This is a genomic window from Candidatus Zixiibacteriota bacterium, from assembly GCA_040752815.1.
GTDB lineage: Bacteria > Zixibacteria > MSB-5A5 > GN15 > FEB-12 > JAGGTI01.
Map to the genome: position 1 here is coordinate 1 of JBFMGC010000012.1, position 57,671 is coordinate 57,671.

Genomic DNA, 57,671 nt, shown 5'->3' on the forward strand with positions numbered 1-57,671 from the left:
TGTATGACAACCCGGGAGTAGATACGGATTCGGACGGATACTTCGGTGAATTTCGTGTTTGTGAGGGCGAGACGACCTGGTACAAAGGGGACGGTGTTCCAGACTTTCGCGGCAACACCCCGCCGCCGATACCGTTCACACGCTTCGAGACCGAGCCGGGGAGGATTGTCATCCGGTGGAACGGGTACTTTTCAGAGACAACCAAAGACCGCTTCTCCGGGCTGGTTGACTTCGAGGGGTATCGCGTTTACACCGGTCTTGACAATCGCAGGACGAGCCTGGCAATTCTATCGAGCTATGACAAAGAAGATTTCTTCCGGTTCAAGTATCATGAGCTTGGGTCGGGCCAGAATCGCTGGATCAATGACGACCCGCCGTACAGCTTAGACTCGCTGCGTATCATCCACAACGATTCTGAGTTCGATCCGCTGCGCTATCCCCGCGAGCGGCCACGATTTGAGGGCGACAGCGCGTTCTATTTCGCACCGGTCGATGCCAACTTAGCTGATCTCAGTTCTATTACCGGCATCCACAAGGCGTATCCTGACGCTGTCAATCCCGGCACTGATTCGACGCTCTGGACCGATGATGACATCACCATGGAACACGGCCGCCGCCTGCCGAAATTCTACGAGTACGAGTACATCATCGATAATCTTCTGCCGACTGTCCCTTACTTTGTCAGCGTGACGGTCTTTGATTTCGGCTACGCCGGGGGCAGAGGCAATCTACCTCCGGATGAGACGAATCCTCTGAACAACATTACCGAGGTCTACGCCCAAACATCATCTAATATAGTGGAAGAGCAGAACCTCGATGTCATCGTCTATCCGAACCCGTACCGTGTCGACGCCCATTATCACGAGTTAGGCTACGAGAATCGCAAGAGGACGATCATTCCTGACCGCGCCCGCCTCATCCACTTCAGCAATCTGCCGCGCGTCTGCAAGATCAGCATTTTCACGCTTGACGGTGACTTAGTGGGCTCGATCGATCACGACTTCCCTGACGGCGGTCCCGAATCGATGCACGACTGGTGGAATCTGGTAAGCCGCTCCGGCCTTGCGGTGGAATCCGGCCTTTACTACTGGGTGGTCGAATCACCGACGCGAACGCAGATCGGGAAGTTCGTGATTCTGAAGTAGGGCGGGTCCGCTTCGAACCCGCCATGGTCGGCGGAATCACCGGTCGCGCGCTTACGCGGGCGACCCGCCGCAGATGGCAGAATCGCTGATTGCTCGCTGACGCGAACAATCCATGGATTCTGCCCTACCGTTCCCTAGGTCACCCTAAGCCTGTCGAACAGTAATTCCGTATGTCGTGGACATTCTCATCAACTATACCTGTGCGCGGCAGAGACGTGTGCACGGCAGACCTCCCGGTCTGCCCGGTCAAGACGCCTGAGTGAAGACACGACGGGGGCAGACGAGGACGTCTGCCGCCCACCCAGACGGAGAGGTCCGCCGCCCACGCAGACGAGGATCCGCCTGCGGCGGACCGCCCCCGAGAACATCCCACCCATTTGGTGGGTACAAATCACTCTCTTGCTTGACAACTCTCCAAATCGGCGCGTATAATATCAGAAATCGTTTCGGTGCTGCCCGCAGTGGGCGGATAATAGGGAAGACGGTGCAAGTCCGTCGCAGCCCCGCTACTGTAACGGCTACTCCGGTGGCAATCGGCCACTCGTCCCGGTGGACGGGGAAGGCGCCGCGTGGAGGATCGAAGCCCAAGCCAGGAAACCTGCCGAAACATCACATCGTTGCATCGCCGGCAGCGCGGGCTGTCAGGAAAGGTGTCTCGCGCCGAGCCGGCTTCACAAGGAGGCTGCTATGCGGCGCATTTTCATTGCGGGCATCCTGCTGGCCGCGGGGGCGACGGGACCCCGGGCGCAGGAACGCTCGGGCGGGGAGTTCAACCCCTATCATCTTGACGATTCCATTGTGGTATCCGCCAACCGTCTGGCCACACCGGTAAGGCAGATCGCCAGTTCTATCACGGTTATTACTGCCGACGACATCCGGCGTTCCCAGGCCGGTAATGTCACCGAGATACTGCGATCTGTCCCCGGCCTGAATGTTGTGCAGGCGGGCGGCCCGGGACAGCAGACCGCGATTTTCATGCGCGGCACCAACTCGGAACACGTGCAGATGCTCATCGACGGGGTCAAGATCAACGACCCGTCGTCGCCAAGCAACGCCGTCAATCTCGCGACACTCGCTCTCGACAACATAGACCGGATCGAAATCCTGCGCGGGCCGCAGAGCGTGCTGTACGGGTCGGACGCCATGGGCGGGGTGATTCAGATCTTCACTCGCACAGGTTTGGGGCGACCGCAGGTGGGCCTGTCGGTGGAAGGTGGTTCGCTGAACAGCCATGCCGAGAGATTATGGGTGCACGCCGGAACTGAGAGACATGACTACTCAATGGAACTGTCCCGGCGTAGCACGGATGGTGTTTCCGCCACGTCGGGAAACGGCGATCTGGAAGATGACGGTTTCGACAATACCACAGTCACAGCAGCTCTGGCGTACCGTCCGTCGACAAAAACCCAATTACGGTTGGTAGGGCGTATGGCCGACAGCGACACCGACCTCGATCAGAGCTACGGCGCGCTCGACGATCCCAACTACACCATGAACTCAAAGGAACGATTCCTCTCTGCCTGTTTCGGCCACGATATCCAGGCAGGGCGCTGGACCCAGCGGTTCGGAACCTACCTGACCGATTACGAGCGGTCGACTGTCGATCGGGTCGACGGCAAACATCCGGGCGACACGAATGACACGCGTTACGACGGGCGACGCACTAAGTTCGACTGGCAATCAACAGTCATGTGGGGTGAGTCGCAGCGGTTCTCGCTGGGGCTGGAGACGGAAGAAGATCGGCTTGATCAGGCGCTCTTTTTCGGCAGCCTGTGGGGGGACTATGAAAGTCGAATCGAAGGCGCAGCCGCGCGAACATCTGCCGTTTACGGTCAGGGCGAGTTCAACCTTGGCCAGCGCTTGTTCGCTAACGCAGGTTGGCGTTACGATGACCACGACACTTTTGGAACTAAGGCAACCTATCGTCTGGCAGGAGCATTCCTAATCGATGCGCTGGGGATGAAATGTCGGGCGGCTTACAGCACCGGCTTCAAAGCGCCCGCGCTATTTCAGATTTATGACCCGACCACCGGCAACCGGGCGTTGCGTCCTGAGCGCACCCGAGGAGGCGAATTCGGCCTGGAGGTACGCCTGTTGGACAATCGACTCGCCCTCGGTGCGACCTACTTCCACACGAGCTTTGACAATCTCATTCAGTTTGGGGCCGTGACAGGACGGATGGCAAACGTGGCCAAGGCCCGCACTCGGGGTGTCGAATCCTTTGCTGAAGTTGACTTTGGTTCGACCAGGATTCGGTGTGACTACACGTATACCAATGCCCGTGATCGCCAATCAAATCTGGCGCTAGTTCGCCGACCCGGAAACAAAGCCGCCGTGCAGGTGGATCAGCTACTCACGCAGTCTCTTGAGTTCCACGCGGAGGGCATCTACACTGGTAAGCGGGAGGACACAGATTACGCGCCCTGGCCGCCCGTACGAGTCATTTTGCACGGATATACTACGGTCAACCTGGCCGGGCAGTATCGCTTCAAACCAGGGATTGGGGTTTTTGGTCGAATCAGCAATGTATTCGACGCCAATTACGAAGAGGTTTTGTACTTTAGTCCGGTTCCGCGGACCATCTCGGTTGGAATCGACCTGGTACTCTGAACCTCCCAGGCTTTATTGCTGGTCACTCAAACCGGTTCCGGGGCGACTTTGATCGCCCCGGCGGCTGGCGGTGCTGTCGAATCGGTCGTACACCACATTTTTTTGTCTTGCCTTTGCGGGGGATACGTGTATAATAACATGGGTGCTGACAGCCCTGGGTTGAGGCTTTTTCTCACAATTCAGACAGCGACCATTTGACAAAACAACGAGGTTCAGCGTCAGGAAGGAACCTCGCCACAAGAACAAAAAAACTAGCTGGCCATTCGAAGGCCGACAAGAGGAAGCCATGACCAGTTGGAGCATGGAATACAGCATAGATGTAGACGAAGAAAACGCCGTCGTCTACGTTAAGGTCTACGGACAGTGGCAGGCCGATACGGCCCGCCAGTATCATGAAGATTTCAAGCGGGAAGCGGCGCCGCTGCTTGGCCGTCCTTGGGCCAAGATTGTCGATTTGACGAACTGGAAGACCTCGCGGAACGAGGTCACCACGGTTATCGGCAGGCACATGGCCTGGTCGAGAGAAAACGGCGTGGCCTTGTCGATCTACATCATCAACAACGTAAGCACATTCCGACAGCTGAACGAGATGTTCGTCAAGGGCGGAACGAAGAAGGTCTCACAGACCTTCCGTACTTGGGAGGAGGGGGAACAGTATCTTCAGAACAACTGGTTAGGTAAGAAGCGCAAAGAGGCGCAGAGCTAATCCCGATTCGTCCTGGCAGAGTTGGCGTGCTGCCGGGTCTGACCGCACACTCCCTTTTCACCTTTTCAGGTATGCGTCAAACCATCTCCTTATCCATTCCAGTCTTGCCGCTCGGCGATCCGGCCGCCCGTGCCGCGAAAGACCGTGCGGTTCCTCCGGGAATCTGACCATTTCGACAGTCTTGCCAAGAACTTTCAGCATGGTGTACATCTGCTCCGCCTGCTCGATGTTGCAGCGCAAATCCTGTTCGTTGTGGAGAATCAGCACCGGTGTCTTCACATGACGGAAGTAGGTTATAGGCGAGCACTTTTCGTAGTTTTCGGGATTGGTCCACGGACGGCCTGCGAATTCCCTTTCGAGCTCGTAGCCGATGTCTGAGGACCCGAAGAACGACTTTAGTTCCACCACGGACCGTTGGGTCACGGCCGCTTTGAACCGATGGGTGTGGCCGATAATCCAGTTGGTCATATACCCGCCGTAGGATCCGCCTGTAAGTCCAAGACGTTTGGGATCCACGAAACTCTGGCGTTCCAGCCAGTCGGCTGCGGCCATGCAGTCTTTGTAGTCGAGATCGCCCCAGCCGCCGGCGATCGCGTCGGCCCACATCTCGCCCCGGCCCGAGCCCCCTCTTGGATTGGTGTACAGGACAACATATCCTGAAGCTGCGAGGTACTGCATCTCGTGAAAGAATGTGTAGCCGTACTCGGTGCGGGGGCCGCCGTGAATCTCGAGGATCGCGGGATAGCGGCGGCTGCGCTTGAATCCGGGCGGAAGTACGAGCCAGCCCTGTACCTCGGTACCGTCGAACGATTTAAACCAGACTTCGCGCATCGCGCTGGGCTGGATATCCGACCGCAGGAACGGATTCATATCGGTTAGCCGTCGCGCCTGTTTCTCGGCGCCGTATTTCAGCGGGCAGACCACTATGTCTCCGGGGTTCTTCAGGTCAGCATGCAAGGCCGCGGCGACACGCGCCCTCCCCGCTATAGAGAAACCTTTGATGTGGCAGTCACCCCGGTAAATCCGAGTCGGTTTTCCGCCGCGCGCCGGAACCGAGAAGAGATTGTTGGCGCCGGTGTCGGAACTGTGGAAGTACAGTTGTTTGGAATCAGCAGACCAGTAAAGCGGGTTCTCTCCGTGGAGATCGCCGGTATCATGAATGGTTTGATCAATCGCCATCCGGTCGAACATCGGCATCAAATCGTGCGCCGCCGGTCTGCCGTTCACACCGACCATCCACACGTGGAGATTAGTGACTCCCCAGGCATCGTCCGGGTTGTCGTGGCCGATATAAGCGATCCTGCGACCGTCGGGTGAGAAGCGAGGCGAACTAATTGGTCCCGGCGGAGTAGGAACCCGCCGTTCCCTGCCGCCTCCTAGAGGAATCATGAAGAGATCATCACGGAGCATGTCAAGGTCAGGATTCTTCGACCGGTTTGACACGAAGGCCACCCAACGGCCATCGCGTGACACGTTGGGAGAGTGATTGTCACGAGCGCCTGAGGTCAGCTTTCTTGGTTTAGCGTCGGCTACCCCCAGGACGTACACCTGATATCGATCCTTAGGAAGAAACCCCTCACCGTCGAGGCGGTAATACAGGCGGGTGATGTGTCTGAAGACCGGAGCTTCGGCCTTCTTCTTTTCATCCTCGATGAAATGCGAGTCTTTGTAGCGAAGGGCGAACACCAGGTGGCGGCCGTCAGGGGTCCATTGCAGCGATCCCACCGATCCCTCTATTTCGAGCAACCGTTTCTCAGCCCCGCCCGCCGACGGCATCACGTAGATGCCGGTTTTCTTGTCGCGGGTCGATACGAAGGCGATACGGCTGCCGTCGTGTGACCACACCGGCTGGCCGTCGCTATGGTCGCCGTGGGTGAACTGGGTCGACGTGCCCGAGGCGATGTCGAGCATAAATATATTCTGGAAGTACTTGTTGGACTTCTCGTCGATGCGTTCTACGCAGTATGCGATTCTCTTTTCGTCGGGCGACAGTGCCAGCCCGGTGACAAGTCTCAGGCGAAACAGATCCTGCACTGACATCTTGTGGCGGGAGGTCTTGGTCTTGCGTTCCACGAAATTCAGTCCTTTCCGAAAAGGGAGAATGTTAGGCCGCATGGTAGGGCAAATGTCGGGGCCGGGCAAGCGAAAGGTGAAAGTGTAGACACGACCTCAGGTGGCGTGGCTGTCCCGGCGAATTTGGTTCTTAATCCGCGCGCGATCCGAAGGCGCAAGCACAAACCACCCACCCACACTCGCTGCCAGCGATACTGTCAATACATTTATGATAAACGCTCCCCACGAGAAGGGTGGAACAATTGTGCGAATAAGCACCGCCACCGGCAGTGTGGCGAACATCGCCAGGAATCCTGAGCGAACGCCGGACATGAGAATATGGATCACTGACAGGCCCAGCGCGCGGCTGATCAGTATCGGGTACATAGTCAGGTATAGTACGAGTTGGGGCAGGGCCGCAGCGCAGGCCATACCGATCAGTCCGTATTTGGGAATCAGCAAGAGAGAGAATGCAATTTTGGTCACGCTCTCCACAACCAGAACTTGTAGTATGAGCCCGTGACGATCAATTCCAAAAAGCACGGCGTTGCCAATGATCTGGGGAACAAAGAACGCCGAGCCGATCGCCAGAATTCGCATGACTTCGGAGGAGGCCTCGAACTCGGGCGGCAGCCAGAGCATCACGAACGGGCGGGCGTAGACCACCACTCCGACGGTCATGAAGAATGACAGATACGATGTATACGCGAGACCTTTGAGGTAGATTCGGCGAATACCATCCAGGTCGCCGTGGCTTTCGAGCTCCGAAACTCTTGTGGTCAGGGGCGAAGCGATCACGTTAACAGCGTTGCGGAGATAAAGCATCAGTTGCGCCCCCGGGGCATAAACTCCGGCCGCGGCGGCGGACGACAGAAGTCCGAGCAGGACTGCATCAGTGTTGAATATCACCAGCCAGGCGAGCGTGATGCCGAACGTGACCCTGGAGTAATCCAGCAATTCGCGGGTGGTAGTCCTGTCTGAGGTCGACCGGAAAATCCTGACTTGAGGGTAGAGGCGCTTAAGCCAGATGATGGCGGCGATCTGTTTGAGTGTGCTCATGCCAAGTATGGCGACAGCCAGAGGGACCAGGCCGTACCCCGATGCCAGAAGTGCCACCATTATCAGCGTGCGCAACAGATCTTCGAGCATGTGCAGCAGGTTCGATATGTCGAAGCGCTGGAAGCCGCCGAGCGACCCTGCAAACGGGAGTAGATAGAAACGCATCCCCATGTAAACGCCGATAATCACCAGGGCCGTCTTACCCTCTGACAGCAGCGACGGATCACCGATTCTGAAGAAGTCGAACAAAAAGGTTGCCGCGAGCCACGAGCCAACTATGATTAGCGAACCGGCGAACAGATAAAGCCGGAAGGTGGCACCAAGGACTTTGTTGATTTGCCCGAACTGGCCCGTGCCGAGATATTTCGATATGAACCGAAGCAGCGCTTTCTCAAGACCGAAATCGAGCAGGACGAAGTAGTTGATAGTCTGAAAGACCAGCACCCAGACGCCGTAACGGGCATCGCCGAGGGTCGCTGTGATATATGGAACGAACAGGAAGCTGATGACAATGCGGAGCGCGTACCCCACCCACGAGGTCCAGATATTTCTTGAGAGCTGGCGATGGTCGGGCACTGTCTGTCTGTCCTTGTTCCAGAATCGATTCAAGGATAACCGGGTCAAACGTCTACTGCAACCGGATAGTGAGTGAAACGGCTCTATGTCACGTTGCGCTTATGTTCTGCTGACGTTGCTGCTGTTCGCCGCACTCTGGGCCGGCTGCGGCAGTCCGTGGATCTCGCTGGTCGAAAGAGAGACGACACTTGGACCTCGCCCGTCGCATTACGGCATCAGCCTGCCGTACCCGGTGGCGGCCAAAACCTGGGCGGGGGACACGTCCGCGATTACCGGTGCGGAGCGTATCATTCCGGTTCTGCTGTCGATTGACCATAAGGGTAGGGTGATAGGTGTAGCGGCCGAGTCGCCGGCCGATCAACCGGTCGCGGATTTTTATGCGCTGTACCTGAGCGGTTTCCGATTCGAACCGGGTCGGAACAACGATACTGTGTCGGCGATGACCTTGAGGGTCGCAGTGCAGATTGGCGACGTGGGTCCCAAGCCAATAGTGCACTTTCCGGTCGGCGTTCGCCCCGAGGTAGACAAAAGTGAGCACTATTGGGCTGCTTTCGAGACGTTGGGAATCCAGCCCGCCCGCCTGAGGAGCTTTCCGTCGTATAATTTTGAGATCGATCCGTTGTCCGACTGGTTTCAATACGAGTACAAGTTCTTCCGTGTCGATCTGGATACCCTGGGCGAGGTCACTGCTGTCGAGCTTGTGAGGTCCACCTCCCCGGCATTCACCGAGCAGATACGAGCAGCGATAGACTGGGGCGAATACGAGCCGATGCGCGTGAAGAGCCGCGCGGTTCCGTCCACGAATTACCTTGTAGTGGCGCTGCTGCCCAACGCCGCTTACCCGACCAAAGCCGTCTCGTTCGAGTCTGCCGAATCGTTGCCAATTTGGGACCGATTGAGAATCCGACTCCTGCCGGATACGATCGGCGAGCTAATGCCCCCCGTACCCAAGCGCGACTGGTCGGGAGCTATCGCGGATTCTGTTCATCGCATGAGTTTAGCAGAAACGGTTGTATTTGCTCTCGAGGTCGATACGTTGGGAACAGGGGTGATAGAGCGGATCGGGAACTCTAACTGGAAAATCCGGAGTTTACTCAATCGACTCTCTCACGACCGGCGGTTCTTCCCAGCTCTTGACTTCGCCGGACAGACGAGACCCTGGACAGATCTTGCCCGGATGGTATATCCCTCGGCCGACAGTGTCCGCGTCTGGTTCAGGTGGGGCGAACCAGGTCCGCGCGCAATCACCTACCGCGACCGCCCGATTCCGTAGACAACCACCATCTGCGGATGGCCTTCCTTCCGGGGCGCAGATACTGCGCTCACTCAGTTCAAATGTACGAAGCCCGCTTGTAGGCCGTGATTCCAGGCCCTGTCCAACAGCGACTTACCACGGGATTTCTTATCCGGCACCGGGGTTGTCCATCTTTATTGCGGTCATCGGCGGAAGTGCCTGTTATGGGCGGTCTTAGGAAGAAATTCGTATGCCGCCGGTAGTATAAAAGAAAGGAGGCGGCCATGGTGGTCGCGACTCGACTTATGAACCTGATCTCCGGTGTTTTGATTCTGGCCAGTGGCGCCTATATCGAGTTGGGTTTCGAAGCAGTACTCTCCGATATCAGTCGGCTGGTAATTGCCTCGGCGGCCCTCATGTACTTCATCTGGCGGCTCTGGCGGTTTCTTGGTTCGGAGGTCACTCCACGGAAAGTAGGTACATCGTATCGTCGCGATGGAAATTAGGGCTTGACAATAGAGGACAATACCATAATTTAGTCGTCTTGTGTAAGACGGGAATGAAGAGAAGGCATTGAGACAGAACATCTTAGCAGCAGCATTGTGGTTGGCGGCGGCCTCGATAGTGCTCCCCACGGGGGCCTCGGCTGAGACTCTCGACCAGAATGCGCAGGCGGCCCTCGACGCCGGTGATACGGCGGCCGCTGTTGCTCATATCGAAAAAGCTATCCAGACCGATCCGACCTACCATTACAACTACCATGTGCTCGGCTTGATCTCGTGTCGCCGAGGTGATTTCCGAAAGGCCCTCGGATACTTTCAATCGGCGGTGGAGAAAAAGAAGAAGCACTACGAATCGCTTTTCTATCTCGGACAGTGCCAGCTCCAGGTTGAAGACCTCGATGGCGCCCAGAAGTCTTTCGCGGAAGGCTTGAAAAAAGCCCGCGAAATGAAAGACCGTTTCGAGTACGGTATGGGCCTGGTGTTCATGGCGCGCAAGGAATACCAGGAGGCGGATCGCTCACTGCGGCGCGCGGTGGCCGCCGATTCCACTCGGGCGGAGTACCACATCGCTCTGGGTGATGTCAACTTTTACCAGGGTGTACCGGCGCTGGCGGTAAGCGAGTACGAAATCGCCCATGCTCTGGATACGGCCGGAACCGAGGTATACTTCCACTGGGCTGAGGCCTGTCTCGAGAACAAAGATTACACCTGTGCAATAGATAAGCTCCGTATCGTGTTGTCGCGCGACTCGACATTCGCGCCCGCTTGGAACCGGGCCGGCGGTATCTACTTCAAAGCGGGGTTATCGTCACGCGTTCGCGAAGACCGCCTCCAGCGCTTTGCCGACGCGATAGGGTCGTACGAGCGCTATATCCAGTTGGCCAATGTCCAGCCCGATTCTACCACCGTGCGGGCGTTTTTCGAAACAGCTATGGCGTATGCCAACATCTTCCGCTATGAAGAGGCGCTGCCGTACTTTGAGAAGGTCCTGGCCATTCCCTACGAGCCGCGTGATATCTACTTCCACTACGGCAAGGCACTCTGGGGGGTCAAGCAGTATGACCGCGCTGCTGAGCTGATGGAGAAACACGAGGCATGGGCGGCGTCACAAGACGACAATGCCTCGCGTGTCGACCAGGCGGAACTCTACAAGATTCTTGGGGATTGCTACTTCTACAGCCAGCCCAAGCGGTACTCGGAAGCGGTCGGATACTACCGCAAATCGCTTGACGCCGACGCTAACCAGCCGCGCGTACTGCAGAACCTGGCGGTAGCGCTGCATACGCTCGAACGCTACGGCGAGGCGATGCATTACTACGAGCTCCGCAAAGCCGCCGGTGTCGACAGCGCCTCGGCCACCATTCTCAAGAACGCGTCGCTCTGTGCCTTGCGCATCGCCGGAGATGAGTCCGGGGCTATGGACGACGAGGGTTTGCTTGAAGAGGACCAGGCTGCCGCTGGCAGTGTCGTCGATACGTTCACGAACCCGTCGCTCAACTACTATCAGGTGGCGGTAGATTACATGAAGCAGTATCTGAATTTCATGCCCAACGATACCTCCACTTACGAGCGCCTGGCCAACACTTACCTGTACCAGCTTCAGGACTGCGCCAACGGTGTGGCCGCCTGCGAGCGGGTGCTGGCGCTGGACCCGAACAATTGTCAGGCCAAAAAGTCGATCGGTTTCGCTTATTTCACCGGCAGTATCTGCGGGAAGGATCTGAGCAAGACCCTCAAATACATGCTGCAGGCGCAGGAGTGTCTCTCCGCCAAGGGGCCGTGCACGGATGTCGCGCTCATGACCTGGATCGCCCAGGCGTACCACCTTCGGGCGGTGGCCGGCACCGCCGACGCGAACAGCGATTACAAGAACGCCTTTGAATGGTACGGCCGCGTCTTGAAGTGTGACCCTAACAACGCTGAGGCCAGGAAGGGCGCCGACGATACCCAATTCGAATTCAATTGATTACAACGCGAAGATGTTAGGTGTTTGAATGGCAGATGGGGAAAAAATAAGCCCTGGAGGATCGAGGATAACCGATCAGGAGCGATATCGCTATATCGGATTCGAGGTATTCCCCGGCACTCCGAAAGACCTGTTCTCAAACGACGCCGAGAAGGTCAGGCTCGTGGACGCCGTGCGCAAACGGCGCGAATCCAGAGATACGCTCCGCGATGACTGCAAACTGCTCGAAGAGCGTGTCGGCTCCGGTGAGCGCCTGGTTCTGGCGATCGCCTCGGTCATCATGCTACTGGCCCTTTTTCTCCCCTGGTACTCGGCCTACACCGTGGTAGCGGATACACCCGCCGCCGGTGTGTCGACATCCCAGGGCGGTGCGTCTCAGACTTCCGGTACGACCGGCGGTGTGACAGCCACCCGCCCCGGCCAGCGGGCCAACGAGGAAATCATCACCGGTCACGCCGCTCGTGCTAAGACGCACAAAGTGTTCACGCGGCTTTCCGGCCTCGGGATGTTCGGTTCGCTCGGCTCAGTCGGCGGGGCGGTGTTTTCGTCAGGGTTCATCCTGATGCTCTCGGGACTACTGATGCTCGTTTTCACGTTGTCGTGTCTGGCCATCCCCATCATGAATCTCTACAGCCTCTTTGGGCTGAAGGGAAAGCCGGATGACATCGCCGTCATGTTGAAGAAAAACCTGCGCCTTAACTGGATCCCCCTCCTGCTGCTCCTGGTTGTTGTCATATTGTCCTTTTTCGGTTCGAGCTACGGTTTCGATGCCGAGAGGACATTCGCCAGCCTGGGCGGAAGCTATGGCATAGGCGCGGTGTTCAACACCCTGTCGTGGGGGATATTCGTGGCGCTGGCTGCCTCGATAGTCGTGGCGGTCAAAGGAATTGAAATCTAATTGCACTATTGTTCGGAGGATTTGAAGAAGTGGTTAAACAGACGCTATTCGTCACACTGAACGCCGTCGTGGCGTTCGCCATCGGCTTTGGGCTTTTTTATGGCGTATTCAGAACGTCGGAGTCGCCGATCATCCACTCGATCTACCAGGGCGGACCCCTGGTTGTCGTGCTGATCATGATTCTGATCATGCTCCTCGTGTTCGTGATCGAGCGGTACTTTTCCCTTTACGCTGTGGCCAAGGGGAAAAGTTCCGTCCAGGTGTTCTTCAAGAAGCTGATCACGCTCCTGCAGAACAACGATTACGACGGCGCCCTGGCGGCCTGTGACAAACAGCGCGGCACGACCGCCAACGTACTTCGAGCCGGTATCGAGCGGTATCGCGAAGTCAAAGACAATAACGGCATCGACGCCGAAAAGAAGATCACGTTAACTCAGACAGCCATCGAAGAGGCCAACGCCCTCGAAGGTCCGCTACTGGAACGCAACCTGATCGCTCTCTCTACAATCGCGTCTATCGCCACCATGGTCGGCCTGCTCGGCACCACGATCGGCATGATCCGCGCTTTTGCGGCGACCGGTAATGTCGAGGGCGGTGTGATTGACGCCACCCAGTTGGCAGTCGGTATTTCCGAGGCGCTGGTCAATACGGCCGGCGGACTGATCTCAGGTATTCTCGGAATCTTCTTCTATAATTTCTTTGTTAACAAAGTAGACGCGTTTAACTACACGACCGACGAGGCCACGTTCGAGGTGATCCAGTTGCTCAAGGCGAAAGAGGCCAAGTCCTAACGGAAGTGCAGGCAACCATGGCTATTAAGAAAAAACGCCGGATTTCCATCCGGATTGACATGACGCCGATGGTGGATATCGCCTTTCTCTTGCTGATATTCTACATGGCGACCACCACGTTCAAACCACCGGAAGCGCGCGCGGTCGATCTGCCGGAGTCGCACTCCCAGATCGAGCTTCCCGACAAAGACATCATCAACCTGACCGTCACCAAGGACGACTCGGTCTATGTCGATTTCGTCAAGGAAGTTGAGGTGGAAATCGAGGGTCAGTTGATAACGACCAAGGGGCGCATCGTGCGCAAAGTCGACATATACAACGTTGCCCCCGAGTTGTTGCGCGCCCGCGGCGAGCAGTTCCGCGCCCTGGTAGTGGTGAAAGCCGACCACAAGGCGAATTTTGGATTGATGCAGGATATCATGAAACAGATGCAGGAAAACCAACTGAACCGTTTCCTGATAATCACTGACCACGAGGTGGAAAGCTGATCGTCGCAGGGCGCAAGGTAAGTGTGATCGTTAACCTGACGGTATTCCCTGAGCGCGACATCGCGGTGCCGTCGAAGGGAGCGTGAGAATAAATGGCAGGCGAAGTCGTCGAAAGAGCAGCAAAGGGTCATAAGAAAGGCCTGCGCCGTCCGAAACGGAGACTGGCAATCCGTATTGATATGACGCCGATGGTCGATATCGCCTTTCTGCTGCTGATTTTCTATATGGTCACCACGGTGTTCTCGATGCCTCAGGCGATGGAGATCAACCTGCCCAAGCCGGAGGAGATGGTCGACACGCTGGAGATCAAGGAATCGAATCTTCTGACCATTCGGGTCGATTCCCTCAGCCGGTATTGGTGGCACATCGGCACCGCCAAGGAGAGCAACCCTCCAAAGCTGCTGCCGTCGGATCCAAACAAGCCGGACACGGTGCTGTACCGACTGAATTCCGACAGCCTCCGGACGCTGTTGATTAGCCTCAACCGGGAGAATCCCAAGCTGAACACGCTGGTGCTGATTAACCGAAAGGCCAGGTACGAGGATATGGTCAATATCCTTGACGAAATCGACTATCTGGAGCGGGGCTGGAACGCCGGCCTGGCCCAGCAACTGAACAAGAAGGTGAACGAGCTGACTGAGGCGGATGGTAAGTTCTCTTACCGGTACGCCATTGGTGAGTGGGTCGAACGAGATGACCGCATTCAGAGTTTTGCCGAGCAGGCGGCTCTGGCCAGCGGTGATCTCAGGTAGCGCAAACCGGCAGGCGGCCGACGCGGTATAAGAAGTAGAGGTGATGGTATATGGCAAGTAATGAATCGGCCCTGTATTCACCGTACGGAGCCTATGAACTGAAGGCGAAGTACCAGCGCAATTTCATGTTTGGGACGCTGGCCACGACTACGTTCATACTGCTCATTCTCGTTGTCGCCTGGCTGATTCAGCAGATGGGCGGCGAGGAAGCAATCAACACGGAGCCGGTCAGGATCACGACTGTGGCCGACCTCGGCCCGCCGCCGACCCTGGCCAAGAAACCGCCGCAGGTCCAGGTCAACCAGCCTAACGTAGCGGCACCTAAAGTTGGTATCCCGACTCCGGTAGCTGACGACGAGGTCATGGACGAAGATGTCGTGCTGGCCACTCGTGAAGAGATGGCGGACATCGTGGCGCCGGATATTGTGTCCGACGGTTCCTCGCAGGATATCGTGGTCGATATCGCCGAGGAAGACTACCTGCCGTCAATGGACGAGTTCGTGCCGGTAGAGGTACCGGCCGAGATGATCTACGAAGAGATGCCGGAGTATCCGCGCCTGGCCAAGGACGCCGGCCTGGAGGGGAGGGTCTGGATAAAAGCTCTGGTTGGCAAAGACGGTTCGGTCAAGGATGCGGCGGTTTACAAGTCGTCGGGGACGCCGCTTCTCGACGATGCTGCCCTGAAGTCCGCACCGAAGAACAAATTCAAGCCGGCCATTCAGAACGGACGTCCAGTAGCGATGTGGGTGACATACAAAGTAGATTTCGTTATTAAGCAATAGAACATTCAAGAGGTAAGATCGCCAGGCGCCCGGCTTCGTGCCGGGCGTTTTTCTTTGTATCCGGCGAATAGGTAATCCACTCTTTGAATGCTCTCTCAGAAGTCTAAAGTCGTTGCAGCAGAGCCTGCCCCGGACTTGATCCCGGGTCCTTGTCCGGACCCGATAGAAGAGGGCCCGGACTGAGACCTGCCGCCGCTCCTCCCGGGTGGGTAATGGACGTCCTCGTCCACCACCAATCGGCGCCAGGTCCCACTTCGAGCCCGACCCGCGGAGCGAGTCGGGCTCGAAGCAAGACCCGACGCAACAGATCGAGGTTTTGAGACAGCTTGTTTGGTTTGGATTCGTGAAGTTTCGCACTTCGTGCTGCCGGGCCCCGCCGCGGCGGACTACCCGGCCAACAAACACGCCATGTGATCTTTCAATACTCCCGAAACCTTGGGGCACCAGCATGACGGGATTGAAGCGCTTGCTCGCCGTGGCGAGGTTCCGCCCTGCGGCTCCAACCCCACTCGAAGGGTGAGCCGGTCGGACAGTCTATCTTCTTGACGGACCGTAGGTTAGAATTTTAGCTGTTCCCCGCCTCGAAATTTCTCATTTTTCCTCTTGACACCTGCACAAATGTGCAGTATTTTCCGATCAAGCCAATATGAACCCTTTAGGCCAGGAGGCCATGTGAAAACCAATATGCTCCTCGATCAATTCCCGACCGCAACCCAGGTCGGCCTGTTTCCCATAGTCACCGCGCCGCTGGCAAGCGAGATTGATTTCGACAATCTGCACCCGTTCCCGACTGTCGATCTCTACCAGTTCAGCGACAGCGACAACTACGCTTACCAGAATGTCGAAACCTGCCCGGACTGCTCCGGAGGTATGATCCGCCAGGGACGATGCTGCGCCTGCCCATCGTGCGGGTTTGAGAGTTGTCTGGCCTGAGGTGGAATGGTGGATCCCGGCAGGGAGGAAGACTGATGCAATTGGCCGATTTGAAACGATACGGCATTTCGGAGCGGATAATCGACGCCTGGCGAAAGCGCCAGGGTGATACGCTCCTGCCGGTGCAGCGTCGGGCGATCCGCCAGGGTCTGCTGGACACTCTTTCGCCGGACACGAAACGCCCCAACATGATCATTGCCGCGCCGACATCGGCGGGGAAATCTTTTTGTGCGGAACTGGCCGCCGCTCGGGCACTGGCTGAGCAGCGACGAGTGGTAATGGTCTTCCCGCTTCGCTCGCTGGCCGAGGAAAAGTACCGGTTGTTTCAGCAAACCTACGCGCCGCTTGGGATCAGGTGTCTTATTCTTACCGGCGATCATCCGGAAAACGATGAGCCGTTTCTGCGTGGGCAATATCACATCGCACTCGCGATTGTCGAGAAATTCGATCTGGCTCTCGCCGGGCGACTCGATCTCCTGCGCAATATCGGCCTGGTGGTGGTGGACGAAATTCAGACGATTGCCGAGCCGGGGCGCGGCGCGGTGCTGGAACGGCTGCTCACTCGGATCGTGGCCTCCGAGTACAGGCCGGGAATTGTCGGGCTGTCGGCGGTGCTGGTGGAGCAGCGAATCGAGCCGCTGGCGGATTGGCTTGGCGCGGTGATTGTCGAAGAGACCGTCCGTCCGCGCGAACTCATCCGCGGAGTCGCTGCCAACGGCACGCTTACGTACCGGACCTACAATGATGGCCGCGATGGTTCCGAGCCGTTTGTCGGGATGAGCCCTCATGATGATCCCGACCAGATAGCCCAGTCGCTGGCCGAGAGGATCAAATCCGACAATGGGCAGACCCTGATCTTTCTCAAATCGCGCACCGATACGGTGAACCTCGCGCTCAAACTCGCGGCGTCGTTGGGACGGCCGCCGGCTCGGCAGGCGCTCGCGCAACTGACCGACGATGAGCCGTCATTTTTGCTCCGGTCGCTCAGCCAGGCGCTTGGTCACGGTGTGGCTTTCCACAATTCCGACCTGTCATCGCGTCAGCGGGCGACAGTCGAGCAGGCATTTTGTTCGGGGGAGATATCAGTCCTGTGCGCCACGACCACCCTGGCGCTGGGCGTGAACCTGCCTGCCGATTATGTCTATCTCGAAACCGTCAAGTACGCGTCGGGCGCTTACGACTCGCGTCCCGAGTTGGTCCCGATCAGCCGCGCCGAGTTCGACAACATGACTGGCCGGGCCGGGAGGCTCGGTTTCGGCAGCGAGCAGCCGGGTCGCGCGGTGCTGATGGCCGAATCGGCGTTCGACAGTGACGTGCTTTGGAATGCCTATATCGCTCCGACTGCATCGTGCCCGATCCAGTCCGCATGGAGCAGTCTGCCGACCGATGACTGGGTCCTGCACATGATTGTCTGTGGCCTGGCGCACAGCGAAGACGATTTGTCGCGAGTGTTCTCGCACACTCTCTATTCCCGGTTAGGTGACACAGGCGGCAAGTCAACGGGAGCGTCGCCCGACTTTGCGGCCGCGATTGTCCGCCTTATAGATCAGGGATTCGTCGAGAGGGGAGATGACGGCGCGCCGGCCGCCACACCGGTTGCTTCGGCGGCGGTCACCGCTGGGCTGTCGGTCGCGGTCACGGAACACTTGCGGCGGCTTCTCAATGATCACAACCAGCCGGAGACGCCGTTCGGGTGGCTCTGCCTGGCGCTCAGCTCGCGCGAGTGGGCGCTCCCGCCGGCGATTCTGTCCAGTTACGAGCAGAGTAACAACGTGCCGGTGCGTATGCTCTATCGCCGGTTCGATCATTCGGTCGAGGAAGCGGTGCCGCTCCTGCCGGAGGACTATCGCCATCGCCCTCTGTCGTATCGCGCGGCAGCGACACTCAAGTCGGCGCTGCTGCTCGACCAGTGGCGCTGCCTGACACCGGTGCAGAGACTCGAGGAGCGTTTCCACCTGCACCTGGGGCAGATTCAGTACCTGGGGCGGACCGCGGCGCATTTGGTCTCGGCACTCGGTCGCCTGATCGCCACGAGCGACCGCGAATCGGATCGCCCTCGGCTTCTTTCCGAGCTGGCCTTCTCACTCCGGTTCGGCCTGCCGCCGGAGTATCAGGAGATTCACCGGCGTCTCGGGGACGCACTGAGGCGGTGCGACTTTCTTGCCCTTCGCGCGGCCGGAATAGAAACTCTCGAAGATCTCGGCCGACAGTCCGAGCAGCGCTTTGTCGACTTGTTTGGCAGCGACTCTAAGTCAAAGCATATTAGCGACATAATCAATAACCTTAAAGAGGAGGTTGATATGCAGTCAGCTACTCTTGATCTCCGGTCGCCTTTTTGTCAGCAGCCTCGGATGATCGAAATCGATGGCAGCTACGAGGCTGATCGGTACCTGGTGCGAATCGACGGCTTCCCGGTCAGACTGACCGGGAAGTCGTTCAAGTACCTGGCCAAGCTGGCCTGGTCCCGGGTCAATGATTCGTCCGGCTGGATTTACAAGGAGGATATCGAGGTTGGTTTCAACCAGGCTCGCTATCTCTACCGCATGAAGAACGAGATTGCGGCGGGGATTAATTCGGGCTGGCCGGTGGTGGAGAACAACCGGCTGGGTTATTACCGCCTGCAGATCGATCCCGACAAGATCCGGCTGAACGTGGACAACCTGAAGAGCCATCCCGACTACGAACTGCGCAGCCTGTTCGAATCCGGGAACCGGCCCTGCGCGGTGAATTGACAGCTACGGTCCACCCGTGGCGGCCGAATGTCCGGCCAGCCGGCCGGTGGAGAAGGCCGCCTGAAGATTGTAGCCGCCGGTGGGGCCATCGATATCGAGCACCTCACCGGCGAAATACAGCCCAGCCACCAGGCGTGACTGCATCGTGCGCGGATCGACCTCGGCGAGATCGACACCACCCGCAGTCACGGTGGCTTCAGCGTAGCCTTGGTGTCCGGTCACAGTCAGGCGAAAGTCTTTGAGCAAATGTCTCAGGCGACGCCGCTCCGCGGTGGTGACCTGGCTGCCGGTAATGTTCCCGGAGACGTCGGCCAGATCAAGACAAACGGGCACCAGGCTGGATGGAAGCAGCTCTTTAAGGATGTTCTGTAACTGTTTTGTTCCCAACCCACTAAAACGTTCGAGCAGGTGCGATTCCAGCGCTCGCTCATCGAGCGACGGAAGCAGATCGAATGATATCTCGACTTTTTTGCCGGCCGACAAGCTGTCGACCGCGTCGAGGCTGACGAGCAGAATTACCGGGCCGGAGAGCCCATAGTGCGTGAACACCAGGTCGCCCAGTAACGCGGCCTGTGGCCGGTCCTGCGTGATTAATCTGACTGCCACATCGTGCAGACTTAGACCCTGAAGCCGAGGGGCGATGTCTCCTTTAGTTTCTAAAGGCACGAGAGCGGGGCGAGTCGGCACGATAGTGTGTCCAAGCGCGCGGGCCAGCGAGTAACCGTCGCCGGTCGATCCTGTTTCCGGATAAGACAGTCCCCCGGTGGCGATGATGACCGCATCTGCTGGGACCACCTTGTGGCTGCCTACGCGAACACCGGCAATGCGCCGATCTCTCACCACGATTTCACTGACAGCGGAATTCTTGTCGATTGCGGCCCCGGAGGCGACGGTCCACTCGGCGAGGGCCTCCGCAAACTCCGGCGCGCGATTGCCGGTCGGGAAGTACTTGCCGCCCGGTTCGAGCTCAGCCGGTATGCCGAGACTCTCCGCGAACGCTACGAGGTCGGAACTGAAGAAGCGCATAAACGCCTGGCGGAGAAATTGACGCTGGTGCCCATACGCCTTGAGAAACAGCTCTAGCGGCGCGGAATTTGTCAGGTTGCAGCGCCCTTTTCCGGTGATGCCGAGTTTCGTGCCGGTGCGGCCCGTCTTCTCCAGCACTGTCACCCTGGCGCCCTGTGACGCGGCAATACCGGCGGCCATGAGGCCGGCAGCACCGCCGCCGACTACTACCACTTTCCGAGGAGGCCGCGGTGGTGAATCAGCATGAGTCATCGCGCCTCGAATATACCCATTCCAATAGAACGCCGAAGAATTTTCTTGGCAAGGCGACCGGCGATTTACTACCTTTGGGGCAGTCGGGCAGAAGTTGTAGCGTGTCAAGCCAGGCATTGGCCCCGGCGGATCCTCTATACGCTGTCCACCGCATTAACTGTTTTGCAGGAGTACACTCACTATGGCAGAGCGCGAAACCGGCACCGTGAAGTGGTTTAGCGCTGAGAAGGGGTACGGTTTTATCGTCCGCGATAAAGGTGACGACATCTTCGTTCATCACTCGCAGATTGCACAGACCGGCTACCGCCGACTTCAGGAAGGACAGAAAGTCGAGTTCTCAGTAGTGCAGGCAGACAAAGGCCTTCAGGCCCAGGAAGTCAGGGTAGTGGAAGAAACTGCTTCCTGAGATTGTTTTCAGACATTTCGGGGGAAGGTCCAATAATGTTATCAGCAGGGCAGGCGAACCAGTCAGCCCGGCGCGGAACGGTTTGTCCGGGCTACGCTTGCCGACCGAAAGGGCATGAGGCCGAACCGAATCTGGTTTACGGCGTATGCATAATGCCCTTTATTGTCCGATAATTGGATTGATGGCCTGGTCTTATGATTGTTAAGAGCAAACACCGACTGCAGATGGTCGCCAGCGACCGCGAGGAGACCCATCCGATTCTTCCGCTCATGACGGAAGTGCTGTTTCCGGGCTTGATGATTACCATCCACGTCGGGCGACCTGAAAATCTCGCGCTCTTGGAACACGTAACCGCCGCGCGCACGCCGTTCGTGGCCGCTTACACCCAGTCCGGGTTTGATACCCCAGCCGCTCGACCCATCCACCAGGTGGGCGTGCTGGCCGAGGCGCGGGACATTCACGAGGGCACCGGAGGCACGAAAGTCGTCACGCTGGAGGGGATTCGTCGGGTGGCGATTAGTTCCATCACGAGCCAGGAGCCGTTTCTTCAGGGACACGTGCTCGGTCTCGACACCCCGGCCTTCGTCCCGAAGGCTATTCGAGAGCGGGTCAACGAGGTTATCTCCATTGTCAACGAGATTACTCATCTCGACCCGACCTACTCACCCGAGTTGTCAAATGTTCTCAAGCGAAACGTGGAGGACCCGTCGCTCCTGGCCGATCACATTGCCGCCAGTTTTCACTTCTCGCTTTCAGCCAAACAGGAACTGCTGGAATGCCATTTCCTGGACGAACGTTACGATTTGTTGCTCCAGCAGCTAAACAGCGAGCTCAACCGGGCGGCGACCGTGCTCAGTATCCAGGACAAGGTCAAGAGGCGGATCGAGTCGGACCAGGAGAAGTACTTCCTTCGTCAGCAGCTCCATGAGATTCGGCGGCAGCTCGGCGAGGATTTCAGTGAGGAACGCGAGGTCGCTCGGTGGAAGCGGCTGGTGAAAAGCATGCCCAAGTTGCCGCATGAGGTGCTGGACCGTTCGCGAATTGAAATCGAGCGCCTCGGGCAGATTTCGCCGGCCTCCGCCGAATACGGCGCAACCAAGAACTACCTCGACTGGCTTTTGAACCTGCCCTGGGCCAAGGTTACCCCGGAGAATTATCAGATCAGCGAGGTTCAGAAGATCGTCGACACCGAGTACTTCGGCCCGGATTCCCTTAAAGAAAGAATTCTTCAAAGGCTCTCGGTGCGAAAGCTGATGGGAGGAAAGGACGAGGGCCCGACCCTGTGCCTGGTCGGCGCTCCCGGTACGGGGAAAGCCTCGCTGGCCAAGGCCATCGCTCGCGCTATCGGCAAGGAGTTCATCCGTATATCAGTCGGCGGGATCACGACTGTGGCCGACATCAAAGGCACCCCGCGCACGTATCTAGGCGCACAGCCGGGTCAGATCGTGCGAACGCTCAGACAGGCGGGAAGTCTCGATTCCGTAGTACTGCTCGAGGATATCGATTACTTCAACATCGACAACAATTCGTCGGTGAATATGGCCCTGTTGGAAGTGATCGATGCCCGCTACAACTCGCACTTCCTCGATCAGTATATCGGTGTGCCGATCGACCTGAGCCGCATCTTCTTCGTGTGCTCGGTGCGCTCCTACGAAGAAATCCCCGAACAGTTTGTACCCAGGCTCGAAATCATCGAGCTGCCCGGATACATCGAGCGTGAAAAGATCGCTATCGCCCAACGATACATCATACCGAGTATGCTCGAACGGCACGGGTTGAAGAAATCCGAGGTGCGCATTTCCGATCGCACCCTGGCGAAAATCATCGGGAATTACACCATGGAAGCCGGACTGCTCGGCCTCTCGCAGCAGCTCGAACGGATTTGCCGTAAGATCGCACTCCAAAAGGCCGAGAACCACAAGCACAGTTGGACGGTCACGGAGAAGACTCTCGACTCTTATCTGGGCACGCCTCAGTACATTCCGGAAAAAGCCGAATCAGTGCCGGAGATCGGCAATGCGGCCGGCCTGGCCTGGACCGGCGCCGGCGGCGAGCTGATGTTTATCGAGGGGCTGAAGATGAAAGGGGACGGGCAGATTATCACGACCGGCTCACTGGGCGAGGTCATGCGGGAGTCGATTCAGGCCGCCCATTCGTACGTCCGCTCCAAGGCCGACGTGCTCGGGATCGACTTTAACGACTTTAACGAGTTTGATATCCATATTCACTTCCCGTCCGGGGCGATTCCCAAGGACGGTCCCTCCGCCGGGATAACAGTCTGTTTGGTGATCGCCTCGGTTATGTCGGAGCGGCCGATCCGCAACGATATCGCCATGACCGGCGAGGTCACCCTGCGCGGCAAGGTACTGCCGGTCGGCGGGACCAAAGAGAAGATCTCGGCCGCATTCCGCGCGGGGATATACTACGTGGTCCTGCCCAAGGAGAACGAGAAGGACCTCAAGGACATACCGCGCGAGATAATCCGCCTGACCAAGTTCTATTTCATCGAGAGCGTTGACGAGCTTTTCGAGCTATGCCTCCTTGATTTCAAGCCGTCCACGCACACACTCGAGAAGATTTTCGCGGAGGAAATCGCCCGCGCCCGCAAGAAATCGCCGCGCAAGAGGCGACCCGCGGCGCGCCGCGGCCGTTAGTCTGTCCATTTGTGTTTACACTCCGAACGACCAGCCAATAACTGCTTGACACGCCTCGAGGCGCGGGGGTATATTCGCTGCAGACAGGGTGACGGCATGATTGTGTGTCAGCCTGTCACGGGTATACGATACTTGACCTCAAGCGGTCTCATGTGAACCATATAGAGCACACACCGGCCCTCAGGCGGCAAGGCGCCGGGCGCTCGCAAGTGTGAAGTGCTCAGGTTCCGACCAGGTCACACGAAGAAAAACCGGTAACGACATGCTGCGTTTCGCATGGAGGTAAACCATGTTCACGAAGATCGGGGCGGCGCTATTGGTGTGGTCGCTTGCGCTATCTGCAACGGTTACGGGCCAGGGTCAGGATCCCAAGGATCAGGGTTTGGCCGATACGGTGCGCATAGACATCAGTCTGCGCCCCGACGCCAACACCAACCAGCTCAATGTCACCATTGATCTGTACTTGTTCAACGACGTACAAAACCTGTCCAGTGTAGCAATCGGTTTCAAGTGGATAAACGACCAGCTGACCATGACCAACGCGGCCTTTACGCCCCTGGGTCAGTCGGCCTTCGACTTTATCCGCTTCCTTTATCGTAACAACAACAAGGACAGCACCAACAAGTACGATCGCTTCCAGTTCACCGGTACCAGGCTCGCGGGTACCGGCCTCCTGGCAAGCATGACTGCCAAGCACGTGGCCCGGTATGACTGTGTTCTATCAAGCTGGACGGTGTTCGATTCGCTGGTGGTGGATACGGCGCAGGTGTTCGGCGCCGGGCTCGAGTTCGTTGATTTCAGCAATGTCGAATACCGCCCCCGTTGGGCAGGTCGAGTCGTGGTTTACGACGCCAACCGCCCGGTTCTCTCCAATCTGCTCCTTTCCGAGGACACTCTGCGCTTTGAGGCCACGCAGGGGCTGGGAAACCCGCCGCCCCAGGTTGTGGAGGTCACATCCGATCAACTGCCGCTCGCCTTTAATGTAGTCGAAAGCATCCCCTGGCTACTTAAATCTCCGTCGAGCGGCACCACACCCCAGCCTGTCACTATCTCCATTACGACTACCGGGCTCGTGGCTGACACCTATTTCGACTCTGTTCGCTTCGAATCCGCCGGTGCGTCCAATTCGCCGCAGTTTCTTTATGTCGAGCTGGTGGTCAACCCACAGCAGCCCGCGATCGGAGTGGATAAGACGATCTTCTTCTTCAACGCGATCGTGGGCGGCGCAAATCCGCCCAATCAGACCCTGGGCATAACGAACACAGGCCAGTCGACACTCAACTGGTCGGTCACCAACTCGGAGGCCTGGCTTTCGCTTAACCCGCCGTCGGGAGTAAATGCCGGCACGGTTACCCTGTCGGTCAATACCACCGGTTTGTCCTTCGGCCAGTACAGTGATACCATTGTCGTATCCGATCCGGCAGCGACCAACAGCCCGGTGAAGGTGCCGGTGCGCCTGTCGATGGCCTCGGACCTGCCCATTTTAGTAATAGACTCGATCCCCAATTACTGGCCGGTAGACTGGGCCGTTGAAGGTCCCATGTTCATTCGCTCGTTCGGCGTGCGCAACGGTGGTCCCGGCTCCCTGAATTTCTGGGTCGAGACCAGCTCACCCAATATCCTGAATGTCACGCCGGATACCTCATCGGCCCCCGACTCAGTTTCTCTTCTGTTCTATTTTCCCACTAATCCAGGTCCTGATCCCCTAATCCCCGATCTGATAATCGACACGGTCTGGGTTTACTCCAATGAGGCGATCAACTCGCCGGTCATGGTGGAATGCTGGCTGCGGTTTCCGGTCGGTCCGGCGGTTATCGGCTTGTCTACCGATGCCATCGAGTTTAATGTCTACGAGTGTTATCAGGGATACGGCAACTCGCTCCCTACGAGCGAATTCACAGTGACCAATGACGGCTATGATGAACCGATGGCCATCGAGATTGTCTACAACTCCGAACGGTTTCAGATCATCGGGGCTGAGACCAGGCGCAACGCGCCCTACACGTATCAGGTAAATGCGAAACTCCCCGACGTCCCTACCGGAACGTACACGGATACAATCTGGGTTACCTCGCTCTGGGCGATGAACAAACCGCAGATGGTAGTGGTCACTTTTAATTTCCTCCCGACACCGCAGCCGCCCACCATCTTCGTTCCCGGTACTCCGCTCAAGATCGCCTACCAGGAAGATTCCGGTCCCCAATTGTACGAGGGACTTCAGATTGCCAATGTCAATCCAGGCTGTATGAACTGGGAGATAAGCGAGAATTTGAGCTGGTTGACACCGGTGACAACTCAAGGGGCCGTTCCTGACGAAAGCCCGCTTTTGATAGATGCCACCGGCTACACCCTGGGCGAGTACGCGGTCAACATTTCTATCCTGTCTCCGTCCGCTTCTAACAACCCGTTGGTGGTTCCGCTGCTCCTGCAAGTGTGGAAGCTGCGGGGCGATGTTAACTGGAACGGGGAGATCACCGTTCAGGATGTTGCCTGGATGATCGACTACCTGTTTGAGCTGGAGCACGCCCCGATGCCGGTTACGATGGTGGGGGACGTAGACTGCGACGGTAACATAAACATCGGAGATATTGCGGCAATAATCGATTACCTCTACGTTGACCTCGTGCCGCTCTGCAGCAACCCATACTGAAGAACAGAATTCCACGTTGTTCGAGCGTCTCCGCCGGAAGCAGGGACGCTCGTTTTTTGGTCATCCCGGCAACATCCTGGGAACAACCCTTGACAATCGGCTGCAGATTGCCGATATTGAAGAGTTAGTAGCCTGTTACACCACGCCTTTGCCCGGGCGGAAAACTTATTGACTGCAACGCCTTCACCAGTTGTTCAAGTCGTATCAGGAGGTCTGCTTTGAGAATGTCGGCCAGTTTTGTCACACTTCTCGTAATTTCGCTTGTTCTCTTCTCCCCGTGTTCCGGCCTTGGCGCGCAGGATATCACTACTGTCAATCCCGATGGGTTAACAGCATCCGAACTTCACCGCATTCTCGGCGAGGCCAAGGCTCAGGCGCTTGACCGATCCCGCCGCATGCAGCAGGCGGCCGCCAGTCTCCCCCAGGTTCCGCAGACCAACTACGATGTGAAATGGTATGATGTGTCTATCCGGGTAAACGATACGACGGAGATCCTCTATGGTAATGTCACGCTGGTTGCTGCTGCTGCGGCGGACGGAGTGACCCAGATCGATGTCGACCTGCACACTGCTATGGCCGTAAACAGCATCACCGGTTCTTCCGGTCCGTTGGCATTCTCCCGATCGGGCGACTACGTAACGGTGACCCTGGATCAGAGCTATGACACCGGTGAGCAGTTTCAGTTCGATATCGCTTACAGCGGGCATCCGGTCGAGGGCGGCTTGCAGGCCTTTGCCTTCGATTTTCGCAACGGGTATCGGGTAATCAGTTCGCTCTCCGAGCCCTACTTTTCTCGCACCTGGTGGCCGTGCAAGGACCGCAACGATGACAAACCGGACTCCATGGGTATTCATATCGAGTCCGATACCGCGCTGTACTGTGCTTCGAACGGTACGCTCGATTCCATCACGACTGTGCCGGGTAGCAACAGCCGGACGTTTCACTACACGGTTCGATACCCTATTGTGACTTATCTGTTTTCGGTGGCGATTGCTCCCTACACCGTCTGGCAGCAACCCTATATCTTTACCAATACCGGCGACGAACTCGATACGATGCCGGTGATTCATCACGTGTATCCGGACTACTACGCCCTGTCACTCACTACCTGGAACCAGACCCCGACCATGATCGCCACACTGGCCGATGACTTTGGTCCCTATCCGTTTCCAAACGAGAAGTATGGCCACGCTAATTTCGAGTGGGGCGGCGCTATGGAGCATCAGACGTGCACGTCGATGGGTGGCGGCACATTCGGATTCGGCTGGGGAGTTACGGTGCACGAACTGGGCCATCAGTGGTGGGGCGACCTGGTGACGTGCGAATCATGGCATGATATCTGGCTTAACGAGGGGTGGGCGTCGTACTCCGAGGCGGTATATCAGTTGGGTATAAGCGGCTGGGCCGCTTATCACAGCCACATGAATACGATGGCTTATAAAGGCTCCGGCACGGTGTGGTGCGATGATACTGCCAATGTCTATCGTATCTTCAACGGCAATCTCAGCTACGACAAAGGCGCCTGGGTGGTTCACATGCTGCGCGGCGTGCTGGGCGAGGAGCTGTTTGCGACCGGGGTGGAGGCGTATTACAACGTATTCGCTTATTCGTCGGCGACTTCATACGAATTTCAGCAGTGTTGGGAAATCGCCACCGGGGTCGATCTCGACGCCTTCATGCTTCAGTGGCTCTACGGGCAGTACTGTCCCAACTACAGCTTCTACTACATGGACGAGCCATCGGATTCCGGCGGCTATGACATCTATCTCGTCGTCAAGCAAACCCAAACCACCTATCCCCAGGTGTTTGAGATGCCGGTGGATTTCTTTTTCGATTATTCCGGACAGCCGGATGATACAATCACTCTAACTATCGACGAACGAAGCGAGTTCTTCAAGTTTAATGAACCGGCCGATCTCACCCAGATTAAGCTCGATCCGGCCGGATGGGTTCTCAAAAACGTCTCCAACCCGGCCTGGCAGATGTTCATTATCACGCTCGACGCCGAGTTGTCGGACGGCCTGGTGGATATAGCCTATCTCGACACCATCGAGACACGCGGCGGCACCGGCTCCAACGTAGTTTCAATCGGGAGTGGAATCCTGCCTCCTGGGCTGACTATCTCCAATGAGGGCGTTATTTCCGGTACACCTACCACGGAGGGGGTTTACAGCTTCCAGGTGGGTTTTGTCAACCCGGCCACCGGCTATTCCGACCAGAGACGCTTTGATATCGCCATTACGACTCCGCCCTGCTGCAGCGGCCAGGTAGGTGATGTCAACGGGGAGGGTGGCGACGAACCAACGATCGGCGATATCACGATGCTTATCGACCTGCTGTTTATCACCGGCTCGGTGCCGGACTGTCTCACCGAGGCCGATGTCAATCAGTCGGGCGGCCCTGAGCCGACCGTCGGCGACATATCGATCGGCGACGTAACCATTCTCATCGACCACGTCTTTATCTCTGGAGTCGAGCTCCCGAACTGTCTGTAGTCATCCCAGACATGGGCTTTCGGCGGCCTGTCCCACAGCGGACAGGCCGCTTTCTTTGTCCCGTTCGGCCGGGGCCTGCGCTGCAGGAAAACATGTTGATTTTGGCTCCGCCCAGGGCGTTATTGCTGCGTGCTGTGGGTGGGCACCGGGATATGTACTCGCCGAGGAGCGCCGTGCCTGTGGATCGGAAGATTAGCAGCTTTCACGTTACAACATTTGGCTGCCAGATGAACCTGGCGGATTCGTCTACCCTTGTCGCTACACTTACGACGAGGGGATATCGACGTGTCGAAGACGTGGCCGACGCGGATCTGATCATTCTCAACACCTGCTCGGTTCGCGAAAAAGCGGAACAGAGGGTAGTGGGTAGGCTCGGAACGCTGGGAGCACTCAAGAAAGACAGACCCTGGGTCAGGATCGCCGTGGTCGGCTGCATGGCACAGCGGCTGGGCGACGAGCTTATCGATCAGCTTCCCCAGGTGGACTACGTTCTTGGCACGGACCGGGTGTTCGAACTGCCCGATGTGATCGAAGGGCGCGAGGGAACCTCGCCGGTCATGACCGCATTCGGCCACGAAAGCATCGACCAAATCGAGCCGGTCCGCGAAAACACGTACTCAGGCTTCGTGACCATATCTCGCGGGTGTGACAATTTCTGCTCTTACTGCATCGTGCCGTTCGTTCGCGGTCACGAGCAGGCGCACTCGCCCGAGCACATTCTGCAGGGCGTCCGAAAGATGGCGAACGAGGGCGTCTCGGAGGTGATGCTGCTCGGTCAGAATGTCAACAGCTACCGTTACAACGGTACCGACTTCCCCGATCTGCTGCGGAGAGTGGCCAGCGAGACCGATATCCCACGCATTAGGTTCATGACCTCACATCCCAAGGATCTCTCCGAGAAGCTGGTCGAGGTGCTGGGCGATGAGACAAAACTCATGCCGCACGTCCATCTGCCGCTGCAGTCCGGTTCGGACCGGATTCTGCAGCGAATGGGGCGGTATTACTCCCTCGATCATTACCTAAAGATTGTTGATTCTCTCCGAAGCGCTCTCGATTATCTGGCGTTGACTACGGATTTGATTGTCGGCTTTCCCGGTGAGAGCGAGGCCGAATACGAGATGACCCTTGACGCCGTTCGCCGGATACAGTACGACTCGGCCTTCATGTTCCGATACTCTGTTCGTCCCGGCACCGAAGCAGCCAAACTCGTGGACGATGTCCCCGAGGAGACAAAGATCGAACGGCTGAATAAACTGATCGCCCTGCAGCAGTCCATCTCTTACGACCGGAATCAGCGCGAGGTCGGCCAGGTGAGGCAGGTGCTCCTGGAAGGACGTTCGCGCCGCTCTGATAAATTCGCGCGTGCCCGCACGGAGGGCAACAAGACGGTTTTGTTCGAAGCTTCAGATCCGAAAGTCGGGGCGATCGTACCGTTGAGGATAACATCTGCTGATGCTTTTACCCTGCACGGCGAGCCGGTAGAGGAAGGAAGTCATGGTTGAAGTCGTGACAACTGTTGCCGCGCCGCTTTTGGTCGTGCTTATATTCGGATTCCTCATCTATCGCTTTGGGTTCTTTACCGGCCGCGACATCGGTGGTCGTCTGCCATTTGTTGTGGGCGGAGTCTTGCTGCTGGTAGTGTCGCTCTGGGGGGTGGTGGAGCTGGCGCCCAACTACACGGATTGGTTTATCGCCGGCGCGTATCCACTGATCGACCTCGCCCAATCCCTTCTCGGCGCAATCGGCCTGCTTCTCGGTGTGTCCGGCCTCGCTCTGTACGCCGACTACTGGCAGGAACGGCGCACCGAGGTAGAGGAACGGTTCGGCCGTCTCTCCATACTGGATAATCTCCAGCTCGACAGCCGTCAGCCGTATCATCTGCTCGAGATGCTCAATATCTCGCTGCGGGAAATACTGGTGCAGTATCCCATGGCGGCGGGGGCGGTCCTTCTGGTCAACCGGGCACAGCGGCAGTTCGTGCTTACGTCTTCAGCGGGTCTGCATAAGGACGAGATAGCATGCCTCGAGTATTATCCTCTGGGACGCAATGTCGTAAGCCAGGCGGTGGAGCTGGGCGATCCGATGCTGCTGGCGCAGTTTGAGTTTTTCGATCGCACCGGCGGGCGAATTGACTCCCGTTTCAAGAGTGTGCTGGTGCTGCCGCTTCTCTCCGGCATGGAGCAGGTTGGCGGCCTGCTTCTCTTTTCCGAGGAACCGCACTTTTTTGTAGCCAGAGACATCCGCTATCTGGCCCCTGTGGCGCAGTGGCTCGCCGAGAAGATCAAATCTGCGAGACTCGGCCGACTCCTCGCCCAGGCGGAGCGTCTGCGTGAAACCGAGGCTGCCAACGTAAGCGACCTGACCGGCAGAGTTGCTTCCTCGGCGCGCGCGGCGGCCGGCTCGGATCCCGCGAACGGGTTTTGCCGCTCGCTTGTTGGACTGGCCGATTCGGAATCGGTTCATCTTTGCGGCATCAGGCAGGGCGCGCTTGTGTTCCATGGCAGCAGCGAACCGCTGTTCGATCTGACTGAAAACCTCCGGGCGTCCATGATCGAGGGGATAGATCGCGCCCGACCCCTTATCATCAATCAAGAATCGGGCGACGCCGAAGTGAGAAAGCAGGTGGTGCAGTCCAACCTCGTCCTGCCGGTGCCGGGATCGAAGTCCGACGCCCTCCTGCTGGTTAAACCGGGTCCGGCTTTTACGGTGAACGACAAGTCCCTGAAACTGATCGAGAGCTTCGCTGCGCTGGGCGGCCTGGTCATCCGCATGGAAGAGGATAATCGCCTTCGGTTGACCCGCCGCAAGGGGTTCGAGGTCGTGGTCGAACTGCTTCGTGCGGAGCTCCCGGGCCGGGATTCTCGGAGCGGTGTGCGCTTCTTTTTGGAAACGCTGGGTCGTGTGCTCCCCCGAAAGACCATCTGTCTTGCGTTTTTTGCCGATAGCGCATCGTCCTACCGCGTCCAGACAGTTAGCCCGGGTGAAAACGCGGAGCTCTTTGATGACATCCTCGTCCACTCCGGCAGAGGCGGAGCAGGCGCGGTGGCCGCTTCGGGTGAAAGTACGTTCATCCACGGGCGAGGCGCCGTGGCCCGGCATTTCGATACTTATGACGATCAGGTTCGCTCTACCTTCCAGCGCTTCTTCGGTGAGCGGGGCTGGCCTGAGTATGTGGCCTATTGCCCGGTCGGCGATGGAGAAAGCACGACGGTGGCGATGATCGCCGCGCACGTTATGGATGAGTCGGAACGCGCCGAATGGGAACGCCTGCTGACCCTGGCGGCGGGACTCTGCACACTTCGGCTCACCACGGCACGTCTGAGCCGCGCCGGCGAGGCTGGCGTAATCTCTGTTACCTGGGCTTCGACAGGTGATGCGCTCAATCGGCTGAATAACCACCTGGCTGCGGTGATCGGCACGGCTGAGCTTACGGCCCAGGACAGCCAGTTGTCGGAAGATGTTCGCCGACGGCTGCGCGATATAATCACCCGCGCCGAGGAGGCCGCCGACGTAGCGCGGCGGACACTCACCGCGGGGCCAACAGGCGGGTTTGAGGGGGCTGGAGTAACCGAGACGGTGAGTCGTGTGGTGGAGCGCGAACTGGCTCAACTTAAGGTGTCGGGAAATGTCCACATGGCCGGCCAGCGGCCACGCGAAATCTTCAGTAACCTCGAGACGGTCCCGCCGATGGCCCTTCCCGCGAATCGGTTGGCTGAGCTCTTCAGGACGCTTCTGGATCGCTTCTCCGCACTGGCCGATGAGGATGATATCTTCACAATCGCTACCTACTCGCGCGATAAGTACGTGTACCTCGATGTCTCGCGCCATCGCCGCAACTTCCCGCCGGTTGCTCCCGTGGCCGGGTTCGGACGATATGTCGCCGCCGAAGAAGCCCTGCGCAGTCGGCCATCGGACATATTCCTAACTCAGGTGCAGGAATCCGGCACCGGGTATGCCGTCGATGACGAACGGCCGGTACCGGCCTACCTGTCGTTTCGGTTCCCGGTGAGTCCCACTATCCCGGCGCCTTTGTCAGGAAGCCCGACACCCAGGGCAAGACTGCTGGCTATCGACGACCAGCAGGTTATCCTCGATCTCATTTCGGCGATGGGACAGTCGCTTGGGTACGAGGTCCGGACCGCGTCATCCGGCGAAGAGGGACTTCGCCTGGCCGAGAGGCAGCAATTCGACGCTGTCCTGACCGATCTGGCGCTCCCCAAAATGTCTGGGCTGGAGGTTGCCCGCCAGATCAGCCGTCTCCGGCCGGGAGTACCGGTGATTCTGGTGACCGGTTGGAGCACGGAGCTGAACGCCGACCAGCTCGCCGAGGCGGGCATATCAGACGTACTTTACAAGCCGTTTCGAATGGAGCAGTTGACCTCGGTCGTGCGAGCGGTGGTTGCCGGCCGCGCGGGGGCATAGCCTCTCTCTCATTATCCCGACCATTGTGCCGATAATAAAGGGAAGGACAACCAGAGGTACGTGCCCATGGACAAGATGACAATTCTCTCGCAGGTCCGACAGGGAAGAGATCTTCTATCCCTGCCCCAGGCTCTGGCGGAAATACTCAAGCAGGTGGATAATCCTGACTTTGGGTCCGAGCAGCTGGCCCGGATAATTCTTAAGGATCCGCCTCTGACTGCGAAAATCCTGAAAATGGCGAATTCGTCCATGTACCGCCGCTATTCCCGCGTGTCCAATGTCCACCAGGCGGTGCAGACGCTCGGAGCGGTCACGGTTAAGTGCCTGGCGCTGTCGTCATCGGTTTTTCACCCGGAACAGATCAAGGCCGATTCCGGCATCGATCCCCAGAGGTACTTCGAAAACGTGCTTACAGTCGCCGCTGCCTGCGAGAAGATTGCCGGGGCGATAGGACACCGCTCCACCGAGGAGGCATTCATTGCCGGGCTTCTCCACGATATGGGAACGCTCCTATTCCTGCACCATTATCCGAAGGAATATCGTCGCGTGGCGGAGGGTCGGCATCACGGCGTAGCAGGAGTAGTGGAAACCGAACGCCGGGTGTTCGGCACCGACCACTGCGAGGTCGGGCACCTGCTGGCTACGCGCTGGCGTCTGCCGGAGTACGTGGCGCTGGCCATTCGCGATCATCATAGCACGCACGCGGCCGAATCGGGAAATCCAATTCCGCGCATTGTTCGCCTGGCGACTCTAATGGTGGACCAGAGTCTCACCGGACATATACTGGACCTTGAGACCCGCCTTCCGGCTATCACCGAATCGGCTCGGGCGCTGGGGCTGGCCAAAGACAAAGTAGATGCCATCTCGGTCTCGCTCATGTCCACCACGGTGGCGACCGCAGAGTATCTCGAGGTCGATATCGGCAACGTGGAGAGCATCCTGTCGCGCGCCAACAAAGAAATCTGGCGCACCTATTTCATGGTCGAAAATCTGTTCAAAGAGCGGCAGGAATTGACCCAGCGCCTTCTGCAGCAAGAGCGTGCCCGCGGGGCCTCGGAGACCAAGACCATCGCCATGGCCACCCTGTCGCACTACATCAACAACGCCGCCATGGCCATTTACGGCCGTTCTCAAATGCTGCGACTGCAGCTCAAGAAAGGCGAGAAGGACGCGCTGCTGGCTAAACTGCCCGGCGGGCTGGATGTAATGGACGCCGCCGTAAAGAAGATCGTGGCAGTCCTGGCCGAAATGCGGGAGATTTCGCCGATTGATGAAACCGAATTCCTTTCGACTTCGCGCGCCATGAACATGGATGACCGTATTCAGCGACGGCTCCGGGAGCTCGATCGGGAAACCGGCCTGGTCCTTCCCGAAGAAGCCGAAATCAAGGTCTGACCCGGCTGCAGATCGAGTTGACCCAAGCGCTCCAATTTCGTACCCTAAGGCCATGCTGAGCTATCTCACCAGCGGGGAATCCCATGGGCCCTGTCTCACGGCTATTGTCGACGGTCTCCCTGCCGGGATGCCGGTGAAGCTCGAAGAAATCAACCGCCATCTGCAGCGTCGGCAGAAAGGGCATGGGCGTGGCGGGCGGCAGCGGATCGAGAATGACCAGGCCGGAATCGTCTCGGGCGTCCGCCACGGCCTGACCCTGGGCAGCCCGGTGACACTCGTCATAGAAAACCGTGACTGGGTCAACTGGGCGCCTATCATGGATCCGGTTCAGAAACCGCCCTCTGATCTTACTCCCAAACAGCGGCGACTACTCGAAGAGACCACCCGCCCTCGCCCGGGGCACGCTGATCTGGCCGGTGGAATCAAACTTGGCCGGCATGATCTTCGCAATGTGCTCGAGCGGGCCTCCGCGCGTGAGACTGCTGCCCGGGTGGCCGCGGGCTCTCTGGTGCGGCAGTTGCTTGAGCACTTTGGCGTGCGGATCGCCTCCCATGTGGTGCGGATAGGCGAGGTTGCCCTCGGGGACGATGAGCATCGCCCTGATGTTGATCAAATTGCAAAGCTGTCTGAGAAGTCGGATGTCCGTTGTATTGATGCCGCCGTGTCGACCCGGATGAAAGCTGCCATTAAACAGGCGATAAAAGAGCGGGACTCCCTCGGCGGGATCGCCGAAGTTATCGTGAGCGGGTTGCCCGCAGGCCTGGGCGGCTTCGCTCAGTCACGCGACCGACTCGATGGCCGTCTGGCGGGGGCGCTCATGTCGATCCAATCGGTCAAAGGGGTCGAGATCGGGCTCGGCTTTGCCGCGTCAAGCAGGCGCGGCTCGACCGCCCACGATGAAATATTCTATGATCCCAACGGTGATCCGGCCCGGAAACGGTTCTTCCGCAAGACCAACCATGCCGGTGGTCTGGAGGGGGGTATCACCAACGGTGAGGACGTAATCGCGCGCGTGGCGGTCAAACCCATATCCACACTGATGCAACCACTGCAGACGGTTGATGTCGTGACCAAGCACCCGGCGACAGCCATGGTGGAGCGGACCGATGTCTGTGTCGTTCCGGCGGCGGCGGTGATATGCGAGGCGGTCGCCGCCATGGTGTTTGGCGAGGCCTTCCTGCATAAGTTCGGCTCCGACAATCTGGTTGAGATCGAACGCAACTATCGCTCCTTCCTCGAGTGCGAATACTGAACATGCCCTCGCTGTTGCGGCTTCATAATTAAGTTGCTCGCCGGACCACGCTCGTATAGACTGCTCCTGGCAAAAGGAGACCTTGATGATATACGATTTCAGTTCCGACAAGCTTGCCGAGCTAAAAGAGGATGTAGTAGTCTGCTTTAGCACTGAGACCAACAAACCGGCCGGTCCGTACCTCAAGATCATCAACAATGCTGTCGGCGGACTGCTGGCCGAGGCTATGGATTCCGGAGAGTTTACCGGCAAGGCGGGAGAGATAATCACGTTTACCAGACCAGCCGGCTTTAAGACCCGTCGACTGATTTTGTCCGGTCTGGGGGAGAGCAGGAAGTTGCGCGCCGATGCTTTTCGCCGCGCGATCGGAGACTTGTCGAGACAAAAGTATGTAACGCAGGCTAAATCGGCGGCGCTGTATTTCGGTGACTTCTCTGATCCCGCGTTTTTTCAAGCGGCGATCGAAGGGTATCTCCTGGGGGCCTTCAAGCATCGGGCTTTCAAGACCGGCGAGGCGGCCGAGGACAAGAGCCGGCTCAAGCGGATCCGATTTTCGGTCGGTCGCTCCGGATGGGTGACTCGCGTGAAGAACGCCGTCGAGCGCGGGACCATTGTGGCCGAGGGACAGTTGTTGGTAAGGGAGTTGGCCCAGACGCCGGCAGGTGATCTGACTCCGAAAATCTACGCCTCCAAGGCTCAGCAGTTGGCGCGCAAGTACAAGGTTTCATGCCGGGTGCTCGATGAAAACGCGATCGCCCAGGAGAAAATGGGCGGGTTGCTTGGCGTGGCGAAAGGTTCCGATGAGCCGCCCCGATTTATCATTCTTGAATATAAGGGAGCGGGGGCTGGCTCCCGACCGGTGGTGTTGGTCGGCAAGGGGGTTACTTTTGACTCGGGCGGAATCTCGCTCAAGCCGGGCCAGGACATGCACGAGATGAAGCAGGATATGGCCGGATCCGCCGTGGTGCTGGCTACCATGCTGACCGCCTCGCGGCTCAAACTGCGTCTCAATCTTGTCGCACTGATACCCGCCACCGAGAACATGCCGTCGGGTCACGCCACCCGCCCGGGCGATATTCTGAGATCGCGCAAGGGGAAGACTATCGAGATCATCAATACCGACGCTGAGGGCCGCCTCATTCTTGCGGATGCCCTCGATTACGCCAATAAATTCAAACCCCAGGCAGTGATCGATATCGCGACTCTCACTGGCGCTGCTTTGTATATTCTCGGCTATGCGGGAGCGCCGATTCTCGGCAATAACGACAAGTTGCTCGAGCGCCTCTATCGTGCCTCGGAGGCCACCGCCGAGAAAGTCTGGCGGCTGCCGATCTGGGACGAGCACCGCGACCAGATGAAATCAGGGATCGCCGACCTGGTCAATTCCGGTGGACGCCCCGCAGGGACAATTGCCGCGGCGGCCTTTCTCGAAAACTTCGTGGGCGATTGGCCCTGGGCGCATATCGATATCGCCTATGTCGATCTGGAGCCGTCGGGCAAACCGTACACGCCAAAAGGGGCCACCGGTTTTGGTCTGAGGTTGTTGGTGGAAGTCTTGTCGACCTGGAAGAAGCTGTAGGCGATACACGCGGCGGTGACGCATCTCCAGTTGCCCACCCGCTTGCGGGTGGGATTGAACAACAGCCGCCATCAATTGTCGAAACCGCCCCATAAGCGGGGTCTGGTTTCAACCTACCCGGTTGAGACTTGGCACCACTCGTGAAACAACAGGAGACTTTGACTGTCCGGTTACTTCGACCACGCCGGGGCCTTGTCCTGGCCCGGGCCAGTGAGGCGCTTGGCGCCATTGCCGGTGATATCGCAAATCCAGATTGAGCCGTCCGCTGTAGAGAAAGTCAGCCACTTGGAATCGGGCGAAAACGAGGGCGCGAATGAGTACAAACTCTGCGCTCCTGGAGGCGGCGCAAAGACCAGGTACCTCTCAGAAAGATCCGCCGGAAGAAGGTAAATGCCCGGGCTCTCCATTTTATTGCTCACGCAGGCTATCCACTGGCCGTCGGGAGACCAGGCCGGAGCTACCAGCCCTGAGTTGGCCGCGGATTGCTTGCCGATCTCAGTGAGTGACGCCATGAAGTTGTTGCGCGAAAGCTTGGCCAGTCCCTGGTGGCGATAGGTGCCTTCCGAACCTTTCACCATGTGTACGAACACGATATCGCCGGCGGCGTTCATCGTGGGTGCGATCAGGAACTCAGTCATGTTCTGCCAGTCACGGCGAAGGAGTTCCTCGTTGCCTGATTCCGGATTGGTCATAATGCAGATCTGGTAGTTCGGCTCATACGAGGCGACAAAATTGGCGTTCATGTCTTTGTAGTAGATGATGGTTTTGCCATCGATGCTCCACTCCGGATCTCGCGCGCCCACCCCTTCCGTGATACGGTACCAGAAGTTGGTATTTCCGGCCATGGCAGAGTCAACATAAGCGATGAAAATGTCATAGATCTTATGATGCCCGCCCGTCTGATCGGGCTGTTCGACTCTGGCAATTCCCGAACGCGTGAACGCGATCCGCTTGCCGTCGGGTGCCCAACTGAGGCGGCCGTCGCCGTTGCCGACCTGGCTTATCATCATCTGATGGCCGCCGGTGGCATCCATGATGTATACATGTTTTTCTCTCAGGAACGCGATCCGCCCCGTGGGGCTTGCGATCGCCCCTGCTTTAGCTGCGGGCAGCTTATCGGCGGCAGTCGCCGGCAGGGCAAGAAGACCGATTAAGATGACAGGGATGAAACGGGCGATCCGGTTTTGTGGTTTGATCACTTGCAATCTCCAATGTAAATAACAACCTGGCCCAAGATAAGCAGACGGGAGCGCCTGTCAATAACGGCGCCCCCGAATCTGCATCTGATTACCAGTTGAAGTAGCGCTTGATCTCGATCCTACCCCGGACACCGGAGAGAGCCAGATCGACCCGACCATTCTCGGTGCCGTCGAGACTCGCGACAATCTCTTCATCGTTGCTATTATACCAGGAGACATTGCCAAAGTTCAGGTACAGATAGCTGGCGTCGACCGCCAGCCCCAGGTCCCACCAACCGAGGGGATAATCGACCCCCATGCCGAAACTGAATCCCGGGGCGGTGCCTTTGTAGGTAGAGTTGGTGCCCACTGGCACGGCTGTAGCCAGATTCAGGTTTTCGTACTCCGGCCAGAGATCCCAGCTCGCCGAGTAGTAACCGACCGAACCACCGACTCGAACGGAATAAGCATTCTGCTTAGCCGAGGCCACCGGCGGGTTGATCAGGTAGTACTGCAAGCTGGTGGTGAAGCCGAACACCTTCAGTTCGCTTTTCGGATCGGCAGGCACAACCGTGTTCGTGGACAACTGCAAATAGGTATTGCCGGTCGGCAGGTTATTGCCGAGCTTCAGCCAGTACTCGCCTCCCAGCGACCAGGCGAAGCGCTTGTGTACCATGAGACCGAAATCGGCGCCGACCGAGAAGCCCTGTCTAATCCACGAGAACTCACCGCTTCCCAGCTTGGCGCTCTCGATAATGGCGAAATCGTTGTAGTCGTTGTGCCGATTGATCCTATCCATGCTGACGCTGAATGAAATCCAACTCAGCTTGGTGGTATGCTTGGCTACCGTTTTCTGCAGATATCGGTTAATAACCTCCTGCTCGGTTTCGGCCACTGCCAGGCTCACTCCCAGAGAAAGCACAACCACCAAAGACAAGAGTGCAAACTTGAGGCGCATTTTTCCTCCTAAGCCGTTTTAGTCCGCGGTCTTTTGCCTGTTATCGGCTGTCCGGGGCGGTTTCTTGATGCCCGGACGCCTGTCGAATTCGAGCGCTGGCGCCAAAGAAAAAGCGGGCGCCCCATAGCACCCGCCTCTGGTTTTCGAACCAATTGTCGGTCTTAGCCTTGGACCGGACCGTATTTCATAGCCGCTATCTGGCTGTAATAATTCCACCGGCGGTCACAGTCCTCCTGGCCCAACTGTATCAGCATCTCGGCGCGATCCGGGTTCTTGGCCACCAACTGGCGGAAACGGTTCTCCGCGAATGCGAATTCGCGGAAGGGGATGCTCGGCGCTTTGCTGTCGAGCTTGAGAGGATTCTCGCCCTTCTTCAAAAGCTCCGGATTGTATCGATATAGGAGCCAGTGACCCGACTTGACAGCTTTCTCCTGATTGGTCAGCCCCGCGGCCATATCAATGCCGTGAGCGATACAGTGGGCGTAGGCGATTATGATCGACGGGCCATCGTACTGCTCGGCCTCGACCATCGCTTTAACCGTCTGGTTGTGGCTCGCCCCCAAAGCAACCTGGGCGACATAAACGTTCCCGTAGGACATCATCATCATGCCCAGATCTTTCTTGGGGGTCGGTTTGCCGGCGGCGGCGAATTGCGCTGTGGAGCCGCGCGGTGTTGATTTGGACATCTGGCCGCCCGTGTTGGAGTACACTTCGGTGTCGAGCACAAGCACGTTGACATTCTTGCCTGCCGCCATGACATGATCCAATCCGCCGTAGCCGATGTCATACGCCCAGCCGTCGCCACCGATTACCCAGACCGACTTTTTGACCAGAAAGTCGGCGATCGTGGACAGCGCGCGAGCCTTCTCGTCGCCGTCGAGCCGGGCCAGACGTTGCTTCAGGGCCACGACTCTAAGCCGCTGTTCGTTGATACCGGCCTGAGTTTTCTGGTCGGCCTTGAGTAATCCCTCATAGAGATCGGGAGCCAACTGCCGGGTAAGTTCGAGCGCATACTCCTGCAGCTTGTCGGCGGTCAGGCGCATGCCGAAACCGAACTCGGCGTTATCCTCGAAAAGCGAGTTGGACCAGGCCGGGCCCCGGCCATCGGCATTCTGGCAATAGGGTGTCGTGGGCAGGTTGCCGCCGTAGATTGAACTGCAGCCTGTAGCGTTGCCGCAAAGGGCGCGGTCACCGAAAAGCTGCGTCATCAGTTTGATATACGGGGTCTCGCCGCAGCCGGAACAGGCGCCCGAGAATTCAAAGAGCGGCTTGACGAACTGCGAGCCTTTGACGGTCTCGATATTTATGAGTGTCTGGTCGGTTTCCGGGAGCTTGTCGAGGAAAAACTTCCAGTTGGCGGCTTCCTGCCCGCGCAGCGGCGCCTGCAGGGCCATATTGATCGCCTTGCGCTCGGTCTTCTGCCCCTGAGCGTCCTTGACATACGCCGGGCAGGCGTTGACGCATATCTCGCAGCCGGTGCAATCCTCGGGAGCTACCTGCAGGACATAGTATTTGCCCTTGAGCGGCTTCATGGCCTCGATGGACTTGAAGGTCGGCGGGGCGCCTTCGAGGTCCTGCTTCTCCACGATCTTGGGCCGAATCGCCGCGTGGGGGCAAACGATCGCGCAGATATTGCACTGGATGCAGACCTCCGGTTCCCACACCGGGATATCGACCGCAATATTCCGCTTCTCGTACTGAGTGGTCGCAGTCATGTAGGTGCCGTCGTCCGGGAACGCCGAGACCGGCAACTGGTCGCCGCGTCCTGCGATTATCTCGGCCGTAACGTACTTCACGAATTCGGGGGCATCCTCCGGTACAATTGCCGGCCGGCTCTTGGTGGCCGTGACTTTGGCGGGAATTCTGACCTCGTGGATAGCCGACTCGGCAGCATCCACCGCGGCGAAATTCATGTTGACTACTTTCTCGCCCTTGTCGCCGTAGGTCTCCTCAATGGCATGCTTGATAGCGGCAATTGCCTTATCCCGCGGGAGTATCCCGGAGATGAGGAAGAAGGCGGTCTGCATGATCATGTTGATGCGCGCCCCCAGGCCGAGCTCCTTGCCCAGCTTGATGGCGTCGATCACGTGGAACTTTGCCTTCTTGGCAATCAACTGTTCCTGGACCTCACGTGGAAGAGTATCCCAGACCTTCTCGGCCGGGGTCATGCAATTGAGCAGGAAAGTGCCGCCGGAGCAGAGCTTCTCGACCATCTCGTACTTCTCGAGAAATGACTCGTTGTGGCACGCGACAAACTGCGCCGACTTGATAAGATACGGCTTGCGGATGATGTCCTTGCCGAAGCGGACATGAGATACCGTCACCGCGCCCGCTTTCTTCGAGTCGTAAACAAAGTACCCCTGGGCGTAGTAGTCCGTGTTTTCACCGATGATTTTGATCGAGTTCTTATTGGCGCCGACCGTGCCGTCAGACCCCAGGCCATAGAACAGGCCGCGGAAATTGTCGCCTTCGAGATCGACCGAATCGTCAGGCGCAAGCGACATGTGGGTGACATCATCCACAATTCCGACCGTGAAGTGGTTCTTCGGGGCCAGGGCCTTGAGGTTATCGAAAACGCCTTTGATCATCGGCGGATTGAACTCGCCCGATCCGAGGCCGTAGCGACCTCCGACTACCAGCGGCCGCTCGGAAAACCGGGCCCAGCCATAGTCCATCGCTTCGTTGATTGACGCTTGCACGTCGGTGTACATCGGCTCGCCGACCGCGCCCGGCTCCTTGGTGCGGTCCATCACCGCGATCCGCCTGACCGTGGCGGGCAGTGCCCGGGCGAAAGCTTCCGCCGAAAACGGCCGGTAAAGCCGAACCTTAATCATCCCGACCTTTTCGCCGCGAGCCACCAGCCAATCGACCACTTCGTGAGTGGCTTCGGCACCGGTTCCCATGATAACCACCACATGCTCAGCCTGGGGATGGCCGACATAATCAAACAGGCGATATTGCCGCCCCACCAGGCGCGCGAATCGATCCATCTCTTCCTGGACAATCTGCGGTGCGGCCAGGTAGTACTTGTTTATGGTCTCGCGATGCTGGAAGAATACGTCGGGATTTTGTGACGTGCCTTTGATCGTGGGGCGGTCCGGCGAAAGCGACCGCGATCGGTGGGCATCGATCAATTCCTGCGGGAGCATCTTGCGCATGTCATCGAAAGTGACCTGTTCGACCTTGGAAACCTCGTGCGACGTACGGAAGCCGTCGAAGAAATGCACGAACGGCACCCGGCTGCGCAGCGACGCGGCCTGGGTTATCAGGGCCAGGTCCATGACATTTTGCACAGAGCCCGACGCCATCAGCCCGAATCCCGTCGAACGGGTGGACATGACATCGGAGTGATCTCCGAATATCGAAAGGGCATGGGTGGCCAGCGCGCGGGCCGATACGTGGAATACTGTCGGCGTCATCTCGCCGGCGATCTTGTACATGTTCGGGATCATCAGCAGCAGCCCCTGGGAGGCTGTAAACGTTGTCGTCAGGCTGCCGGTAGTCAGGGCGCCGTGCACTGCTCCGGCCGCGCCACCTTCGGACTGCATCTCGACCACGGTCGGTACCGTGCCCCAGATGTTCTTCTCGCCCCGGGCCGATTTGGCATCGGATTTCTCGCCCATGTCCGATGAGGGAGTAATGGGGTATATGGCGATAACTTCGTTGGTGGCGTGAGCTACATAAGCCGCCGCGGTATTACCGTCTATAGTAACCATCCGACGCTTTCCGGTGGATTTCTCAGTCCTGTCGTTAACCTTCTGAAGCGTCTGTTCTGTCATTACAAACTCCAATTCAATCGCATTTCAACCCAACCAGTTTATCGACTATCCTCGTCGTTCATTGACAAGGTGATTTCTTTCTGAGCTTGATACTTCCCTTTCTTGTCCGCGTAAGATACCTCGCAGACCCCGGCGGCCTCGAGAAACAGCAACTGGGCGATTCCCTCGCCGGCATACACCCTCACCGGTCGGGGACCCGTGTTGGAAAGCGATACAGTCGCAAATCCTTCCCATTCCGGTTCGAACGGAGTGACGTTGACCACCACGCCGCAGCGGGCGTAGGTCGATTTGCCGGTGCAGATGGTAACGACGTCGCGAGGAATGCGGAAATATTCGCGACTCCGCCCCAGGACAAAGGAATTGGCCGGTATCAGGAACGACTCCGCCCGGCAGGTCACAAAACTGTCCGGATTGACGGATTTGGGATCCAGCTCGCTGATCTTGCTTAGGTCGGGAATCTTGAACTCGTCGGCCAGAGTGAAATCGTACCCATAAGCCGACACCCCGTAGCTGATACCGCGTCTTATCTGGCCCGGCTCAAACGGTTCGATCATCCGATGGCGTGCAGCCATCTCTCGAATCCAGCGGTCTGACTTTACACCCATGGGCACTTCTCAGTCGCATCTTTCTACAATCGTGGGCGGGACGATAACTCAAATCGTCTCAAAAGTAAACCGCTGATGTGGCATTCTCAGACCACCAGTGCCCGTGATGGCGGCGCTTCTGTCCTCTGCCACTTGACCATGTCCGCCAGCGTCAGCTCTTCAAAAACGGAGAGCAGTCTCTTCTCGGCGAGCACCAGGACCTCGCGCAGGGCGCAGTACTCGCTGGGGTCCTTGATACAAGCCCGCTTGTCTTCGGTGCAGCGCATAAGATGATACGGACCCTGGATCGTTTCGAGGACCTCTTTGAGAGTGATTTCGCTCGGGTCCTTGGCCAAGGAGAAACCACCCCTAACGCCCCTGTGAGACCTGATTACTCCGTTTTTGGACAACGACTGGAAGATCTTGGCCAGGAACTTCTCCGGGATGTCTTTGGCCTGGGAGATCTCCGACAACGGCACCACTTTGGCGCGGTCGGTCTCCGCGAGATACAGCACTCCGAAAATACCGTACTCTTCGGCCTTGGTGAACTGCATATCAGCCTTTCTACCCAGGCACCGTCGGCCGTCCAATCTCACGCAGCCGACAGCCGAACGGCGTCGCCTCCGTCTTATTTGCAAGATAGGTTAATAGACAGTTAAGTCAATCGTTTTTGTTTGTTATTTTTTTCTCAAACTTAACTGTTTTTCTGTTATCGTTTATAACCTTAGGAGGGCCAATAGTTCAAAGAAACCCCTTTTTCTTTGGTTCGGCATTGCCTAATTTGGGGTTTGGAAAGGCAGTCAAAATGGCAGGAAAAAGTGAAAAAAAAGGCCTGTTAATAGTATATACCGGCAATGGCAAAGGCAAGACCACCGCTGCGCTCGGAATGTGCGTTCGCGCAGTGGGTTACGGGTGGAGAGCTTGCGTGATACAGTTCGTAAAGGGAAGCTGGAAGTACGGTGAGCTGGAAGGGATAAAGAGGTTAGCCCCTGAAGTTGAGCTGCGAGTTGTCGGCGAGGGCTTTGTGGGTATAATTGACGATGACAAGGATATCGAGGTCCACCGTCAGGCCGCCCGCGAAGGGCTCGAACAGGTGAAGGAGATTCTCGTGTCCGGCCGGTTTCCGCTGGTCATACTCGATGAACTGAACGTGGCGATGGATCTCGGCCTGGTTTCGGCTGACGCCGTGCGCGACTTATTAGCCTGTCGCAGTGACAAGCAGCATCTCGTGATTACGGGGCGGGGCGCCCCCGACTGGCTGCTGGAAATAGCCGACCTGGTCACCGAGATGCGGGAGGTGAAGCATCCGTTCCAGAAAGGGGTTCTCGCCCAGAAGGGCATTGACTGGTAGCCGATTGGGCGAATACGTTGCGGCGAACAAATCGAATGTGAGGGTGTTGACAACCTTACGATATAATCTTGGCCGAGAGCGAGGATTTGGTTAATGGCTGAAGAAAGACAGTATGACATTGTAATTGTGGGAGCGGGGCCCGGCGGACTTTGTGCCGGCCTGTATGCGGCGCGGGCACGGCGCAAGGTTGTTTGCCTGGAGATGGGCATCCCCGGCGGTCAGATCGCCAACACCGCCGAAGTCGAGGACTACATTGGTTTCGAGCACATCTCAGGAGGGGATTTGTCCGTGAAGTTTGCCGACCACGCTCGCAGTTTCGGGCTGGAAATCGTCACCGAAAAGGCTGAAGAAGTCTACGTCGACGGCGATGACCGCATGGTCCTTTGCTCCTCAGGGAATACCTACCGCGCCCGTGCGGTCATTCTCTCCACTGGTGGCTCGCCGGTGAAACTGGGTGTGCCCGGCGAACAGGAGTACGCCGGCAAGGGGGTTTCATATTGCGCGATCTGTGACGGCGCCTTTTTTCGCGACAAGATGATAGCGGTAGTTGGCGGCGGTGACGCGGCGGTCGAGGAAGGCGCCTTTCTGACGAAGTTCGGCACGAAGGTCTATGTCATCCACCGGCGCGACCAACTGCGGGCGGCAAAGATCATTCAGCAGCGCGCTTTCGCCAATCCTAAAATGGAGTTTATCTGGGACACCGTGGTGGAAAGCATCAACGGCAACGGTCGGCAGGTGAGCAGCCTATCGCTGAAGAACATCAAGACGGGGAAGACTTCCACACTCGATATCGGCGCGGTCTTTCCGTTTGTCGGGTTCCGGCCCAACTCGGGGCTTGTACGCGGCGGGCTGAAAACCGACGCCGGGGGATACATCATAACCGATTATAAAATGGAGACATCGGTCCCCGGAATCTTCGCCTGCGGCGACGTGCGCTCGCAACTGGTCCGACAAATCACCAACGCCGTGGGCGACGGCACCACGGCCGCGGTCGCGGCGGAAAAGTATATCGAACAGTTGGAAGACAAAGTCGCCCACCGGGTGTGAAGTCGTTTTCAGTTCTCGCGGCAGGCTCTTGTCTCGGCTGGGTCGACCACATCTGTGCAAAGTTCATCCGGGGAGTTTAGGAAGGTCGAAACCAACCCTGCGCCTGGCGGGTTGGTTCGGACATCTTCGCGATCTCGTGGTGTGTCCCTACCCCGCCCGCAAGCGGGTGGGGCACCGGGGCGTGCTGCCATGCCAGCGACAAGTGGGTGGGCCACCAGGCATACTTGGGCCGATCCGATTTTCATTGAATAACCTCTCGTGTCAGGTGTAAGATTAACGTACCTTAACGAAACCTGTGTGGCTGGGTCTCGTCTTAAGGGTTGGTAGAGTATGGTCGGGCGATGCCAAGTGCATCGACAGCCGGCGACGCGATAGTCACCACAGGATGATTGAAGCAGACACTGGAGATTCTAAAAATTCCGGTATCAGGAAGAAACCGAAACGCAACCTGGGCGGCTGATCGGCTGTCATATCACTAAGCGACGATTGCTGCCAGGGCAACGGCGTTGAATGAAGGAGTTATAGATGAAGCGGGTGACCTCACTGTTTATCGTTGTATTGGCATCGGCATGTTTTTCCGCAGCGGCCTCAGCGGCCGAGTTGACCCTGGATGATTGCATCGAACTGGCGTTGGAGAAGCGGGCATCAATTATAAGAGCGAGGGGCGCGCAGAGCTCTGCCTCGGCCCGCAAGCTGGCCGCGCTGGGGGCATTCCTGCCTGATCTGCGGGCATCGTACGGCTACTCCAAGGGTAAGGAAACTAACATCGAAAACCCGCTCAGTGACATCACTGAACAGGACAAAGGGCCGAGCAAATCGCTGGATCTTAATAGCTCCTGGACGGTTTTCGCACCGGGTGACTGGTTTCAGTATGCGGCTGCGTCGGCAGCCAAGGCGAGCTCGCAACTCGATGTGCTGGCCTCCGAACAGGACCTGATTACCGCCGTGAAAGTTGCCTACTATGCCTACCTTGCGGCGGAACAGAATATCTCGGTTCAGGAGGAAGCCGTCAAAAGAGCCGAAGAGCAGTTGAAACTCATCGAGTCCCGGTTCGAACTTGGTTCTGCGTCCAAGTCTGACGTGCTCCGTCAAAAAGTGCAGTACGGCAACGATCAGTTGGCGATGCTGCGGGCTACTAATGCCGTGATCCAATCAAAAGCCGACTTGGCGTACACGATAGGCCTTGATCCCAGGGACGATCACCAGTTCGCCACTGATTTCCGCGTCCGCGAGTATGCAGGTACACTTGATGAAGCGATCGCGTTCGGTCTGGAGCACAATCCCCGCCTGTTGTCGTCCGTGAAGACATCGGACGAGGCGCGTCACACACTGTGGGCTGCAAGGTCCGGTTATCTGCCGACGATGTCGCTCTTCTTCGGTTTTAACCGTTTTGAGGGTACTCAGGCGTACCCGACCAGTTTTGATTACTCCAGCAACGAGCGCACGTGGGGTTTCCGGATAAGTTACCCCATTTTCGACGGTTTCTTCCGCGAAAAGCAGGTCACCGATGCCAAGGTGTTCCGCAACAACTCGATGGCCGATCTGGCCGACTCGCGGAATTCTACAATTGCCTCGGTTAAATCTTCATATCTCGAAATCGCCCAGTTGAAGAAACAGGTCGAGGTTTCCACCGAGAATGTCGCCGCGGCCGAAGAGGACTTTCGCATTACGCAGGAAAAATACAATCTGGGAGCGGCCACGATACTTGACCTCCTGACGGCGCAGGTGTCGCTGAAGGAGGCCCAGGTGGCGCTCATCCGGGTGCAATTCGATCTCAACCTGGCGGTGGCCAGGCTCGAGAACGCCATGGGCAAGATGTAAGCGCAAACAGAGGGTGCGGTTTATTATGAAGAAGAAGAAAGTCTGGATCATCATCGGCGTGGTCGTGATAGTCGCCGTGTTCGCGTATATCACGCTTACGTCGGACAGCCGCAAGACGATCAATGTCAATGCGGCCACGGTGGCCAAGCAGAACCTGATTGAGAAGGTCTCCGCGTCGGGCCGAATCCAGCCGCAGACCAAGGTTGACATAACGTCCGAGATCAGCGGCGAAATAATCGCCCTGAGGGTAACCGAGGGTCAGCCGGTGCGCGCGGGCCAGCTTTTGATCGTGATGGACACGATTCAGATCCAGGCCGACGTTCACCAGGCACGGTATTCACTCGACGGCGCCCGCGCCAGTCTTGACGGAGCACGAGCGTCATTCAAACAGTCGGAGGAGGAGTACCAACGCCGGCAGAGACTGTTCGAACAGAAGCTGGCTTCCGAGACGGAACTCAACACGTCCCACTATGCTTATTTGAACGCCAGGGCTACGGTCGAGATGTGGGAGGCGCAGGTCAACGGCGCGCAGGCCGCCTACGACAAGCAGCTCGATCGCCTTCGCAAGGCCAAGATCGTCTCGCCGATGGACGGCGTAGTCACGTTCCTTGACTGCGAAGTAGGCGAGATAGCCGCCGGCCAGACCGCGTTCACTCAGGGCAAAACCCTGATGACCATATCGGATATGAGCCTGTTCGAAGTCGAGGTCGAAGTCGATGAAACCGAGGTCAACAAGATTGATCTGAATCAGTATACCGAGATCGAAGTCGATGCTTTTCCGGATACATCGTTCGTCGGCAAAGTTATCGAAATCGGTAATACGGCGGTAATGGTCGGCATGGGTACGCAGGACCAGTCGACGAACTTCAAAGTGAAGGTTATCTTCACTGATGCCAACCCGCGGTTGCGTCCGGGAATGTCGGCAACGGTTGATATTACGGCCAACGAGCGCAAGGGTGTGCTGGCGGTGCCGTTTGCGGCGGTCGTGACCCGCAACTACGATCTGGATTCGCTTGAGGCCGCTCGGCAGGGTAAACGGTCGGGTGACAGCGGTGTCGGCGAAGTGCAGGCCGCCGAGAACGACAGCCTCCGTAACGTTACCGACACCACGAGCAAAGCGGAGGGGGACGAGGAGCGTAAGGACATTAAGGGTGTATTCGTGATACGCGAAGGATTGGTGCGGTTCGTTCCCATACAGACCGGTATTGCCGGTCAGAAAGATATCGAGATTACTGAGGGTCTGATGGAAAACGACTCGGTGGTCTCGGGTCCGTACAGTGTGCTTCGGACGCTCAAGGACGGCGAATACGTTGAAATCATCAAAGGCGACGGTGCAAAGCAGGAATCCGGGTCATGACGCTCATAGAAACCGACAATCTGTGGAAGACTTACGTTATGGGTGCGGAGCGGGTTCACGCGCTGCGCTCGGTGTCGATGACCATCGAGAAAGGCGAGTACGTGGCAATTATGGGGCCGTCAGGCTCGGGCAAATCCACCCTGATGAACCTGATCGGCTGCCTCGATACACCCACCCAGGGGGAATACTGGCTGAACAACAAGCGGGTGCGGGAGATGAACGATAACGAACTGGCTAATATCCGAAACCGGGAAATCGGCTTCGTCTTTCAGACGTTCAATCTGTTGCCGAGGGCCACCGCACTCCACAACGTTGAGCTCCCGCTAATCTACAACGGTACGCCCAAGGCTGAGCGCGTGCGGATGGCGCGTACCGCGCTGGAAAAGGTCGAATTAGGCGACCGAGTGATGCATAAGCCGAACGAGCTCTCCGGCGGCCAGCGGCAGCGTGTGGCGGTGGCTCGGGCGCTGGTGAATAACCCGTCGATCATCCTCGCCGATGAACCTACCGGCAATCTTGACAGCAAGACGTCCGAAGAGATCATGAAGCTTTTTGACACACTACACGGCCAGGGGAACACGATCATAACCGTGACCCACGAGGCCTCGGTGGCCAGGCACGCTCGTCGGGTGCTGTCGATTCTCGACGGCAAGATCGCCAGCGACGTTGCCGTCACCGATCAGGAACGTCAGGAAGTGCACTAAGGGCTGAGCGGTTATGGTCATCCTGCGCTCACTCATACGAATTGCCGGGGGCGCACTCCTGGCAAATAAACTCCGCTCGGGACTCACGTTTGTAGGGATCATCTTTGGCGTGACATCGGTGATGACTATCATGTCATTTCTTGAGGGCGCGGTGGGCGCAATCGAGGAAGCTTTCGAATCGCTGGGGCCGTCCACCTTTATGGTCGCCAAGATGATGACGGCGTTTTCGGAGGACGAGTTCCTGGAGAAAGTCAAGCGCCGACCCATAACACTCCACATGGCCGAGATCATTGAGGAAGACTGCCAACTATGCGACAAAGTATCGCCGCGCCTCTTTGATGAGGCCCGAGTCAGCTACGGCGACCAGAAACTGCGGAACATCACTATTATGGGCGGCACTTCGAACTTCATTGACATCGTCGATATCGAAATCGCCCAGGGGAGGTTTCACTCGGCGGAGGATGACCGGTACAAGCGCAATGTCACATTTATCGGAGACCTACTTCGGGAGACTTTTTTCGAGGGCGTCGACCCGATCGGCAAGGTTATCCGCATCGGCGCCCAGAAATACACTGTAATCGGGGTCGCCAAGAAACGCGGCACGTTTTTCGGCGAGAGCCAGGATGACTTTGCGGTCATTCCGCTCTCTACTCATATCCGACAGTTCGGCGAACCGCATCGCCGGGGGACTTTCCTTACGATCAAAGCCGTTTCCGTGGAAAAGCTTGAGGAGGCGATGGATGAGGTTCGCCTTATCCTGCGGACTCACCGGAAAGTGCCGTATGACCAGCCGGACGACTTCGATATGGAGACCGCCGCGAGCATTCTTGAGCGCTTCAATCAGTTTACTCTTATGTTTCGCCTTGTGTTTATAGGTATCTCCGGGATCTCGCTGGTGATCGGCGGGATCGTGGTTATGAACATCATGATGGTTTCGGTGACCGAGCGAACACGGGAGATCGGCATCCGCAAATCGATCGGCGCCAAGCAAAGGCACATCCTGCTCCAGTTCCTGTTTGAGTCGGTTATGTTGACCATGTCCGGCGGAGCGGTCGGTGTTGGGCTGGGCTATATTATCGCAAACATCCTCGCGGGACAGGCGGAGGTCGATATCAGTCCGTCGGCGCTGGCCATCTGGGCGGGGCTGGGCGTGTCAACCGGGATCGGCCTCATTTTCGGCATCTACCCGGCCATGAAAGCGGCTCGGCTCGATCCGATTAAGGCCCTGAGCTACGAGTAGAGGGCAATGCAGTGCTGCTGTCACCGGTCGAGATAAGAGACGCCGTAATGATGGCGTTCGCATCAGTCAAGGCGAACAAATTCCGCTCGTTTCTAACGATTTTGGGGGTTTTGGTCGGAGTTGGGGCTGTAGTTTCCATGGCCTCGGTGATCGACGGCCTGAACCTCGCCGCCGACGAAGAAATCGATCGCATCGGATCCAACATCATCATGGTGCACAAGTTCGGACACAATGTCGATTTCGACGATCTGTCCGATGAGGAACGTAACCGCCCGCCTATCACCGAAGGAGAGGCCCGTGCCATACTGGAGAATTGTCCCACGGTCACTGGTGTCGCACCACACAACTATTACTTTCGGCCGGGCGGAAACGAAGCGAAGTACAAGAATCGCAAGTACACCAGTTTGAACTTCAACGGCACCTGGCCCGATTTTGTGCGCGTGCGCACGAAAGACATGTCGTCCGGCCGGTTCATCGTGGAAAACGACCTGCAATTCCGCCGCATGGTCTGTGTGATCGGCTCCGAGGTCGCGGAAGGGCTATTCTCTGATGAGGAGCCGGTCGGCAGAATGATCAGGGTGAACGGCGACGAGTTTGAGGTAGTGGGAGTATTCAAAAAAGTCGAATCCAATTTCGGCAACTCCTTCGAAAACAAACTGGTGAGCATACCGCTGACCACGTTTTCCAAGCTTGTTCCGTGGGAAAAGGAGTTGTCACTTGACGTCTCCGCGCGGTCTTATCAGGAGATCGAAAAAGCCAAGGAAGAAATAATCGCCGCGTTGAGGATCTATCGCAAGGTGCCGTTTGATAAGCCGAACAACTTCGCGCTTCTGACCCAGGACCAGTTCAAGGAGCAGGCCGAGCAGATCACCGATGTGATCTATATTGTAATGATCGTCATCACGTCGGTCGGCCTGATGGTCGGCGGTATCGGAGTGATGAATATCATGCTCGTGTCGGTTACGGAGCGAACGCGTGAAATCGGCGTGCGCAAAGCGATCGGCGCCAAGAAGTCGAATATCATCCTTCAGTTCCTGACCGAGGCGATGTCGCTCTCTGGTTTCGGCGGTGTGATCGGGGTGATAGTGGGCGTGATTCTCGGGTTAGTTCTAAACAACGCGTTCGGTTTCCCCACGACACTGCCGTTTACCTGGGTCGTGATCGGTTTTGTCGTATCAGTGTCAGTAGGTCTGGCGTCGGGTGTGTATCCGGCTGTCAAGGCGGCGCGCCTTGATCCGATCGAAGCCTTGCGCTATGAATGAAGTCCGACGCGACTGTTTGCACATGTTGGTTATTCGGTAATGCTTCTCTCTCCCGCAGAAATACGCGACGCCGTCAATATGGCGCTGGCGTCCGTACGGGCCAACAAGTTTCGATCGTTCCTGACAATCCTTGGCGTGATGGTCGGGGTGGGAGCGGTGATTTCGATGGCCTCGGTGGTCAACGGTCTGAACCTGGCGGCCGAGGCCGAGATCGACATGATGGGCTCCAATGTCATCATGGTCGAGCGTTTTGGGCCCGGGGTGGATTACGATGACCTCACCGAGGAGGAGCGCAGCAGGCCGTACCCGACTGAGGAAGAGGCCGAAGTAATTCTGGCCAATTGCCCGTCGGTGGACGGCGTGGCGCCGCAGAATCACTGGTTTTTTGACGGCGGCAACGATCTCAAGTACAAGAACCGCAAGTTCTCGAATGCTACGTTCAACGGCACCTGGCCTGATTTGATTAAGGTTCGCGATATAGATATGCGGTCCGGTCGGTTCATCAGCGAGACCGATATCCAATTCCGCACCGAAGTCTGCGTGATCGGCACGGAAATCGAGAAAGTCCTGTTTGAAGGGGAGAATGCGCTCGGAAAGTTTGTCCGCTTGAAGAACCGCGAGTTCGAGGTGGTCGGTGTCTACGAAGAGGCCGAATCTAATTTCGGTAACGACTACTGGAATCGGCTGATCAGCATTCCGCTCAGCACCTACGCCAAGTGGCTGCCGTTTGACAAGGCGCTGACCCTTGAGGTGCGGGCGGTAACGCGCGCGAAGATTCCCCAGGCGATGGAGGAAATCATACAGGCCCTCCGTATACACCGCCGCGTCCCGTTCGGCAACCCCAACAACTTCCATCTCTCCACGCAGGAACAGTTCAAAGAGCAGGCGGAACAGATAACGGATGTCATCTATGTCATCATGATCGTGATTACCTCGGTCGGCCTGCTGGTCGGGGGTATCGGGGTAATGAACATAATGCTCGTCTCCGTCACGGAACGCACCCGCGAAATCGGTGTCCGCAAGGCAATCGGCGCCAAGCGATCCAACATCCTGCTACAGTTTTTGACCGAGGCGATGTCCCTTTCCGGTCTTGGTGGTGTAGTCGGGGTGGTGGTGGGGGTCGCTCTTGGACTGATCTTGAACAATTCCTTCGGTTTCCCCGTCACTCTGCCAATATTCTGGATCGTCGTCGGATTTGTGGTGTCGGTGTCGGTCGGACTCGTGTCGGGAGTTTATCCCGCTTTCAAGGCGGCGCGCCTCGATCCGATAGAGGCTCTCCGGTACGAGTGATTCCGAACCGGGGTAGCGTAGAAAAAATTGCTCGCGCCACGTGCTGTCGGGTGACCCTGCCCGGCGGACCTGACCCTGCGACGGTCGGCCATCTTGCGGAAGGGCATGACTCCATCCGCGGTCAGTGTTTTTGATTATTGCCCGCGATTCCCGACGCCCTTAGATTGGAACGAGCCAACCCGCAAGGGGTTATGAAAGTATGGTAAGAAACCTGACCGTGCGAACTACCGTGGCCGCGATGGCGTTGTTTCTGCTGGTGCCCTCGGTTGTGGCGCAGTTCGGCTATCCCGAGGGGAAAATTGAAACTTTTGACGATCACCTGCTTGCCGACTACGCTTATTTCAAGACCGATGACCCGGACCTGGTCCGCCTGGAAATCTACTACCAAATCCACCATCGCGGACTGACATTCTCTCTCAGCGGCGAGAACTACACCGCGCGCTACGAGCTTACGGTCACGGTGACGGGCAAGGACGGGCGGCAGATTCAGTCGTTCACCCGCGACCGGCAGATTGTCCTGGGCGCCGACGAGGAAGCGCGCACCAGGATTGACTTCCGCACTAGCCAGATCAATATTGATCTGGCGCCGGGCAAGTACCAGGTCAGTTTCGAGATGAAAGACCAGACCTCCGGACGCCAGAGTCACCGGGAGATGGATGTGGATTTAAACTCGTTGATCGGCAAGCCGCCGCAAATATCGGAAATCGAATTCGCCCAGGCGTTCCAGCAGGGAAACGGGCAGGAGAGCGTTTTTTCCAAGGGTGACATCCTGGTCGTGCCGTCGGTGCACCGCACCTTCGGAGCGGTAGCCGGTGACCGAATCGCGTACTACTTCGAGGTGTATCCCGGCGACGAGGACTCCGAGAAGGTGGTTTTGGAGACCAAGGTACGGCACTATCGCCGAGGAATGGTTTACCGCGACACTCTGCATCTTTCTATAGGCCGCGAGCCGGAACGGCAGCTTCGGGAGATATCGCTCGACCGGATGCTTCCGGGCGAGTATGAACTGGTCATATCGTTGCTCGGCCGGCGTAATAAGAAGCTGGCTGCCAGGGATCAGATGTTTCGCATCGCCTGGACACAGGATGGGATGATCCGCAACGACTGGAAAGCGGTGGTGCGGCAGCTCGAGCTGTTTGCGGAGGATGTTGATGTCGGCGACATGGAAAAGCTGGAAACTGTGGAAGAACGGATAAAGGCCTTCGACCAGTTCTGGCTGGAGCGTGACCCCACCGATGGCACGCCCGAAAACGAAGCGAAAACGGCCTTTTACTATCGCGTGCGAATTGCCAACGAACGGTTCGGTGTCATGCAGCGCGAGGGCTGGCGGACCGACCGGGGCCGCATATACATCCAGTACGGAGAGCCGGATTATCTCGTCAACGAGCCCTTCTCGCCTGACCGTCGTCCCTATCAGGTATGGTACTACACGAGCATCTCGCCCAATAGGCGTTTCTTGTTCATAGATGAAAACGAGGATGGAGACTACCGCCTGCAGTATCCGTACGACGGGCTCGGCACGACAGTCGGATTCTAATCAGGCGGTTACACGATTATGCGCGTAACTCTGCGTAAACCGACAGTATGGATAATGCTGACCACTCTTGTCATTGCGGCCGGAGCCGCTCAGGCTCAGCCCGGCCGACGGCCCCTCACGGTGAGGGGAAGTACGGTTGTTTTCAACCGGCCGGAATTTGACTCGTTGGTCCTGCTGGAATTTCCGTTCGTGCTGAATCGCAGCGAATATTCTTTCTACCGGCCTGATAGCCTGGCGGGTGGGCCGCTCTATGCCCGCATCTTTGCACAAATCAATTTGTATGGTGTCGACGGTCTTCCCCTGGACTCCGCCAATACCTACTTTTCGGCGGCGGTGAGCGATTCATCCGAAGCCTCTAAGGCTGATTATAGTCTATTCAACAGCTTAGTGCTGGTGGTCCAACCGGGGATCTACTCCGCGCGGCTGAGCGTGATCGATGCGGTCAGTAAGCGGGAGGGGGAGCACTTTATTGACCGGATCAACGTCGAGCCGCCGGTGAAAGACCGCCTCTCGCTTGGAGGTAAGTGTCTCGCTTTTCAGATTTCGTATGTCGGCCAGTCTCCCGCCATGGGCATCGGCGTGCCCAGGAACGGCTACGAGGTTCGGACTAACCCGGTTGCTGCATACTCGACTCGTGACTCGGTGGCCTTCGTCTATGCCGAGCTGTACAATCTGAGGTATGATTCACTGGCGCCCTCAAGTTTCGAGACCGCTCTGAGCGTAACTGATGCCGCCGGCAGCACCGTGCTGCCCCCGTCCGGAAAGTCTCGGCGCAAGCCGGGTAGGTCGGCGGTGTTGGCTGAGTCGTTCGAGATTAAGGGCTGGGCTCCCGGTTCGTACACGCTTCAGGTAAGTGCAGCGGATCGTACCGCCGGGCAGGAGGTCAGCAGCGAGATTCCGTTTGCGATTGTGGCTCCCGCACCCGCGCCGGCGCAGGGTTCCGGCGGAAACGGGACGGACCCGGTCGGCGCTCTTGATCTTGAGACCGAACTGCGCCTGTTCTACTATGTGCTCTCGCCGGTTGAAAAGAGGGCACTCGTGGGACTCACCGACGACGGTAAGCGGGAGTTTGCAAAGCGATTCTGGGAGGAGAGGGACCCGGACCCGACCACTCCTCTGCCTGAAAACCGGCTCGAAATGTACGAGCGATACGTATACTGCAACAATTTCTTCTCGGTCGAGGAGGGAAAGACCGACGGCTGGTATACTCAGCGGGGGCGGATCTACATGACCTACGGCCCACCCGACAAGCTCGACGACTACTCGCACCCAACCAGCGGCCACCCGGTGCAGTTCTGGTGGTACTATGAGCTGAAGGAAGGGAAGGTGTTTGTCTTTCAGGACGAAGACGGCTTCGGCAACTTCAACCTCGTCCATTCGACTATGGAGGGTGAGATGTTCGACAAAAGGTGGGATGCCGCCCTTAAGGCCGGGGAGATTCTGGTGGAGTAGGGAGTTGTGGCTTGCATTCGGCGGTGCCGAACCGGCTCTGTCGCGTTATGTACGTCAGTCGCGGAGGGTCGCCCGACCGTGCAATAATCAAGAAGAGTCGCTGCAGGCCACACTCCGAACCCGACCCGCTGAGCGAGTCGGGCCCGGAGCAGGTTCTGACGCATCAGATCTAACTTGTAAGACGGCTTTTGGGTACCGTCGGGAGCGAGGGACAATCAGTGCGAGCTGCTCGCAGGCTGGGAGGTCTCGCCGGTCTTCGCGGCGTTCGGCTCCTTAACCGACCGCTTCACGGGCACTGTGAACCGAATCCCCTTGTCCTTCTCGACCTCGATCGTGAAGGATTTCTCGAACGAACGCTCGAGCACCTGCGGCTTGAGCTTTATCTCGCCGCTGGCGGTTTCACCGGGGCCGATCTTTTTCGGAAGCGTGATCTCCGCGAACTGGGGCAGATCCGCCACGAGTTTGAGCGCCAACTCCTCGTCGGCAGCATTCGTGATCGTGAACTTCATCTTATCCCGCACCTTGTCGCCGAACTGGGAGATATCCAGCTTATAGGGCTTGATGATGATCGGGTAGGTCGAGTCCGGGCGCTGAATGACATCGGCTGAAATCGACACCGTCTTATCCGGCGGGCCTTCGTTGGTAGTGATACGCGGCCGCTTGGTAACCTTCTGGTTGTAAGTCCGGGTACTAAAGATGATTTCAAGCGCAGTGCTGTCACCGACAGCAAGCTCCGATTTTTCCAACGGAGCC

41 protein-coding genes and 1 riboswitch are annotated in these 57,671 nt (G+C 57.7%); of the genes, 32 read left to right on the top strand and 9 right to left on the bottom strand.

Going from position 1 to position 57,671, the window contains the following annotated elements; genetic code table 11:
* From AB1772_04830 to AB1772_04840, 3 genes are all read left to right on the top strand, one after another.
* The coding region (locus AB1772_04830) for a hypothetical protein (GenBank protein MEW5795667.1) at nucleotides 1-1,145 on the top strand (1,145 nt) is incomplete at its 5' end.
* Between the two features lie 430 nt (nucleotides 1,146-1,575).
* A riboswitch (cobalamin riboswitch) is annotated at nucleotides 1,576-1,766 on the top strand.
* Between the two features lie 66 nt (nucleotides 1,767-1,832).
* A complete protein-coding gene (locus AB1772_04835; protein ID MEW5795668.1) occupies nucleotides 1,833-3,755 on the top strand; it encodes a TonB-dependent receptor in 1,923 nt (640 codons plus the stop codon).
* Nucleotides 3,756-4,041: 286 nt separating this feature from the next.
* Nucleotides 4,042-4,461 carry a hypothetical protein gene (locus AB1772_04840; GenBank protein ID MEW5795669.1) on the top strand — a complete coding sequence of 140 codons (420 nt, stop codon included), beginning with the start codon at nucleotides 4,042-4,044 and terminating at the stop codon, nucleotides 4,459-4,461.
* A gap of 57 nt (nucleotides 4,462-4,518) precedes the next feature.
* Here the strand turns inward: AB1772_04840 and AB1772_04845 are convergent, their stop codons facing one another.
* Entirely contained in the window at nucleotides 4,519-6,534 is a 2,016-nt protein-coding gene (locus AB1772_04845; GenBank protein ID MEW5795670.1) for a S9 family peptidase, read from the bottom strand.
* Nucleotides 6,535-6,630: 96 nt separating this feature from the next.
* Nucleotides 6,631-8,148 carry an oligosaccharide flippase family protein gene (locus AB1772_04850; protein ID MEW5795671.1) on the bottom strand — a complete coding sequence of 506 codons (1,518 nt, stop codon included), beginning with the start codon at nucleotides 8,146-8,148 and terminating at the stop codon, nucleotides 6,631-6,633.
* Nucleotides 8,149-8,233: 85 nt separating this feature from the next.
* On the opposite strand from AB1772_04850, the gene AB1772_04855 reads away from it, so the two are divergent.
* The 10 genes from AB1772_04855 (at nucleotide 8,234) to AB1772_04900 (ending at nucleotide 19,227) form a co-directional block, all read left to right on the top strand.
* The gene (locus AB1772_04855) at nucleotides 8,234-9,421 is read left to right on the top strand and encodes a hypothetical protein (GenBank protein ID MEW5795672.1); all 1,188 of its coding nucleotides are present in this window, start codon (nucleotides 8,234-8,236) and stop codon (nucleotides 9,419-9,421) included.
* A 245-nt stretch (nucleotides 9,422-9,666) separates the two neighbouring features.
* Nucleotides 9,667-9,888, top strand: coding sequence for a hypothetical protein (locus tag AB1772_04860; protein ID MEW5795673.1), 222 nt, complete (start codon nucleotides 9,667-9,669; stop codon nucleotides 9,886-9,888).
* 67 nt (nucleotides 9,889-9,955) lie between these two features.
* On the top strand, nucleotides 9,956-11,851 hold the full coding sequence (locus tag AB1772_04865; GenBank protein MEW5795674.1) for a tetratricopeptide repeat protein: 1,896 nt from the start codon (nucleotides 9,956-9,958) through the stop codon (nucleotides 11,849-11,851).
* Between the two features lie 28 nt (nucleotides 11,852-11,879).
* Nucleotides 11,880-12,749: a hypothetical protein gene (locus tag AB1772_04870; protein ID MEW5795675.1), complete on the top strand. Its 870-nt coding sequence runs from the start codon at nucleotides 11,880-11,882 to the stop codon at nucleotides 12,747-12,749.
* 29 nt (nucleotides 12,750-12,778) lie between these two features.
* A complete protein-coding gene (locus tag AB1772_04875; protein MEW5795676.1) occupies nucleotides 12,779-13,540 on the top strand; it encodes a MotA/TolQ/ExbB proton channel family protein in 762 nt (253 codons plus the stop codon).
* Nucleotides 13,541-13,557: 17 nt separating this feature from the next.
* A complete protein-coding gene (locus AB1772_04880; protein ID MEW5795677.1) occupies nucleotides 13,558-14,028 on the top strand; it encodes a biopolymer transporter ExbD in 471 nt (156 codons plus the stop codon).
* A 92-nt stretch (nucleotides 14,029-14,120) separates the two neighbouring features.
* Nucleotides 14,121-14,780, top strand: a complete 660-nt coding sequence (locus tag AB1772_04885) for a biopolymer transporter ExbD (GenBank protein ID MEW5795678.1) — start codon at nucleotides 14,121-14,123, stop codon at nucleotides 14,778-14,780.
* 50 nt (nucleotides 14,781-14,830) lie between these two features.
* Complete coding sequence (locus AB1772_04890) at nucleotides 14,831-15,562, top strand: TonB family protein (GenBank protein ID MEW5795679.1); 732 nt, start codon at nucleotides 14,831-14,833, stop codon at nucleotides 15,560-15,562.
* Between the two features lie 672 nt (nucleotides 15,563-16,234).
* Entirely contained in the window at nucleotides 16,235-16,495 is a 261-nt protein-coding gene (locus AB1772_04895) for a hypothetical protein (GenBank protein MEW5795680.1), read from the top strand.
* A 35-nt stretch (nucleotides 16,496-16,530) separates the two neighbouring features.
* Complete coding sequence (locus AB1772_04900) at nucleotides 16,531-19,227, top strand: DEAD/DEAH box helicase (GenBank protein MEW5795681.1); 2,697 nt, start codon at nucleotides 16,531-16,533, stop codon at nucleotides 19,225-19,227.
* 3 nt (nucleotides 19,228-19,230) lie between these two features.
* On the opposite strand, the gene AB1772_04905 is transcribed toward AB1772_04900, so the two are convergent.
* Nucleotides 19,231-20,505 carry an NAD(P)/FAD-dependent oxidoreductase gene (locus AB1772_04905; GenBank protein MEW5795682.1) on the bottom strand — a complete coding sequence of 425 codons (1,275 nt, stop codon included), beginning with the start codon at nucleotides 20,503-20,505 and terminating at the stop codon, nucleotides 19,231-19,233.
* 181 nt (nucleotides 20,506-20,686) lie between these two features.
* On the opposite strand from AB1772_04905, the gene AB1772_04910 reads away from it, so the two are divergent.
* The 9 genes from AB1772_04910 to AB1772_04950 all read left to right on the top strand — a co-directional run bounded on the left by AB1772_04910 (nucleotide 20,687) and on the right by AB1772_04950 (nucleotide 37,358).
* Nucleotides 20,687-20,911, top strand: a complete 225-nt coding sequence (locus AB1772_04910) for a cold-shock protein (protein MEW5795683.1) — start codon at nucleotides 20,687-20,689, stop codon at nucleotides 20,909-20,911.
* A 194-nt stretch (nucleotides 20,912-21,105) separates the two neighbouring features.
* On the top strand, nucleotides 21,106-23,565 hold the full coding sequence (lon, locus tag AB1772_04915; protein MEW5795684.1) for an endopeptidase La: 2,460 nt from the start codon (nucleotides 21,106-21,108) through the stop codon (nucleotides 23,563-23,565).
* 289 nt (nucleotides 23,566-23,854) lie between these two features.
* A complete protein-coding gene (locus tag AB1772_04920; GenBank protein ID MEW5795685.1) occupies nucleotides 23,855-26,215 on the top strand; it encodes a dockerin type I domain-containing protein in 2,361 nt (786 codons plus the stop codon).
* A gap of 224 nt (nucleotides 26,216-26,439) precedes the next feature.
* On the top strand, nucleotides 26,440-28,710 hold the full coding sequence (locus AB1772_04925) for a M1 family aminopeptidase (GenBank protein MEW5795686.1): 2,271 nt from the start codon (nucleotides 26,440-26,442) through the stop codon (nucleotides 28,708-28,710).
* A gap of 179 nt (nucleotides 28,711-28,889) precedes the next feature.
* Complete coding sequence (gene miaB, locus AB1772_04930; protein ID MEW5795687.1) at nucleotides 28,890-30,212, top strand: tRNA (N6-isopentenyl adenosine(37)-C2)-methylthiotransferase MiaB; 1,323 nt, start codon at nucleotides 28,890-28,892, stop codon at nucleotides 30,210-30,212.
* Nucleotides 30,205-33,132, top strand: coding sequence for a response regulator (locus AB1772_04935; GenBank protein ID MEW5795688.1), 2,928 nt, complete (start codon nucleotides 30,205-30,207; stop codon nucleotides 33,130-33,132). Before miaB ends, AB1772_04935 begins: the two co-directional genes overlap by 8 nt.
* Nucleotides 33,133-33,198: 66 nt before the next feature.
* Nucleotides 33,199-34,527: an HDOD domain-containing protein gene (locus tag AB1772_04940; protein ID MEW5795689.1), complete on the top strand. Its 1,329-nt coding sequence runs from the start codon at nucleotides 33,199-33,201 to the stop codon at nucleotides 34,525-34,527.
* Nucleotides 34,528-34,579: 52 nt separating this feature from the next.
* Nucleotides 34,580-35,779: a chorismate synthase gene (aroC, locus tag AB1772_04945; GenBank protein MEW5795690.1), complete on the top strand. Its 1,200-nt coding sequence runs from the start codon at nucleotides 34,580-34,582 to the stop codon at nucleotides 35,777-35,779.
* A gap of 85 nt (nucleotides 35,780-35,864) precedes the next feature.
* Nucleotides 35,865-37,358: a leucyl aminopeptidase gene (locus AB1772_04950; GenBank protein MEW5795691.1), complete on the top strand. Its 1,494-nt coding sequence runs from the start codon at nucleotides 35,865-35,867 to the stop codon at nucleotides 37,356-37,358.
* 170 nt (nucleotides 37,359-37,528) lie between these two features.
* Here AB1772_04950 and AB1772_04955 read toward each other — a convergent pair whose 3' ends face one another.
* The 5 genes from AB1772_04955 to AB1772_04975 all read right to left on the bottom strand — a co-directional run bounded on the left by AB1772_04955 (nucleotide 37,529) and on the right by AB1772_04975 (nucleotide 44,411).
* A complete protein-coding gene (locus AB1772_04955) occupies nucleotides 37,529-38,557 on the bottom strand; it encodes a hypothetical protein (GenBank protein ID MEW5795692.1) in 1,029 nt (342 codons plus the stop codon).
* Nucleotides 38,558-38,645: 88 nt separating this feature from the next.
* Nucleotides 38,646-39,494 carry a hypothetical protein gene (locus AB1772_04960; protein MEW5795693.1) on the bottom strand — a complete coding sequence of 283 codons (849 nt, stop codon included), beginning with the start codon at nucleotides 39,492-39,494 and terminating at the stop codon, nucleotides 38,646-38,648.
* 161 nt (nucleotides 39,495-39,655) lie between these two features.
* Complete coding sequence (gene nifJ, locus AB1772_04965) at nucleotides 39,656-43,273, bottom strand: pyruvate:ferredoxin (flavodoxin) oxidoreductase (GenBank protein ID MEW5795694.1); 3,618 nt, start codon at nucleotides 43,271-43,273, stop codon at nucleotides 39,656-39,658.
* A gap of 38 nt (nucleotides 43,274-43,311) precedes the next feature.
* Complete coding sequence (gene dcd / locus AB1772_04970) at nucleotides 43,312-43,878, bottom strand: dCTP deaminase (protein MEW5795695.1); 567 nt, start codon at nucleotides 43,876-43,878, stop codon at nucleotides 43,312-43,314.
* Nucleotides 43,879-43,964: 86 nt separating this feature from the next.
* Nucleotides 43,965-44,411, bottom strand: a complete 447-nt coding sequence (locus AB1772_04975; GenBank protein ID MEW5795696.1) for an Rrf2 family transcriptional regulator — start codon at nucleotides 44,409-44,411, stop codon at nucleotides 43,965-43,967.
* A gap of 251 nt (nucleotides 44,412-44,662) precedes the next feature.
* On the opposite strand from AB1772_04975, the gene cobO reads away from it, so the two are divergent.
* From cobO to AB1772_05025, 10 genes are all read left to right on the top strand, one after another.
* Entirely contained in the window at nucleotides 44,663-45,208 is a 546-nt protein-coding gene (gene cobO / locus AB1772_04980; protein ID MEW5795697.1) for a cob(I)yrinic acid a,c-diamide adenosyltransferase, read from the top strand.
* A gap of 93 nt (nucleotides 45,209-45,301) precedes the next feature.
* Complete coding sequence (trxB, locus tag AB1772_04985; protein MEW5795698.1) at nucleotides 45,302-46,255, top strand: thioredoxin-disulfide reductase; 954 nt, start codon at nucleotides 45,302-45,304, stop codon at nucleotides 46,253-46,255.
* Between the two features lie 525 nt (nucleotides 46,256-46,780).
* Nucleotides 46,781-48,076: a TolC family protein gene (locus tag AB1772_04990; protein MEW5795699.1), complete on the top strand. Its 1,296-nt coding sequence runs from the start codon at nucleotides 46,781-46,783 to the stop codon at nucleotides 48,074-48,076.
* A 25-nt stretch (nucleotides 48,077-48,101) separates the two neighbouring features.
* On the top strand, nucleotides 48,102-49,433 hold the full coding sequence (locus tag AB1772_04995; GenBank protein ID MEW5795700.1) for an efflux RND transporter periplasmic adaptor subunit: 1,332 nt from the start codon (nucleotides 48,102-48,104) through the stop codon (nucleotides 49,431-49,433).
* On the top strand, nucleotides 49,430-50,137 hold the full coding sequence (locus tag AB1772_05000) for an ABC transporter ATP-binding protein (protein ID MEW5795701.1): 708 nt from the start codon (nucleotides 49,430-49,432) through the stop codon (nucleotides 50,135-50,137). Before AB1772_04995 ends, AB1772_05000 begins: the two co-directional genes overlap by 4 nt.
* 13 nt (nucleotides 50,138-50,150) lie before the next feature.
* Entirely contained in the window at nucleotides 50,151-51,377 is a 1,227-nt protein-coding gene (locus AB1772_05005) for an ABC transporter permease (protein MEW5795702.1), read from the top strand.
* A 47-nt stretch (nucleotides 51,378-51,424) separates the two neighbouring features.
* Entirely contained in the window at nucleotides 51,425-52,639 is a 1,215-nt protein-coding gene (locus AB1772_05010; GenBank protein ID MEW5795703.1) for an ABC transporter permease, read from the top strand.
* A gap of 39 nt (nucleotides 52,640-52,678) precedes the next feature.
* Nucleotides 52,679-53,929 carry an ABC transporter permease gene (locus AB1772_05015; GenBank protein MEW5795704.1) on the top strand — a complete coding sequence of 417 codons (1,251 nt, stop codon included), beginning with the start codon at nucleotides 52,679-52,681 and terminating at the stop codon, nucleotides 53,927-53,929.
* A 199-nt stretch (nucleotides 53,930-54,128) separates the two neighbouring features.
* On the top strand, nucleotides 54,129-55,466 hold the full coding sequence (locus tag AB1772_05020; protein MEW5795705.1) for a GWxTD domain-containing protein: 1,338 nt from the start codon (nucleotides 54,129-54,131) through the stop codon (nucleotides 55,464-55,466).
* 18 nt (nucleotides 55,467-55,484) lie between these two features.
* Complete coding sequence (locus AB1772_05025; GenBank protein ID MEW5795706.1) at nucleotides 55,485-56,918, top strand: GWxTD domain-containing protein; 1,434 nt, start codon at nucleotides 55,485-55,487, stop codon at nucleotides 56,916-56,918.
* Between the two features lie 215 nt (nucleotides 56,919-57,133).
* On the opposite strand, the gene AB1772_05030 is transcribed toward AB1772_05025, so the two are convergent.
* Complete coding sequence (locus AB1772_05030; GenBank protein ID MEW5795707.1) at nucleotides 57,134-57,664, bottom strand: hypothetical protein; 531 nt, start codon at nucleotides 57,662-57,664, stop codon at nucleotides 57,134-57,136.
* Between the last annotated feature and the right edge of the window lie 7 nt (nucleotides 57,665-57,671).

Coding starts and splice junctions, on each gene's coding strand:
- AB1772_04835 (MEW5795668.1), top strand. CDS start 1,833: ATGCGGCGCATTTTCATTGCGGGCATCCTGCTGGCCGCGGGGGCGACG.
- AB1772_04840 (MEW5795669.1), top strand. CDS start 4,042: ATGACCAGTTGGAGCATGGAATACAGCATAGATGTAGACGAAGAAAAC.
- AB1772_04855 (MEW5795672.1), top strand. CDS start 8,234: ATGTCACGTTGCGCTTATGTTCTGCTGACGTTGCTGCTGTTCGCCGCA.
- AB1772_04860 (MEW5795673.1), top strand. CDS start 9,667: ATGGTGGTCGCGACTCGACTTATGAACCTGATCTCCGGTGTTTTGATT.
- AB1772_04870 (MEW5795675.1), top strand. CDS start 11,880: ATGGCAGATGGGGAAAAAATAAGCCCTGGAGGATCGAGGATAACCGAT.
- AB1772_04880 (MEW5795677.1), top strand. CDS start 13,558: ATGGCTATTAAGAAAAAACGCCGGATTTCCATCCGGATTGACATGACG.
- AB1772_04885 (MEW5795678.1), top strand. CDS start 14,121: ATGGCAGGCGAAGTCGTCGAAAGAGCAGCAAAGGGTCATAAGAAAGGC.
- AB1772_04890 (MEW5795679.1), top strand. CDS start 14,831: ATGGCAAGTAATGAATCGGCCCTGTATTCACCGTACGGAGCCTATGAA.
- AB1772_04900 (MEW5795681.1), top strand. CDS start 16,531: ATGCAATTGGCCGATTTGAAACGATACGGCATTTCGGAGCGGATAATC.
- AB1772_04905 (MEW5795682.1), bottom strand. CDS start 20,505: ATGACTCATGCTGATTCACCACCGCGGCCTCCTCGGAAAGTGGTAGTA.
- AB1772_04910 (MEW5795683.1), top strand. CDS start 20,687: ATGGCAGAGCGCGAAACCGGCACCGTGAAGTGGTTTAGCGCTGAGAAG.
- lon (MEW5795684.1), top strand. CDS start 21,106: ATGATTGTTAAGAGCAAACACCGACTGCAGATGGTCGCCAGCGACCGC.
- AB1772_04920 (MEW5795685.1), top strand. CDS start 23,855: ATGTTCACGAAGATCGGGGCGGCGCTATTGGTGTGGTCGCTTGCGCTA.
- AB1772_04925 (MEW5795686.1), top strand. CDS start 26,440: ATGTCGGCCAGTTTTGTCACACTTCTCGTAATTTCGCTTGTTCTCTTC.
- AB1772_04935 (MEW5795688.1), top strand. CDS start 30,205: ATGGTTGAAGTCGTGACAACTGTTGCCGCGCCGCTTTTGGTCGTGCTT.
- AB1772_04940 (MEW5795689.1), top strand. CDS start 33,199: ATGGACAAGATGACAATTCTCTCGCAGGTCCGACAGGGAAGAGATCTT.
- aroC (MEW5795690.1), top strand. CDS start 34,580: ATGCTGAGCTATCTCACCAGCGGGGAATCCCATGGGCCCTGTCTCACG.
- AB1772_04950 (MEW5795691.1), top strand. CDS start 35,865: ATGATATACGATTTCAGTTCCGACAAGCTTGCCGAGCTAAAAGAGGAT.
- AB1772_04960 (MEW5795693.1), bottom strand. CDS start 39,494: ATGCGCCTCAAGTTTGCACTCTTGTCTTTGGTGGTTGTGCTTTCTCTG.
- nifJ (MEW5795694.1), bottom strand. CDS start 43,273: ATGACAGAACAGACGCTTCAGAAGGTTAACGACAGGACTGAGAAATCC.
- dcd (MEW5795695.1), bottom strand. CDS start 43,878: ATGGGTGTAAAGTCAGACCGCTGGATTCGAGAGATGGCTGCACGCCAT.
- AB1772_04975 (MEW5795696.1), bottom strand. CDS start 44,411: ATGCAGTTCACCAAGGCCGAAGAGTACGGTATTTTCGGAGTGCTGTAT.
- cobO (MEW5795697.1), top strand. CDS start 44,663: ATGGCAGGAAAAAGTGAAAAAAAAGGCCTGTTAATAGTATATACCGGC.
- trxB (MEW5795698.1), top strand. CDS start 45,302: ATGGCTGAAGAAAGACAGTATGACATTGTAATTGTGGGAGCGGGGCCC.
- AB1772_04990 (MEW5795699.1), top strand. CDS start 46,781: ATGAAGCGGGTGACCTCACTGTTTATCGTTGTATTGGCATCGGCATGT.
- AB1772_04995 (MEW5795700.1), top strand. CDS start 48,102: ATGAAGAAGAAGAAAGTCTGGATCATCATCGGCGTGGTCGTGATAGTC.
- AB1772_05000 (MEW5795701.1), top strand. CDS start 49,430: ATGACGCTCATAGAAACCGACAATCTGTGGAAGACTTACGTTATGGGT.
- AB1772_05005 (MEW5795702.1), top strand. CDS start 50,151: ATGGTCATCCTGCGCTCACTCATACGAATTGCCGGGGGCGCACTCCTG.
- AB1772_05010 (MEW5795703.1), top strand. CDS start 51,425: ATGATGGCGTTCGCATCAGTCAAGGCGAACAAATTCCGCTCGTTTCTA.
- AB1772_05015 (MEW5795704.1), top strand. CDS start 52,679: ATGCTTCTCTCTCCCGCAGAAATACGCGACGCCGTCAATATGGCGCTG.
- AB1772_05020 (MEW5795705.1), top strand. CDS start 54,129: ATGGTAAGAAACCTGACCGTGCGAACTACCGTGGCCGCGATGGCGTTG.
- AB1772_05025 (MEW5795706.1), top strand. CDS start 55,485: ATGCGCGTAACTCTGCGTAAACCGACAGTATGGATAATGCTGACCACT.